Origin of the sequence: Paenibacillus silagei (genome assembly GCF_017874735.1) — a bacterium.
GTDB lineage: Bacteria > Bacillota > Bacilli > Paenibacillales > Paenibacillaceae > Paenibacillus_AQ > Paenibacillus_AQ silagei.
In genome coordinates this window covers 403,701-461,371 of sequence record NZ_JAGGLV010000001.1, presented here as the reverse complement: position 1 = coordinate 461,371, position 57,671 = coordinate 403,701, and the positions used below count along the sequence as shown (strand labels likewise).

At 54.5% G+C, this 57,671-nt stretch carries 50 protein-coding genes and 1 riboswitch (2 of these 51 cut by a window edge); of the genes, 42 read left to right on the top strand and 8 right to left on the bottom strand.

The genetic code is table 11. The features are described 5' to 3' along the window. From J2Z70_RS01860 to J2Z70_RS01815, 10 genes are all read left to right on the top strand, one after another. Positions 1-593 carry the 3' portion of a MerR family transcriptional regulator gene (locus tag J2Z70_RS01860; protein WP_209868741.1) on the top strand. Its footprint begins 229 nt before the window's first position, so 593 of the gene's 822 nt are visible here — the last part of the coding sequence; the start codon falls outside the window, past its left edge; the stop codon is at positions 591-593. A 139-nt stretch (positions 594-732) separates the two neighbouring features. After that, positions 733-2,724 carry an FAD-dependent oxidoreductase gene (locus J2Z70_RS01855; protein WP_209868738.1) on the top strand — a complete coding sequence of 664 codons (1,992 nt, stop codon included), beginning with the start codon at positions 733-735 and terminating at the stop codon, positions 2,722-2,724. Between the two features lie 77 nt (positions 2,725-2,801). Then, positions 2,802-3,347, top strand: coding sequence for a hypothetical protein (locus tag J2Z70_RS01850; protein WP_209868736.1), 546 nt, complete (start codon positions 2,802-2,804; stop codon positions 3,345-3,347). A gap of 161 nt (positions 3,348-3,508) precedes the next feature. Further along, positions 3,509-4,930, top strand: a complete 1,422-nt coding sequence (locus J2Z70_RS01845; protein WP_209868734.1) for a hypothetical protein — start codon at positions 3,509-3,511, stop codon at positions 4,928-4,930. Positions 4,931-5,483: 553 nt separating this feature from the next. Beyond that, the gene (locus tag J2Z70_RS01840; RefSeq protein WP_209868732.1) at positions 5,484-5,765 is read left to right on the top strand and encodes a hypothetical protein; all 282 of its coding nucleotides are present in this window, start codon (positions 5,484-5,486) and stop codon (positions 5,763-5,765) included. Between the two features lie 162 nt (positions 5,766-5,927). Beyond that, positions 5,928-6,776 carry an EcsC family protein gene (locus J2Z70_RS01835; RefSeq protein WP_209868730.1) on the top strand — a complete coding sequence of 283 codons (849 nt, stop codon included), beginning with the start codon at positions 5,928-5,930 and terminating at the stop codon, positions 6,774-6,776. A 47-nt stretch (positions 6,777-6,823) separates the two neighbouring features. Then, on the top strand, positions 6,824-8,011 hold the full coding sequence (locus tag J2Z70_RS01830; protein ID WP_209868728.1) for a nitric oxide synthase oxygenase: 1,188 nt from the start codon (positions 6,824-6,826) through the stop codon (positions 8,009-8,011). Between the two features lie 211 nt (positions 8,012-8,222). After that, a complete protein-coding gene (locus tag J2Z70_RS01825) occupies positions 8,223-8,579 on the top strand; it encodes a nucleotide excision repair endonuclease (protein WP_036722768.1) in 357 nt (118 codons plus the stop codon). Between the two features lie 192 nt (positions 8,580-8,771). Further along, the gene (rlmN, locus tag J2Z70_RS01820; RefSeq protein ID WP_209868726.1) at positions 8,772-9,860 is read left to right on the top strand and encodes a dual-specificity RNA methyltransferase RlmN; all 1,089 of its coding nucleotides are present in this window, start codon (positions 8,772-8,774) and stop codon (positions 9,858-9,860) included. A gap of 33 nt (positions 9,861-9,893) precedes the next feature. Further along, positions 9,894-10,181, top strand: coding sequence for a DUF6509 family protein (locus tag J2Z70_RS01815; protein ID WP_076081434.1), 288 nt, complete (start codon positions 9,894-9,896; stop codon positions 10,179-10,181). A 433-nt stretch (positions 10,182-10,614) separates the two neighbouring features. On the opposite strand, the gene J2Z70_RS01810 is transcribed toward J2Z70_RS01815, so the two are convergent. The 3 genes from J2Z70_RS01810 to J2Z70_RS01800 all read right to left on the bottom strand — a co-directional run bounded on the left by J2Z70_RS01810 (position 10,615) and on the right by J2Z70_RS01800 (position 13,078). After that, a complete protein-coding gene (locus J2Z70_RS01810; protein ID WP_209868724.1) occupies positions 10,615-11,367 on the bottom strand; it encodes an esterase family protein in 753 nt (250 codons plus the stop codon). 13 nt (positions 11,368-11,380) lie between these two features. Beyond that, complete coding sequence (locus tag J2Z70_RS01805; protein ID WP_036722758.1) at positions 11,381-12,550, bottom strand: ATP-grasp domain-containing protein; 1,170 nt, start codon at positions 12,548-12,550, stop codon at positions 11,381-11,383. A 96-nt stretch (positions 12,551-12,646) separates the two neighbouring features. Continuing rightward, positions 12,647-13,078: a MarR family winged helix-turn-helix transcriptional regulator gene (locus J2Z70_RS01800; RefSeq protein WP_036722756.1), complete on the bottom strand. Its 432-nt coding sequence runs from the start codon at positions 13,076-13,078 to the stop codon at positions 12,647-12,649. Between the two features lie 226 nt (positions 13,079-13,304). Between J2Z70_RS01800 and J2Z70_RS01795 the strand changes: the two genes are divergently transcribed. The 3 genes from J2Z70_RS01795 to J2Z70_RS01785 all read left to right on the top strand — a co-directional run bounded on the left by J2Z70_RS01795 (position 13,305) and on the right by J2Z70_RS01785 (position 16,545). Further along, a complete protein-coding gene (locus J2Z70_RS01795; RefSeq protein ID WP_209868722.1) occupies positions 13,305-14,771 on the top strand; it encodes an MDR family MFS transporter in 1,467 nt (488 codons plus the stop codon). 116 nt (positions 14,772-14,887) lie between these two features. Further along, positions 14,888-15,370, top strand: coding sequence for a transcription elongation factor GreA (gene greA, locus J2Z70_RS01790; RefSeq protein WP_036691918.1), 483 nt, complete (start codon positions 14,888-14,890; stop codon positions 15,368-15,370). Between the two features lie 248 nt (positions 15,371-15,618). After that, positions 15,619-16,545: an AEC family transporter gene (locus tag J2Z70_RS01785; protein WP_209868720.1), complete on the top strand. Its 927-nt coding sequence runs from the start codon at positions 15,619-15,621 to the stop codon at positions 16,543-16,545. A gap of 67 nt (positions 16,546-16,612) precedes the next feature. Here J2Z70_RS01785 and J2Z70_RS01780 read toward each other — a convergent pair whose 3' ends face one another. The 4 genes from J2Z70_RS01780 to J2Z70_RS01765 all read right to left on the bottom strand — a co-directional run bounded on the left by J2Z70_RS01780 (position 16,613) and on the right by J2Z70_RS01765 (position 22,834). Beyond that, complete coding sequence (locus J2Z70_RS01780) at positions 16,613-16,996, bottom strand: VOC family protein (protein ID WP_209868718.1); 384 nt, start codon at positions 16,994-16,996, stop codon at positions 16,613-16,615. 80 nt (positions 16,997-17,076) lie between these two features. Then, on the bottom strand, positions 17,077-17,937 hold the full coding sequence (locus J2Z70_RS01775) for a helix-turn-helix domain-containing protein (protein WP_209868717.1): 861 nt from the start codon (positions 17,935-17,937) through the stop codon (positions 17,077-17,079). Between the two features lie 146 nt (positions 17,938-18,083). Continuing rightward, positions 18,084-19,259, bottom strand: a complete 1,176-nt coding sequence (locus J2Z70_RS01770; protein ID WP_209868715.1) for an ATP-binding response regulator — start codon at positions 19,257-19,259, stop codon at positions 18,084-18,086. Positions 19,260-19,267: 8 nt separating this feature from the next. Beyond that, positions 19,268-22,834, bottom strand: a complete 3,567-nt coding sequence (locus tag J2Z70_RS01765; protein WP_245367900.1) for a response regulator — start codon at positions 22,832-22,834, stop codon at positions 19,268-19,270. Between the two features lie 305 nt (positions 22,835-23,139). After that, positions 23,140-23,243, top strand: a riboswitch (purine riboswitch). Between the two features lie 183 nt (positions 23,244-23,426). Between J2Z70_RS01765 and J2Z70_RS01760 the strand changes: the two genes are divergently transcribed. The 19 genes from J2Z70_RS01760 (at position 23,427) to J2Z70_RS01670 (ending at position 45,896) form a co-directional block, all read left to right on the top strand. Further along, positions 23,427-24,032, top strand: a complete 606-nt coding sequence (locus J2Z70_RS01760; RefSeq protein ID WP_209868713.1) for a xanthine phosphoribosyltransferase — start codon at positions 23,427-23,429, stop codon at positions 24,030-24,032. Continuing rightward, positions 24,026-25,324 (top strand): nucleobase:cation symporter-2 family protein, encoded by a 1,299-nt coding sequence (locus tag J2Z70_RS01755; RefSeq protein WP_209868711.1) that lies wholly within the window; start codon positions 24,026-24,028, stop codon positions 25,322-25,324. Before J2Z70_RS01760 ends, J2Z70_RS01755 begins: the two co-directional genes overlap by 7 nt. 137 nt (positions 25,325-25,461) lie before the next feature. Continuing rightward, entirely contained in the window at positions 25,462-28,533 is a 3,072-nt protein-coding gene (locus tag J2Z70_RS01750) for an ATP-binding protein (RefSeq protein WP_209868710.1), read from the top strand. 43 nt (positions 28,534-28,576) lie between these two features. Continuing rightward, the gene (locus tag J2Z70_RS01745) at positions 28,577-29,713 is read left to right on the top strand and encodes a response regulator (RefSeq protein WP_209868709.1); all 1,137 of its coding nucleotides are present in this window, start codon (positions 28,577-28,579) and stop codon (positions 29,711-29,713) included. A gap of 146 nt (positions 29,714-29,859) precedes the next feature. Continuing rightward, on the top strand, positions 29,860-30,078 hold the full coding sequence (locus J2Z70_RS01740; RefSeq protein WP_209868708.1) for a hypothetical protein: 219 nt from the start codon (positions 29,860-29,862) through the stop codon (positions 30,076-30,078). Between the two features lie 29 nt (positions 30,079-30,107). Next, a complete protein-coding gene (locus J2Z70_RS01735; RefSeq protein WP_209868707.1) occupies positions 30,108-30,794 on the top strand; it encodes a hypothetical protein in 687 nt (228 codons plus the stop codon). After that, on the top strand, positions 30,791-32,014 hold the full coding sequence (locus J2Z70_RS01730) for a glutathionylspermidine synthase family protein (RefSeq protein ID WP_209868706.1): 1,224 nt from the start codon (positions 30,791-30,793) through the stop codon (positions 32,012-32,014). The genes J2Z70_RS01735 and J2Z70_RS01730 overlap by 4 nt, the downstream gene beginning before the upstream one ends. Next, entirely contained in the window at positions 32,001-32,654 is a 654-nt protein-coding gene (locus J2Z70_RS01725; protein ID WP_209868705.1) for a hypothetical protein, read from the top strand. Before J2Z70_RS01730 ends, J2Z70_RS01725 begins: the two co-directional genes overlap by 14 nt. Next, the gene (locus J2Z70_RS01720; RefSeq protein ID WP_036691943.1) at positions 32,651-33,043 is read left to right on the top strand and encodes a DUF350 domain-containing protein; all 393 of its coding nucleotides are present in this window, start codon (positions 32,651-32,653) and stop codon (positions 33,041-33,043) included. Before J2Z70_RS01725 ends, J2Z70_RS01720 begins: the two co-directional genes overlap by 4 nt. Positions 33,044-33,143: 100 nt before the next feature. Next, a complete protein-coding gene (locus J2Z70_RS01715; RefSeq protein WP_209868704.1) occupies positions 33,144-34,160 on the top strand; it encodes a potassium channel family protein in 1,017 nt (338 codons plus the stop codon). A 190-nt stretch (positions 34,161-34,350) separates the two neighbouring features. After that, complete coding sequence (locus J2Z70_RS01710; RefSeq protein WP_245367899.1) at positions 34,351-35,511, top strand: glycosyl hydrolase family 8; 1,161 nt, start codon at positions 34,351-34,353, stop codon at positions 35,509-35,511. Positions 35,512-35,534: 23 nt separating this feature from the next. Continuing rightward, complete coding sequence (gene wsfD, locus J2Z70_RS01705; protein ID WP_209868703.1) at positions 35,535-37,082, top strand: glycan biosynthesis hexose transferase WsfD; 1,548 nt, start codon at positions 35,535-35,537, stop codon at positions 37,080-37,082. Beyond that, a complete protein-coding gene (locus tag J2Z70_RS01700; RefSeq protein ID WP_209868701.1) occupies positions 37,079-38,635 on the top strand; it encodes a hypothetical protein in 1,557 nt (518 codons plus the stop codon). The genes wsfD and J2Z70_RS01700 overlap by 4 nt, the downstream gene beginning before the upstream one ends. Positions 38,636-38,669: 34 nt before the next feature. Continuing rightward, on the top strand, positions 38,670-39,920 hold the full coding sequence (locus J2Z70_RS01695; RefSeq protein WP_209868699.1) for a glycosyltransferase family 2 protein: 1,251 nt from the start codon (positions 38,670-38,672) through the stop codon (positions 39,918-39,920). Positions 39,921-39,962: 42 nt separating this feature from the next. Then, on the top strand, positions 39,963-42,047 hold the full coding sequence (locus tag J2Z70_RS01690; protein WP_209868697.1) for a cellulose biosynthesis cyclic di-GMP-binding regulatory protein BcsB: 2,085 nt from the start codon (positions 39,963-39,965) through the stop codon (positions 42,045-42,047). Next, positions 42,044-42,898 carry a diguanylate cyclase domain-containing protein gene (locus J2Z70_RS01685; protein ID WP_076081509.1) on the top strand — a complete coding sequence of 285 codons (855 nt, stop codon included), beginning with the start codon at positions 42,044-42,046 and terminating at the stop codon, positions 42,896-42,898. Before J2Z70_RS01690 ends, J2Z70_RS01685 begins: the two co-directional genes overlap by 4 nt. A 49-nt stretch (positions 42,899-42,947) precedes the next feature. After that, entirely contained in the window at positions 42,948-43,736 is a 789-nt protein-coding gene (locus J2Z70_RS01680; RefSeq protein WP_209868695.1) for an SDR family oxidoreductase, read from the top strand. 164 nt (positions 43,737-43,900) lie between these two features. Further along, positions 43,901-44,149, top strand: a complete 249-nt coding sequence (locus J2Z70_RS01675; RefSeq protein WP_036722727.1) for a type B 50S ribosomal protein L31 — start codon at positions 43,901-43,903, stop codon at positions 44,147-44,149. Between the two features lie 172 nt (positions 44,150-44,321). Further along, on the top strand, positions 44,322-45,896 hold the full coding sequence (locus J2Z70_RS01670) for a sensor domain-containing diguanylate cyclase (protein ID WP_209868693.1): 1,575 nt from the start codon (positions 44,322-44,324) through the stop codon (positions 45,894-45,896). Here J2Z70_RS01670 and J2Z70_RS01665 read toward each other — a convergent pair. Further along, positions 45,886-47,079 (bottom strand): polysaccharide deacetylase family protein, encoded by a 1,194-nt coding sequence (locus J2Z70_RS01665; protein ID WP_209868691.1) that lies wholly within the window; start codon positions 47,077-47,079, stop codon positions 45,886-45,888. The genes J2Z70_RS01670 and J2Z70_RS01665 overlap by 11 nt on opposite strands. 184 nt (positions 47,080-47,263) lie before the next feature. On the opposite strand from J2Z70_RS01665, the gene J2Z70_RS01660 reads away from it, so the two are divergent. The 10 genes from J2Z70_RS01660 to J2Z70_RS01615 form a co-directional block, all read left to right on the top strand. After that, positions 47,264-49,834 carry a DUF2339 domain-containing protein gene (locus tag J2Z70_RS01660; RefSeq protein ID WP_209868689.1) on the top strand — a complete coding sequence of 857 codons (2,571 nt, stop codon included), beginning with the start codon at positions 47,264-47,266 and terminating at the stop codon, positions 49,832-49,834. After that, positions 49,800-51,113, top strand: coding sequence for a DUF3999 family protein (locus J2Z70_RS01655; protein ID WP_209868687.1), 1,314 nt, complete (start codon positions 49,800-49,802; stop codon positions 51,111-51,113). The genes J2Z70_RS01660 and J2Z70_RS01655 overlap by 35 nt, the downstream gene beginning before the upstream one ends. Positions 51,114-51,151: 38 nt before the next feature. Next, positions 51,152-52,258 (top strand): MBL fold metallo-hydrolase, encoded by a 1,107-nt coding sequence (locus J2Z70_RS01650; protein ID WP_209868685.1) that lies wholly within the window; start codon positions 51,152-51,154, stop codon positions 52,256-52,258. Positions 52,259-52,327: 69 nt separating this feature from the next. Continuing rightward, positions 52,328-52,606 carry a hypothetical protein gene (locus J2Z70_RS01645; protein WP_036722720.1) on the top strand — a complete coding sequence of 93 codons (279 nt, stop codon included), beginning with the start codon at positions 52,328-52,330 and terminating at the stop codon, positions 52,604-52,606. A gap of 278 nt (positions 52,607-52,884) precedes the next feature. After that, positions 52,885-53,085: a cold-shock protein gene (locus J2Z70_RS01640; RefSeq protein WP_036722718.1), complete on the top strand. Its 201-nt coding sequence runs from the start codon at positions 52,885-52,887 to the stop codon at positions 53,083-53,085. A gap of 130 nt (positions 53,086-53,215) precedes the next feature. Then, positions 53,216-53,446 (top strand): cold-shock protein, encoded by a 231-nt coding sequence (locus J2Z70_RS01635; protein ID WP_036722714.1) that lies wholly within the window; start codon positions 53,216-53,218, stop codon positions 53,444-53,446. Positions 53,447-53,863: 417 nt separating this feature from the next. Continuing rightward, positions 53,864-54,106: a hypothetical protein gene (locus J2Z70_RS01630; protein WP_209868683.1), complete on the top strand. Its 243-nt coding sequence runs from the start codon at positions 53,864-53,866 to the stop codon at positions 54,104-54,106. 188 nt (positions 54,107-54,294) lie between these two features. Beyond that, positions 54,295-56,091, top strand: coding sequence for a cache domain-containing sensor histidine kinase (locus J2Z70_RS01625; protein ID WP_036728290.1), 1,797 nt, complete (start codon positions 54,295-54,297; stop codon positions 56,089-56,091). Then, positions 56,054-56,854 (top strand): response regulator transcription factor, encoded by an 801-nt coding sequence (locus tag J2Z70_RS01620; RefSeq protein ID WP_036728093.1) that lies wholly within the window; start codon positions 56,054-56,056, stop codon positions 56,852-56,854. The genes J2Z70_RS01625 and J2Z70_RS01620 overlap by 38 nt, the downstream gene beginning before the upstream one ends. Before the next feature lie 123 nt (positions 56,855-56,977). After that, positions 56,978-57,671 carry the 5' portion of an extracellular solute-binding protein gene (locus tag J2Z70_RS01615; RefSeq protein WP_036728095.1) on the top strand. Its footprint extends 632 nt past the window's final position, so 694 of the gene's 1,326 nt are visible here — the first part of the coding sequence; its start codon is at positions 56,978-56,980; its stop codon lies beyond the right edge, outside the window.

Genomic DNA, 57,671 nt, shown 5'->3' with positions numbered 1-57,671 from the left:
TGATGGAGTCGATTGCTGCCGCGGGTATGCAGCTGGAGGAGGAGATCCGGCGCAGCAGGCTGCTGCTCGGCAAGATTCAGGAGATTCAGGCGGAGCTGGCGCAGGTCAGCGCATCTCTATATACGTGCAAGATGAAGCAGGTGCCGGGCATGTACCGGATTCAGCAGACGAACAAGAATCATTTGCTGCAAAAGGAGGATCTCAAAGACACGGTCCAGGCATGGATGGAGCTGCTGCCGTTCACCTTTTATTCCTTCCGGGTGGAGAATAAGGCAGGCGAATGCGTCTGTGGACTAGGGGAGCTGGAGTATAGCTGGGGACTTGGCCTGCTTGCGGAGGATCAGATGAAGCTCGGGGTCTGCCTGAATGACAGTGTGGAGGTTCTGGAGCCGGCTACCTGCATCTCTGCCGTCATTGTCAGCGGCCATGAGGATTACCTGGAGCGGGGGGCCTTCGGGTTCATGCTAGAGTATGTGCAGGCAAGGAATTATAAGATTAGCGGAGATATCAGCGGTAAAATCCTGTTCACCGAGCGCACGGGTAACGGTAGCAAAACGTATCTGGAGATTAATATTCCGGTTGAAGCGGAGTAAGCGTTCATCTTACTTTGAGAAAAGTTTCACATATTGTTCATTGACCTTGGTACAGTACCAAGGTTTACACTTTGTGCGGTAGTCAACAGTCCCATTAGAGAGAAACGGGGCTGCATTAACCACACAGGGGGAGAAATTGATGCGTAAGCAAGCAACAAAACGAGTGTTCCTAATCACCGTATGTCTGGTATTGGTCCTGTCGCTACTAAGCGGCTGCAGCGGTAACAATTCCGCCGCACCGGCAGCTTCAGAGCAGCCGTCCGCTTCGCCGCAGGCGTCACAGCCAGCGGATACAAGTGCTGTACCGGCAGACTTCAAAGCGGGAACCTATAAAGCAGAGGCTGAAGGCAAGGATGGCAAGATTCAGGTTGAGGTGACTCTTGACGATCATTCGGTCATTACCGGAATCAATGTGGTCAGCCAGAACGAAACCGCCGGAATTGGGGTAGAGGCGATCAACAAGGTCAAGGAGGAGATTCTATCCGGCCAGACCCTGAATATTGATGCCGTCAGCGGTGCGTCCGAGTCCAGCAAGGCGATTCTGACCGCTGTGGAGGATGCGCTTAAGCAGGCGGGCGGCAATGTGGAGGCTTTTAAAACAAAGGCTGTAGTGAAATCGGGAGAAGGCAAGACCGAGCAGCTGTCCGCAGATGTGGTCGTGGTTGGTGCAGGTGCGTCCGGTGTGTCGGCAGCGGTATCGGCAGCGGATAAGGGCGCGAAGGTGATCCTGATCGAGAAAACAGCGACGATCGGCGGCGCGAGCAACCTGTCCTGGGCGGGCAAATTCTACAACTCCTCGGCCGCGCTAAGCAGCGGGCTGAAAGTAGAAGTCGAGAAGGAGATTGCCGACTGGATCGTGAACAATCACTGGCGTGTGGATGCGGCGGCGATCCGCCAATACGTTACGAAGTCGGGCGAGACCTATGACTGGCTGACCGGCAAGGGCTACACCACCACCTTCCTGAACTTCGCCGGGGAACAGCTCCATATGCTGCCTCCTTATGAGACCCGCCAGGAGCTGCTGCGCAAGATGCTTGCAGCATCCGTAGAGAAGGGCGGCGGACAGGTGATCACGGAGGCCACCGCGCAGAAGCTGATGACTGGCGCTAATGGAGAGGTGACCGGAGTCGTGGCCAAGAAGTCTGACGGAACAACGCTGGAGATTGCAGGGGCAAGCGTTGTAATGGCTACCGGCGGGTATGCCGGGAATAAAGAGATGGTTAAGGAAGCCTTCGGCTTCGAAGGCGTCAATGGCGGGCTTGGGCAGAACATCGGCGAAGGGCTGAAAATGTCCTGGGAGATCGGCGCGAAGGTGCCGGATAACTTCGGCGGGCAGATGCTGCACCAGACGCTGGCCAGAGCTACAGACAAGCTGAAGACGCAGTATGAGCCGTTTGAAGCCAGCTATCCGATGATGCTGTCTTACCTGCCAACCCTGATGAATGTCGGCCCTTCGGGCGCGAGATTCAGAGATGAAGCGGCGACGCTTACAGCGGTTGCGGCAGCGAATACCAGTGCTTTTAACGGAGCATATCATCTGGTGATTGTCTCGCAGGCGCAGCTGGATGCCCTTAAGGCCAAGGGGATGAAGGGGGTTCAGGCACCTAAGCTTCCGGGCATGCCGCCGGAATTCTATGCCTCCTATACAGACAAGTTCACGCTGGAGCAGCCATGGAAGGATGCCGATAAAGTCTTCGAATCCATGGTAGCGAACGGCGACGGCTTCAAGGGCAATACACTTGAGGAGCTGGCGAAGAATGCAGGGATGGACCCTGAAGTATTTACCGCTGAGTTCAAGCTCTATGAGGAAGCAGCGAAGACGGGCACCGATACGGAGTTCGGCAAGGCGAAGGAATATCTGGTTCCTATGGGCAGCAGCGGGCCGTATTACGCCGTTATTGCCGAGATCAACAACCTCTGTTCAGTAGGCGGTCTGCTGGTCAATACCAAGTTCCAGGTGCTGAATGATAAGCGTCTGCCGGTCAAAGGGCTGTACGCCGTGGGCGTGGAGTCCGAAGGGGTGCTTTTCAATGATACCTATGTAGGCAACGGCGTTGGACTGGGCTACTCCTTCACCTCCGGGCGGCTTGGCGGCGAGGATGCGGCAGCGGGCGCATTGGCTAAGGAATAGCTTCTTTATAAGTAATTTTCCTCTTTTTGCCGATAAAGAGTTGTCCTGAACTTTACGTGCGAAAAGAGGAGCGTCCGATGTATATTCCCATATCACGAATCAACGCCGCTTCGCTGACCCGCTCACCGCAACAGGCGGACCATACTTCTGCCGGTTCATCTTCGCTCAGCTTCCCGGAGATGATGGCAGCTGTGGGAGCGGCAATTGAGGAACAGGCACGCAGAATCAAGGCAAGGTACAGTCTGTCCGTCCGCATTATGGCGGTAGCCAAAGACGGCAGCAAGGGGGAGAAGACCGGCGCAGGAGACCGGAGTGATCAGCGGGAGCTTATAATCGCTCCGAATATTCTGCAGCAGATGAGCAAAGATCCTGTGATGCAGCGTAAGGTGTATGGCTATCTTGACGAGTATGTGCGCGAGCCGCACTCCTCACCCGGCCATAGTCTGATCGTTCACAGGGACGGAACCTCCTCCCTTCTTCCTGCCGCCCCCAGACCAGCAGCCGTACAGGAGATTACCCATCTACATACCGGGCAACCGGAAATCGCGGGCAGCTTATACGATCAGGACAGACTGAAGCAGCTTGCGTTCCTCCGGGCCAGAAGAGCAGGCAGGCACCGGTAACAGAGTGTAAACCGCAAATAAGATCCCTGAATCCATATGAGGTGGAGGCAGGGGTCTTTTTGTGAGGTTCTGCGCGTCCCTGAGGCGAACAAAGGCCTATCCTCCTGCATAGCATATAGCACCTGCTTGCTATTTGTAAGTGGAAAGGGGGCGCATGGCTAATGGGTATCCAGCTTACTGCGATTCATTGGGTGTATCTGGTGTTTATTGTGTTCATTCTGGCGCTGCTGATCAAGCGGCGTGATACGACAATGATCTGTGTGACCGGGATTCTGGCGCTCGGGCTGCTGGCGACGGCGACGCTTAGCGGGTCGGTGTCGGGGATCTTTAATTCTTTTGTCTATGCAACCAGGGAGCTGCTCGGCACCATAATGATTATCTCCATTATCGTGGCGATGAGCCGGATTCTGATTATAACAGGCATCAACGAGACGATGGTATCTCCGCTCACCCGGTTCCTGCGCACACCGGCGATGGCCTACTGGGGAATCGGACTGATTATGATGGTGACCTCGTTCTTCTTCTGGCCGTCCCCTGCGGTAGCGCTGGTCGGGGCGGTTCTGCTGCCGGTGGCGGTCCGGGTCGGTCTGCCTGCGCTGGGCGCAGCGGTAGCCATGAACCTGTTCGGGCACGGGATCGCCCTCTCCGGCGATTATATTATTCAAGGCGCTCCGAAGCTGACGGCGGATGCCGCCGGTCTTCCAGTGTCTAGCGTGATGCAAGCCAGTATCCCCCTGGTTGCTGTGATGGGGATAGTCACGACGGTGAGCGCATTCTGGATGATGAAGCGCGACCAGAAGAATGGCACCTGGAGAGACGGCCTGGTCGCTTCCCCGGGAGCAGCAGAGCCGCTGGCTGATGCGGGGACGGATGATGACCAGCCAGTGCTCATGAGTGACCGTCTGCGCAAAGGGCTGGCGATCGCCATTCCGCTGCTCTTCCTGCTGGATGTGATCGGCATGTTCGTGCTTCACCTGCAAGGCGGAGATGCTACCGCGCTGGTCGGGGGAACCGCCGTGCTGATCCTGATTGTCATTACCCTGCTGGCCCATCGCGGCCAGGGGCAGGGCCTGGAGAAGATCACCGCCTATCTTATCGAAGGATTTACCTTCGGCTTCAAGGTCTTCGGACCGGTCATCCCGATTGCCGCCTTCTTCTATCTGGGCGACGCCGCCTTAACTGAGCTGTACGGCAAGGTGCTGCCGGACGGCTCGCACGGCATCGTGAACGACTTGGGCGTGGCCCTGGCGAATCACGTGCCGCTGAACGGGGTGGTGGGAGCCGTAACGCTGACGGTAATCGGGGCGATTACCGGCCTCGACGGCTCCGGATTCTCCGGCATCTCGCTGGCCGGCTCGATTGCCGGGCTGTTCGCCGCCGCGATCCACTCCGGCGCGGCAACGCTGACCGCCCTTGGGCAGGTGGCCGCCATCTGGGTCGGCGGCGGCACCCTGATCCCGTGGGCGCTCATTCCTGCCGCTGCGATCTGCGGCGTCAGCCCGTTCGAGCTGGCCCGGCGCAATCTGAAGCCGGTCCTGCTGGGCCTTACGGCAATGACCATTGTCGCCATGTTCCTGGTGTAGGCACCGCTTAAGGTACCATACCCTCCACCAGCCCGGGCGCATACGGACCCCAGCGCCGTTATTTCCAGAGCCACCACCACTCCAGTACACACAGACCTGAGCGATGTAACTTCATACCCTCCGCCACTCAGGTACGTACGGACCCCAGCGCCGTTATTTCCAGAAACCAGCCTGTTTTCGAACCCATGCGGACTCCAGAGCCTTTATTGCTCCCATTTGGCCCAATTCGGCCTTGCATATGGAGGGATAAGGTCTCTCCAGTCCACATGGAGCGAAAGGCCACGGTTTTGAGAGTAATAACGTCCGTACGGTCCGCATGGGACAAGAGTGTGCGAAAAGGGACCTCCACCCGTCCAAGCGCATACAGCCCCCAGTACTGAGATTTGCGGAAATCAGCCTGTCCCCCCAAATCACACGTAGCACCAGTTGCTGCCCGCCACAACCAGATAAATATTCGTTCCGGGTGAACCCCGCGCCTACAATCCGCATAAGATTTCCTTCCCTAATCCATCCTACAGAAGAACGGACATTGTGATGGAGGGGGAAGGATCTTATGAAGCATTATGAATCCAGTCTGCGCACCAACAGTACGGTCGATCAGGCGCACGATGCGGTGACGAAGCTGCACAACGCTGTAACCCAGGCTTCGAGGCATCCGACCGGGCAGATGATGGATCAGGCAGAGAACAGCCTGGAGCACGCTGAGGAAGCCGTTCGCCATGCCCCGGAAGGTTCGGTCGGGAAACAAGGGGTAGAGCTGGTCCAAGAGAGACTGGAGGAAGAGAAGCGCAGATTGTCTTCGCTGGATGGGCAGGTTGTCGAGTCCCAGGATTAGAGCCTGGAACAGGCTATGTTGAACAGGCATTCCCGGAGTTGATCCGGGGTGCCTGTTTGCTTTTAATGGTACCCGAGGGGCAATGGGGGGAGCTTGTGCAATCATTTGCCGGGAAATAGGTTATAAGGTAATGACGAGACCATTCAGAGGAGGTACATATCTATGCCGGAAGCGGATAACACTGATTCATGGAGTCCTCCGGAGACACCGGAGATGCTGCATGCTGCGCTTAAGGAAATTACCAGGTGGGAGAAAGAGCAGAATAGGCTGATGATCTGGGACCGGATTACCCGGTTGCCGTTCAAGCTGCTAGATGCAATTACGCCAAAGGTTATCCACGATAAGGTAGGGCGGCTGCTCGATGAACTGGGCGGCTACATCCAGAACGGCGGTAACTATCTGGTGGCCGGGCGCAAGGTGGGCAGGCTGATGGAAGAGACAAGCCGGGCGGCGGGCGCCCCCTCTACTGGGCCGTTCCCGCTGGCTGTCATGGATGCAGCGGCACTGAAGCTCGCGGAGCGGAGCCGGAATACGGCTACGGCCCAGGGGGCGACTACCGGCTTCGGCGGGATTTTTACACTGGCTGCGGATATTCCGGCTGTCTTGGGCCTCTCCTTGAAGGCGATTCAGGAGATCGGCTTGTGTTATGGCTACGATCCGACCGATAAGGCCGAGCGGATCTTCACCGTGAAGGTGATGCAGTTCGCCTCCTCCGATGTAGTGGGGAAGCGCACGCTGCTGAAGGAGCTGAATCTGCAGGCAGGCGGGGACGGCAACATTCTCGCCGCGACCCAGGAGACCGTATCAAGGATTCAGGGCTGGAAGGAGGTAGTAACTGTATACCGCGACAATTGGGGCTGGAAAAAGCTGCTCCAAACCGTTCCGGTTGCAGGCATGTTCTTCGGCGCATACCTCAACCGCAAGACGCTGGAAGAGGTCACAGAGGCTGCGCGGATGCTCTACCGCAAAAGACGGATTATCTCCAGACTGGCAGAGCTGGAGCAGAGATGATACGCTGAGGGAACTGTAGCAGGCAACGCTTGGATAGGAGAGAGAAGATGAAACACACAGCTCCACAGCATAACACTCAGGAGTTGATCGGGCAGGCGGAGTCTTTCATTACGGCCTGCTATCAGGAACTGGGGTTAACAGAGGATGAACGGGACCTGCGTCTGGCGGACATACGCGAAGAGTTGCAGCGCACAGGTACATACAGGCACACGGGAGAAGAGCTGGCGCACGGGGCAAGGATGGCCTGGCGTCATAACAGCCGCTGCATCGGAAGACTGTTTTGGCATTCCCTAGATGTGATTGACGCCCGCAGAGCAGAGACAGTAGCGGAGGTCGCTGAGGCGCTGCTGCATCATATGAAGCATGCGAATAACGGCGGCCGTATCCGGCCGGTCATTACCGTCTTCCGCAGTGAAGAGGAGCAAGGCCGTGCTATCCGGATCTGGAATCATCAGCTCATCCGCTATGCCGGTTATCCCGGGGACGGTGAGCATCCGCGTGCCGGTGATCCGGCTTCGGATGAATTCACCGCCGTCTGCCTCAAGCTGGGCTGGCAGGGCACGGGCGGGGATTTCGACATTCTGCCGCTCGTAATCAGCATCGGCGGGGAGGAACCCCGCTGCTTCCCTATCCCGGCAGGACTTGTACAGGAGGTGCCGCTCAGCCACCCGGAGATCCCGCAATTCACGGAGCTGGGCCTGCGCTGGTATTCCGTTCCGATTGTCTCGGACATGTGCCTGGAGATCGGCGGCATCCGTTATCCGGCAGCGCCATTTAACGGCTGGTACATGGAGACGGAGATCGGCTCGCGGAATTTCGGCGATACGGACCGCTACAACCGCCTGCCTGCGGTGGCTGATCTTCTGGGCCTGGACCGCTCTACGAACACCTCGCTGTGGAAAGACCGGGCACTACTGGAACTGAACCGGGCGGTCCTCCATTCCTTCAAGCAGGCAGGGGTCAGTATTGTGGATCATCATACAGCCGCAGACCAGTTCGTCCGCTTCCAGGAACAGGAGCAGCAGCAGGGTCGGGAAGTGTCAGGCAAGTGGGGCTGGCTGATTCCGCCGATGTCGCCTTCCTCTACACCGATCTGGAATGACAACAAGCTGCGCGATTTGCAGCTAAGCCCGCGCTTCGTCTACCGGAAGAAGGAGGCTGATTCTCAGCAGCATGGCGCTGAGGCTGCAGAAGTGAAGGGCTGCCCTTTCCATCAGTCCATGAAGAGTGATTGATCAATAGCTGCCGGGTTTGCGCATCCTGAGGTGAAGGTGAGCACCTTCCTGGCTAATTCGATGCTGTGCAATATGGCGCTTACGCTGAACATGCCGGAATTGAAGCCGAAGCGCAAGTAACCTATGGGCCAATTTGCGCAAGATAGAAATAGTCATGTTACCCTTTCTGTGATACTATTTATTTCTATATCCAATGAGGAAGTGAAGCTTAATGATCAGCATTACCATTCCGTCACCGGAAGTTATTATTTACAAGCAAGCTAACCCTGAGCTGAGCCATATTTACGGATTCACCGATTTCCACCTGATTACCCGCGAAGCCGGCGGCATCTTCATGTTCTACAATGATCAGGACGAGCTGTTGTTTGTGGGCAAGGCCCGCAAGCTAAGACCGCGGATCAAGAAGCATTTCGAGGATAATGTATCCGTGATGAAGCCCCACCGTGATGAGGTTACCCGCATCGAAGTCTGCCTCGTCGAAGATCCGGTGGACAGAGAGATTTATGAGACCTACATCGTGAACAAGCTTCGCGCGAAGTACAATGTCGAGAAGGTTCTGTATAAATAAGGTTTGATGGAAAAGGCGTGGTCCCTGCGGACTGCGCTTTTTATTTTTCATGCTTCAAGCACCCAACTCCGCAGCGTTTTCCTCTTGTTTTAATAAACGAAATTTGAGACAATAAGGTATTGTTGCTGCTAATGTCCCTGTCAAGGTAGAATAGATAGATTGAACTTTAATGTTTTGAAAAGAGGATATGAAATGAATAAAGAATCCATTTATGGATTGACCTTGGAGCAATTGACGGCATGGCTGCTGGAGCATGGCCACAAGAAATCCCGGGCCGCTGCGGTCTGGGAATGGCTGTACCGCAAGCGGATCACCAGCTTCGCCGAGATGGACGGAATGAATCAGGAATGCATAGAGCTGTTGGAAAAGCATTATGTGTTTCAGACGATGGAAGAGCATGTCAAGCAGGAATCGGCCGACGGTACGGTGAAGTTCCTCTTCCGCCTCCAGGACGGCAACCTGATTGAGACAGTGATGATGCGGCAGAAGTACGGCTTGTCCGTATGTGTCACCACTCAGGTCGGCTGTAATATCGGGTGCAGCTTCTGTGCAAGCGGGCTGCTGGCGAAGAGCCGGGACCTGACCAGCGGCGAGATCGTGGAGCAGATTATGAAGGTCCAGCATTATCTGGATCAGGCTGGTCTGGGCCAGAAGGTCACCCATGTCGTAGTTATGGGGATCGGCGAGCCGTTCGATAACTTCCGGCATCTGCTGAACTTCCTGATTACCATCAAGGATCACAAGGGCCTGGCGATTGCCGGCAAAGGAATCACAGTATCCACCAGCGGTCTGGCGGACAAAATCAGAGAATTCGCCGACGCCAATATGCAGGTCAATCTGGCGATCTCGCTGCATGCCCCGAATAATGAGCTGCGGACACAGATTATGAAGATTAACCGGGCGATTCCTATAGAGAAGTTAATGCCGGCGATTGATTACTATCTGGAGAAGACGAACCGGAGAATCACGCTGGAGTATATCCTGCTTAAGGATATCAATGACCGCGAGGAGCATGCGCTGGAGCTGGCCGAGTTAATCGGAGACCGCCGCCAGCTGGCGAACGTCAACCTGATTCCGTATAATCCCGTGGATGAGCATAGCCAATATCAGCGGAGCAGTCGGGAGTCGGTGCGTGCCTTCTTCGATACGCTGAAGAAGCAGGGTGTCAGTGTCAGCACCCGGCTGGAGCAGGGCGTCGATATTGATGCGGCCTGCGGACAGCTGCGCAGCAAGCAGATCAAGAAGACCAAAGGCAAAGCCGCAGATACTGTGTTACAATAATCTGGCAGTGAATTGAGAAATGAGGAATGCAACTTGTTGACATTTACAAGCTACACCGTGGAGAACGTAAGAGATCCATTTAATATCCTAAGCGGCAAGCGATATGAGTTCGTCGTGAATATTGATGTGCCGGAGGATGATGAGCTGTACGTGGAGAACGGCGTGTCCGCCCGCGTGATTGTCAAAGTGGAAGAAGAGCAGACAAGCATTGTCAGCTACGATCTGCTGGAGACCTCGTCAGGCCAGCTGCTCGATTTCGATATGGAAGAAGATGAGGAAGCCGCGCTGCTTCAATTCTGTTCGGAGCATGTTCCTGCATAGGACAGGGCGGCAATGGTCTTAAGAAAGAGGAACTGCTGATTTCAGCAGTTCCTTTTTTGTGCTTCTATAGGAAATTATAGTTTCCTCATGTTGAATGATTCGCAGAGTACTTAGTTGCTGAATGTAGCTGAAGGGTAGCCGCGAGGAGCAAGAGTGAATTTAGTTTCATCGGTTAAAGGTATGCTGAAAAACGAGTACTATCGGCTGGTACAGCGGCATATGGCCCGAATGTAATCGGTTTTCCGATTACAATCGCCCCGGAAGCCCTCGCGCCGCCCAATGTAATCGGTTTTCCGATTACAATCAGCCCGGAAGCCCTCGCGCTGCGCAATGTATGTAAAAAACAGCATACATTACGGTGGCGCGCAGGTAATCCCATTCATCCGGTAGGATGATTTTATTCAAAAAGTTTCGCGTTCAAGCCCCAGCTTCATTAACCCAGGCAGCCTTCCACATAATAATGAATCTGCTTGTTCCACCATGGCCAGTCATGGCTGACATCATGGCCCCAGTAGTCGATCCGGGCCGGAATGCCCTTCTGCCCCAGCACCTCCTGAAGCAGCCGGGTCTCATGCAGCATCTCGTCCTCATACGCCCCTTGACCGACACAGACGATAATTGTGCTGCTGCGGTACTGGTTCAGATAATGCTCATCCGTCAGGCCCGGCAGGTAATGCAGCGGTGAATTAAGATAGACGTTCCCGCTCATATAGTCGCCGAAGAAGTAGTAGGTGGAGTAGACGCCGCTCAGGGCGATCAAGGTATCGAAATAGTGCGGATAACGGAAAAAGAAGCTGGCGCTGTAATAAGCGCCCATCGAGCAGCCGGAGATCAGAATGCGCTGGTCGGTCCCGCCGTTGTTGTGCTTGCTCTCATGGAGGATGCCGGGAATCAGCTCATGCGCGATATATTTGTCATACTGCTCATGACGGTGCATCCGGTCCTCGTTGTTCCAGTGAGTGGAGAAGAAGGTCTCCTCGTCCAGACTGTCACAGGCCCAGATCTGCAGCTTGCCCGCTTCAATGAAGGACGAGAGCGTATCGATCATGCCCGAATCCTCATATTGATAAAAGCGTCCAAGCGAGGTGGGGAAGACGAGCATCGGTTTGCCGGCGTGGCCGTAAATTTTATACTCCATGTCTCTGCCCAGGTTGTGGCTGTACTCCTTATGGTAGCTTATCCTCATCCGTTAACACATCCTATCCCTCTTCTTGTTGAATATAGCCTCTAATGTCTCTGACCTCCGAAAGCTCGGGTGAACGGAACTGATAAGCGCGGTTGCCCATTGCTCTGCTGAAGACCTCTTCAATCTCGTCATAATTGACGATCTTCCCTCCGAATGCATGGTAGATGTCCTCATGGCTGTGAGCGTAATGCTTATGATTCTTGCGGCTGGCATAGCCGGTATAATATTTGCCTTCGTATGGACCGCCGACCTCATTATGCACAACCATGCTGGCCCATTCCTTATACACATTCACATCATAGGCGAAGTTAATCGCATCAGTCATCCAAGCGCCGGGCGGGCGCATATTTACTTCCAGGGCAATGATCCGGCCATCCTTGTGCGATTTGAACAGCTCGATATGGAAGAACCGTTCCCGGATGTCAAAAGCCTGCAAAATGCTCCGGCCCGCCTCCTCGACCTCTGGACTGATCTCCCGCAGACAGAAGTAGTAGAGGTGATTGTCCGTATTGACGACATCCATCACACTGTTCTCGAACAGGTGGCTGACCGCGAAGCGTACATTCCCGTCCCTGTCTACCAGCCCGTCATAGGTGAGGATGACCCCGTCTATGAATTCCTCAATAATGAAGGCTACATCCTCCGGCTTCGTGTCAAAAAAGTGCTGGAGCTCCTCTTCGTTATTGATCTTATACGTGTTACTGGCCCCGGAGCCGAGATCGGGCTTCACCACCAGCGGGAAGCCGGCGCTCTGGATGAAGCTCTCGACGCTCTCACGCGTTGTGCCGGTGGAGAACTGGACGGTGCTTACCCCGCTTTTGCGGAAAAATTCCTTCATCTTGGACTTCTGCTTCAGATTATGGACGAAATCCGACTTAGTGCCGTAGATGTTGAAGTCCGTACGGATCGCGGCATCCTGCTCCAGCCAGTATTCATTCAGCGACTCGAAGCGGTCAATCTTGCCGTACTTATGGGTGAAATAACCGACAGCCCGCAGAATCTCCTCGTAGCTCTCGAGGTTGCTTACCCTATAGTACTCGGTCAATGCCGATTTCAGCTTGTCCTCCAGCTGGTCATAGGCTGCATCGCCAATCCCAAGCACCGTGGCTCCCTGCTCCCGCAGATGTGTACAGAATTCAGCGCTGTTCTTGGGGAAATGCGGGGAAAAGAAAATAAAGTTCATGCAGACCGGCCCCTTTGGCTAAAATATAATTCCGAGTTGTTTTGTATGATTAATTTAATCTACCAGCTTCGCCAGCATCCGTCAATCCTCTTCGTGCTATTTTGGCTGCAGGGTGCGGTTAAGCCGGGCGAGCAGCCCGCTGAAGAGTCCGCAGTCCTCCGGGGACCAATCCCCGAAGATCTCCCCGTAGCGCGCAAGCCGGATGTCCCGGGCCTCGGCGAAGGTCTGTGCACCAAGCGCAGTAAGCTGAAAATAGCTGGAGCGCCCATCCTGCGGATCAGGCACCCGTTCCACATAGTTCTTCGCCTCCAGGACACTTGTCTGCCTGCTGATGGTAGAGGTGTCGAGGCCGAATTGCTCGGCAAGCGCCTTAACGCCTACCTTGTCGTGTATCGACAGATGGTGGAGCAGGGTATACGAGGAGCGGTCCAGCCCGCCATGCTTCTTATCCAGCGAGCCGAGGCGGATCAGCGTGATCAGCTCCTGGTTCAGAGCTTCGAGGTGCTTATCCTTCTGTTTATCAGCCATAGTTAGATTCCGTCCTTTACCGGTTACTTTGTCATATGTCTCCCTAGTATAAGTGATAACACCGGCCTTATGCTAAGATCACCGGATATTGCCGCCTTATCATGAAAGAATCATGAAATAAGTCACATTGACTTTCAAACATATAGTTGTATAATACACATATATTAAATTAATTGTATCATACACCTATATTGGGGTGAACCGCAAAATAGAGGAGAGAGCGCCCTTGAGCAGTCCGGCGGCAAAACATTCATCATTCTGGCTGATTATTCTGGCCATTTTTTTCGGCAATTTCATGGCTATTCTCAGTACAACCACCATTAACGTAGCGTTCCCGGTCTTCCTGAAGGACTTCCACGCCGGGATCAGCACCGTACAGTGGATGATTACCGGCTATCTGCTGGCTACCGGCGTCATTGCACCTGTGGTGGGTTATTTCGGGGATAAATGGAGCTATAAGCTTCTCTACGTATTCGCCCTGTCGGGCTTCACCTTGTTCTCGGCACTGTGTACGGTGGCCTGGAATATTCATTCACTGATTACCTTCCGCATTATCCAGGGAATATTCGGCGGCCTGATCATCCCTACCACCATGACGATGATTTATCAGTTTATCGAAAAAGAAAAGCAGGCCTTCGCCATGAGTCTCTGGAGCCTGTCCTCGATGCTGGCGCCTGCCTTCGGCCCGACACTCGGCGGCTGGCTGACCGGATATTTCGGCTGGAAATCGCTGTTCGTAATCAATCTGCCGATTGGCCTGATTGCCATTGGCGTAGCTCTCAAGTGCCTGCCCTTCCAGCGGCAGAACACCGGGAGCAGAAGCTTTGATCTGCCGGGCTTCGTCACAGTCATTCTAAGCAGCGCCTTCATTATTCTGGCGTTCAATAAAGGGGGCGCCTGGGGCTGGACGTCATGGAATACCCTGACCTTGCTGCTGGCTGGGGCGGCGGCCTTAACGTATTTCATCCGCAGGGAGCTGTCGATCCAGGAGCCGCTGCTGAATCTGAAGGTATTCCGGCAGAGCCGGTTCACCTACAGCCTCATCATCAACTGCATTATTACCGTTGCGTTATACTCGGGGACCTTCCTGATCCCGGTCTTCCTGCAGGATATCCAGCAGTCTACCCCGCTGAAGACCGCGCTGGTGCTATTGCCAGGCTCCATCGTGATGGCTGTACTGTCACCGGTGGTCGGCAAGCTGTACTCCCGGATCGGACCGTTCTGGCTGATCCTGGGCGGCATTCTGCTGCTGAGCGCTTCAACCTGGGAACTTGCCCACATCACGCTGGCCGTGACCCATACCCGTGTCGCGGTGCTTATGGCGGTGCGCAATGTCGGCATTGCGCTGGCCTTTATGCCGGTGACCAATGCCGGAATGTCGGCGGTGCCAAGGGCCATCACCGGCCACGCCTCCTCCGTGACCAACTGGGTCCGCCAGGCTACAGGTGCCTTATCCATTGCCGTATTCAGCTCGCTGCTCGCTTCCAGATCGCTGGCCCACCAGCAGGAGCTGGCGGATGGGCCAGCCCGGGCAGCCGGTTCTCTGTTGAAGGCGCAGGGGATGACGATGGGCGTGCAGGATATTTTCCTGATCGCTACGGCAGTGGGGCTGCTGGCTATTCCGCTGACCTTTCTCCTGAGAAGCGGCAGCGGCAAGCCTGCAGCGGCCCCTGCTCCGCAGGCAGAGGCTTGAAGCCGGGACTCTGCCGTAAATACTCCTTAATAATGCGTTATAGCGCTTTCTCTTCGCATGTTGGGCGATTATGAGTTAGAATACTATAAAGTGAGCAAATAATAGGAGTTGTATACATGTCTAATAATGACGAAGTATTTTTGACCAAAGAAGGCTTGGCTAAGCTGGAGGAAGAGCTGAGGGAACTGAAGGGAGCAGGGCGCAAGGAGCTTGCAGCCCGGCTTAAGCTGGCGATCAGCTACGGCGATCTGAAGGAGAACAGCGAATACCACTCCGCCAAGGAGGATCAATCCTTCATGGAGACCCGCATTATGATTCTGGAGAAGATGCTGATCAAGGCGCAGATCGTGGATGCCAGCAATATGGATCTGAGTACAGTCAGCGTAGGCTGCATCGTTATCCTCAACGATGTGGAGTACTCGGAGAAGATTGAATATAGAGTGGTTGGCCCGGCGGAAGCCGATGTGCTGGACAACAAGATTTCCTACGAGAGCCCGCTCGGCAAAGAGCTGATCGGCAAAAAGGTAGGCGATATCATCAGCGTCAATGCCCCGATGGGGATCATCAAATACGAGCTGCTTGAGATCAAAATGCTGTAAAAGGAAGACCTAACCGGAATCCCGTGGCCCTTCATTTAAGGGTGCGGGATTTTTTTTATGTTTTGGGGTCCCCGCAAAGTACCTGAGTCAACACCTACGCTAAAGCTCCACTTTGTGGGGTTATTTTGTCTGCACGCGGCGGGAGTCATAGGCAATTGCTATCAAGGATATTGCTTCCTTGTCTTAGACGCTCCCTGCCAAGGAGGGTTATAGTAGAAAATAACTACTACATAGAGGAGTCCTGGCTTGTGATTCAGAATGTACTCACGACACTTGTTGAGGTCATCGTACCGCTGTCCATTCCGGTGGCCGCCGGAGCGCTGCTTGGACGGTATAAGCAGCTCGATACGAAGCCTCTGTTGACGCTGTATCTGTATTTTCTCAGTCCGGCTATTATTCTGGACACGCTGGCTACGGCGGATATCTCCTTCGATGATGTCTATAAGACACTGGCCTTCTCGCTCATGAACCTGTTTCTGCTGTGGGGTGTGGCGACCCTAATCGGTAAAATGCTGAAGCTGGCTCCGCCGGAGGCCGCCGGTCTTACGCTCATCTCCACCTTTACGAACAGCGTCAATTATGGCCTGCCGCTGGTGCTGTTGGCCTTCGGCCAGCTGGGCCTGGACAAGGCATCGGTCTATGTCATCGCCCAGATGGTGATCGTGAATACGATCGGCGTGTATTTTGCCGCCCGGTCACAGTTCTCCGTGCGCAGCGCGTTGAAGTCAGTCTTCTCGCTGCCGGCCATCTACGCCGCCATCCTGGCGCTGGCGCTGAGGGCGCTTGGACTGCATATGCCGCATGAGCTGGCTTCGGGAGTGTCAATGGTCGCCGGTGCGTATTCGCCAGTTGTGCTGGCGATTCTCGGCGCACAGATGGTGAAGGTCAGAGCCGCGCACACGGAGCGCAATGTGCAGCTGGCCTTCTGGACGGGGCTGACCGTCCGGCTGGTGCTGGCTCCGCTGCTGGCCGCGCTGGTGCTGCTCGCCCTGAACATCACAGGCACCCTGTTCTCGGTGCTGCTGATCCTGGCTTCCATGCCGGTGGCTGTCAATTCCGTCGTCCTGGCCGAACGCTTCGGCAGCTCGCCTGCGCTGGTCTCACGCTGTATCGTTTGGACGACGCTGGCCTCCTTCCTGGTCCTGCCGGTGCTGATTGCGGCGGTGGGGGGATAGGGTGCGCGAGCCGAATGTATGCGAATAACCGAATAGAGGGGCAATAGTGCCCCCCTGGAAGTAATTATTAAGACACAGGTACTTCACTCATCAGTGCATGTACATTTTGATCGGGGTCCTGAAAGAACGTCATCCAGGTTGCGGTTTGACCCATCTCAGCCACTTTATGCGGCTTGTCCAGGAAATGTACATTCCGCCCGACTAACGTTTCGTACGATGCGTGTATATTGTCTACTTGGAAATAGAACACCGAGCTGGGATGATCGAACCGCGGGTCTTCAGCAATACTCAAGACCATCTGCAGTCCGTTACACTCCAGGAAAGTCATGTTTGGGATCTGAAATAACAGATTTAGGCCTAGAGTATCTTGATAGAATCGGGTGGCAGCCTCCATGTCATGTACACGAATGGATATTTGCCCAATGCCTTTGATTTGAAATTCTGAATTCATGTGAATATCGCTCCCTTGTTATATTGTATGTTCCACGCAGTAAATGTATCATGTGCGGATGAAGCGTTACTTTTCCAAAATCACTTTTTTCTAAACATCCGGGGTGAGAGTCCCGTTCTTTGTTTAAACACCTTATTGAAGGAAGAGACATTGTCGAAGCCAACACTTAGGCTAATCTCGGTTACACTGCTTTCCGTTTGAGCAAGGAGACGCTGCGCTTCAAGTATCCTTTTTTCGAGGATGAACTGGTGTGGCGTTCTTTTGAAAAAGTGGCGAAAGTTGCGGATGAGATGGTTTTTAGAAAGACAAGCGATTTTTGAAACTTCTTCAAGGGACACGTTTTGGTTGTAATAAGCATGTAAGTACTCGTATGCTACGGTCAACCGCCGGAACAGCTCCTCTCTGGTGGCCGGGCGCGTGCCGGGGACGGTATTAATTTCTTGAGCCATCTTCTGATGGACGTTAAGCAGTGCTTGAATTAGACTTTGATACTGTTCATCGACCCAGAGATTCTCGCTGCCGAGTACAGGTAAGGAATTCTTGAAGTTCTCGAGAAGTGGAGTTATCAGATGACTATTGCGGTATGATTTGGTGTGAAATTGCAACGGGTGCGTTGTTTCTGAAAATGGATCGTCTAAGGACTTCTCTATTCCTAGATGAACGGCTCTATGAACCTCTTCAGCAAAGCCAGTCTTGAAAAATACACAAAAAGAGTCGACTTCGGTTTCTGACTCAATGGCTATAGCGTACTGCTCCCCTTCATTTAGCAGGAGGTAGCCCTCTCGCTCAACAGCATAATGGCCGAGTTTTGTTTTGTAATAGGCTCGGCCATTCCGAAATGTCTTTAAGGAAAGGGGGCCGGTGCCTTCCCAATGATGAGTTGTACTTCGCGCTTGCAGAACGAAGTTCCGCTGGAACAAAGGGAATCTGGAGGTTCCCATCTATAGAGTTCATCCCCTTCCACAGTTGGTCCATTCCATTCTACAATAGTCCACAGCAATAACAAAGAAGCTCCCTCTTCATGATCTGAAGGGGGAGCTTCTTGTATACAGTAAGGCTGCTTCATGCTGAACAATAGGGCGAAGCCTCAATCCGGCTGGCCTTCAGCGACCTGGATGGTGAAAATGAAGGTAGCTCCGCCCACTAGACCCGGCTTGGCATAGATCGTTCCGCCCATGAGGTCGACCAGCATTTTGCAGATGGACAGCCCGAGGCCGGTTCCGCCGAACTTGCGGTTGATGGTGGCTCCGATCTGGGTGAACGGCTGGAACAGATATTTCATCTTGTCTTCTGGAATGCCAATACCGGTATCTTCAATAATGAATTCCAGCTCCAGCAGCTTATCCATAGCCTGCCGGAGATGGACATGCACTTTGACGCCGCCGGTGATCGTGAACTTGATGGCATTGCCGATCAGGTTATTCAGTACCTGGCGCAGACGGTTGGGGTCACCGATAAGCAGGGCAGGAATGTCAGGATCAATAGAGGTCTCCAGGGTCAGGCTGCGTTCTTTCGCCAGAGCCCTGAACAGATCGACCGTTTCTTTGATGCAGGAGTGAAGATTGAACAGCTCGTAATCGAGCTCCATTTTACCGGATTCGATCTTGGTGAAGTCCAGGATGTGCGTAATGACAGAGACAAGCGCGTGACCGCTGGTATGAATGATTTCGGCCATCTCCTGGTCGTCAGCAGACAGCTCGGAGGAACGAAGCACATCCGACATGGCGATGATCCCGTTCAGTGGGGTGCGGATCTCATGGCTCATCATGGCGAGGAAGCCGCTCTTGATCCGCAGCGCCACCTCGGCCGTCTCCTTCAGCTCGGTCAGGATGCTGTTGGCCTTCTCCAGCTCCTGCGTTTTGAGCTGCAGCTCCTTACGGGTCTGGTAGAGACGGACGAAGCCGTCAATTTTGCTTTTTAACACGGTCGGATGGAACGGCTTGGTCAGGTAGTCAATGGCCCCGGCCGAGTAAGCCAACATATAGTTCTCCAGCTCCGAGGTCAGCGAGGTTAAGAAAATAATAGGGATATCCCGTGACTTCTGACGCATCTTAATCCGTTTCGCCGTTTCAAACCCGTTCATGCCAGGCATGAGCACATCCATAATGATCAGGGCGAATTCCTGCTCCAGCAGACATTTCAGAGCATCCATGCCCGAGAGGGCTTGAACCAGCCGGTAGGGTGAATCGGCCAGCAATGCCTGAATGGACAGGAACTCGTCTGCCCGGTCATCTACAACCAAAATATTAATCGGATACTCCATGCTGCCTCCTATTGAATCAACCATAATTTCAGCACTCTCACCAGCTGTGTGGTATTAATCGGTTTGGATATATAATCGCTCGCCCCAGCTTCGAGGCATTTGACCCGGTCTTCCTCCAAGGCGCGGGCGGTCAGCGCAATAATGACGATCTGATCATAGTCTGGATTTAGCCGGATATGCTTCATCGTCTCGTAACCATCCATCTCCGGCATCATAATATCCATGAATATCAGCTCTACGCCCGGGTGGGTCTCCAGATGCTCCAGGGCTTCTCTGCCATTCTGGGCAAAGCTGATCTCCATATTATAACCTTCCAGCACACTGGATAACGCAAAAATGTTACGCATATCATCATCCACAAGCAGAATGCTTTTCCCGGCAAAAGCGGACTCCGGATTATGCAGGTTCTCGATTAGGCGCTGCTTATCCAAAGGCAGGTCTGCATGCTTGCGGTGGAGGTAGAGGGCCGTATCGTCATAGAGACGTTCCATTGAACGCACGTTCTTGATCACAATACTCTCGGCGTAGTGCTTAAGGCGCTGCTCATCGGTCTTGCTGAGATCCTTGCCTGTATAAATAATCACCGGCAGGGTCTGCAGCTTGCGGTTGGTCTTGACCTGCTCCAGCAGGTCGAAGCCGGAAATATCCGAGAGACCCAGGTCCAGCACCATACAGTCAAAATGATGGCTGGCCAGATGCTCCATCGCTTCTCTTCCGGTGCCCACTGCAATAATGTTCACATCGGGATGGGCGATGAATTCGACAAGACTGCCGCGCAGAACCTTGTTGTCTTCGACAATCAGCAGACTCTTCACCGGACGGCGGATATAAGTCTCAATCTGGAGAAAGGCTGCTTCCAGCTCTGCATAATCATTCGGCTTCTTCCAGAAGGATAAGGCGCCCATCGACAAGCTCTGCTGGTTCTCCTCGGCTGTCGAGATGACGTGCACAGGGATATGCCGCAGCTCCGGCCGGCTCTTCAGGCGGCTGATAATGGACCAGCCGTCCAGAACGGGAAGATGCAGATCCAGCAGGATCGCATCAGGCTTGTAGGCATGGGCCAGGGCAAGCCCCTGATCGCCCTGGAAGGCGACGATGGCCTTGAAGCCCCGGCTGCGCGCCAGCTCCAGCAGCCGGGCGGCGAATTCGGCGTCCTCCTCGATAATCAGCAGGGTAATATCCCCGCTTAGCAAATTGCTGCGGTCATCATCCATTTCCGCATATTGCAGCAGCTTCGGATTGGAGATAGAAATGTCGGGCACGAAGGACTCGCGGAAGGCCGGATTCTCGCGGCGGATAGGCTCGGAAGGCGGAATCTCCGGAGAGGCTGCTGCTGAATAGGCTGCGGCAGCAAGGGTCTGGGCATCCTCACCCGGTTCTACAGCGGGAATAATCAGGGAGAAGGTGCTGCCCTTGCCCTCCACGGAATCCACCTCAATTCTTCCTCCGAGGAGGGTTGCCAGCTCCCGGCAGATCGTGAGGCCCAGACCGGTGCCGCCGTATTTGCGGCTGGTGGTGCCGTCTGCCTGCTGGAACGCTTCGAAGATGCTCTCCAGCTTGGAAGCGGCAATGCCGATACCGGTATCACTGACGGCGAAGATGGCCTCTTCGCCGCTGGTGCGGATCGACAGGGAGACGGAGCCTTGCTCCGGTGTGAATTTGATGGCGTTGGATAACAGATTATTCAAGACCTGCTGCAATCTGTGACCGTCGGTCATCAGATAATCCGGCAGCCGGTTGTCGGCATGGACATCGAACCGCAGGTTCTTCTTCTTGGCCTGCTGTTCGAAATGGCGGTGGATATGATTGCTGAGATCCAGCGGGGAGACCGGCTCGATGACCGGAGTCATTTTGCCGACCTCAAGCTTCGCCAGATCAAGAATCTCATCGATCAGCTGCAGGAGATCCTTGCCTGCCGAGAAAATCGTATGAACGTATTCCAGCTGCTTCGCTTCCAGATTGCCGTCCTTGTTCTCGGCAAGAATCTGCGAGAGGATCAGCAGGCTGTTCAGCGGGGTGCGCAGCTCATGGGAGACATTGGCCAGGAATTCCGATTTGTACTGCGCGGCCATGAAGATCTCCTGCGCCTGTGCCTGGATCTCCTCCTTCTGCTTCTCAGTAAGCTCGACTTGAAGCAGCAGCTGATCATGGGAGGCAGCCAGCTCCTCCTTCTGGATCAGCAGTTCATCGGCCTGAGTTTGCAATGTATCTGTCTGGGCCTGAAGCTCCTCTGTCTGAGACTGAAGCTCCTCCGTCTGAGACTGAAGCTCTTCTGTCTGGGCCTGAAGCTGCTCCTTCTGCTCCAGCAATTCACTCGTCTGGGCTTGCAGCTCCTCGGCCTGATCTGCGATCTCGGATTTTTGCATTTCGGTGATTTGAAGCTGCTTCTGCATATCGCGGTTTGCCGCAGAGATCTCGTCGGCCTGTGCCTTGATCTCCAGGGTTTGCCGGCGGGAGATCTCCATCTGATTCTGCAATTCCAGGTTGGAGGCATGCAGCTCTTCCGTCTGCTGCCGCAGTTCCTCCGTCTGGGCTTCAATCTCGTCCTTCTGGGCCTCTGTGAGCTTCATTTGTGTCTGAAGCTGTTCATTGGAGGTCAGCAGGCTCTCGGACTGCGCCTCCAGTTCAGTCTTCTGGTCCTGTAACTGGTCGGTCTGCAGGCGCAGCTCCTCTGTCTGGGCCATCAGCTCTTCGGTCTGAGCTTCCAGCTCCTGGGTCTGGGCGGTCAGTTCTTCCGTCTGGGCTTCCAGTTCTTCCTTCTGCAGCTGAGTCTCACTCAGCAGATCTTCGATCCGGGCGACATCCGCCAGTGTATTAATCAGCACGCCCATATTCTGTGCGGTGCGTTCAATCAGCTGCATCTCCTTGGAGCTGAAGGGGCGTAGTGCCGCCAGCTCCATGACAGCAACAATTTCCTGCTCATGCTTAATAGGAACTATAATCAGTGAGGCAGGCGCAGCCTCCCCCAGACCGGAACGGACCTTGATATAATGCTCTGGAAGATCCTGCAGAACAATCATCTGCCCATCGAGTGCGCATTGTCCGACCAGGCCGCTGCCCAGCGGTATGGACTCCTGTTGTCCGGCGGAATCATCGAAGGCATAGCCGGCTGCGAAGTTCAGCTGGCCGCCCTGCTTCAGATAGACCGCCCCGTAGCTTCCGCCGACAGCGGTAGCCAGCCTGCCGATGAACACACGCGAGGCCGTCCTCAGCTGGACAGAGCCTTGAAGCAGCAGTGCCATCTCAGACACCTGCGTATTAATCCAGGCCTGTTCTTCGGCTCTAAGCCGCAGTTCGCGCTCATCGGCGGTTCTATGGTGAAGGTCAGCCGCCAGCCCGAAAAAGGAAGCGGCCAGCTGCCCGAATTCATCCGTCTGAACAGCAGCCGCAGCATCAGGGTTGAAAATGCCTGCTGCGATATCCTCTGAGATCTCCGTGATCCGGCCTAGACCGCGATCTATATTCCGCTGAATACTGTAAAGAAGGCTAATGCTAACCAGAATGCCGCCTGCGCCTAATCCTGCTGCAAGCAGGCGCGAGCCGCCCTCCATAAAGAGGAAAGATATAGTAATCATACTGCCTAACAGCAGTATAGTAGCTGAAGTTGCTAACCAAACCTGTTGTTTTATTCTCATTGTTCGCCGCCTTTGTTCAGTTAGAATGTTTAGCTATATAATTATAGCTTTTATGGAGCTTCAGTGATATAGAAGACATGAAGAAAACACCTTAAACCTAAAATTTACAAGGCTTCCCGGAGGCGGGCCCGCTTTTGCAGGAGGTTTCATGAAAACTTCGAAATCACCGCAATTTACTTAAAATTTTGCTTGTAAGCAGCGGGTAGAGCGTGTAAGATAACAGACATGCTTCATATTAGATTTCTTATAACAGATTTCATATAACTCATATAATCTTGGGAATATGGCCCATAAGTTTCTACCGGATAGCCACTGTAATTATCCGACTATGAGTGAAATAGCGCATCTAGGGTTCCGTTTCTTGTGCTGCGGCAAGGGAAAGTCTGGTCCAAGCGATGCGGACACGTATATGTGTTACACCACCAAGGGACAAAAACCCAGAAGGACAGATTCACTTGAGAGAAACACTCAGGGAATCTGTCCTTTTTATTTTATCTGTCTTTTTTATTTCTAAGGAGGAAGATCCGCTGTAATGAAAGTATTGGAAGAACGCATTAGACAAGAGGGCTTAATTCTATCGGAGACTGTACTGAAAGTGGACTCATTTCTGAACCATCAGGTAGACACGGCGCTTGCGCTTGCGATCGGGAAGGAATTTGCAGCGGTCTTCGGGGACCGGCAGATCACCAAGGTGCTGACTGTGGAGGCCAGCGGCATCCAGTTCGCCATGGCGGCGGGAATTGCGCTGGGCGTGCCGTTCATCTATGCCAAGAAGAAGAAGGCAGTCACCTTGTCCGAAGCGGTGTATTCGGCACCGGTTCACTCCTTCACCCGTCAAGAGGACTACCAGATCAGCATCTCACAGAAATATCTCGGGCCGGACGATACCGTATTGATCGTTGACGATTTCCTGGCTACCGGCGCGGCGCTTGTAGGGCTATGCGATATCGTAGCAGAGTCCGGGGCGCAGCTGGCCGGGGTCGGCTGTGTCATTGAGAAGAGCTTCCAGGAGGGACGCGGTCTGCTGGAGCAGCGCGGAGTTCCGGTGTATTCCCTGGCACGGATTGCTTCCATGTCGCCGGGTGAGATTCATTTCATAGATAATGAAGGATTAATCAAGGAGCGTGCAGGATGTTAAGCAAACAGAAGATACTGGCCCTAGGGCTTCAGCATGTACTGGCGATGTATGCCGGAGCGGTCATTGTACCGCTGGTTGTCGGGGGAGCACTTAATTTGAACGGTACGCAAATGGCGTATCTGATAGCAGCGGATCTGTTCACCTGCGGGCTGGCGACCCTGCTGCAGATTATGGGCAGCAAATATTTCGGGAGCGGGCTGCCGGTGGTGCTCGGCTGTACCTTCACGGCGGTCAGCCCGATTATCGCCATCGCTTCAGGCTCCAATCTGGCGACAGCTTACGGCGCGATCATTATCTCCGGATTGTTCGTGGTGCTGGCAGCCCCGGTGTACGGGAAGCTGCTGAAGTTCTTCCCGACTGTGGTCACCGGCTCGGTAGTCACAATTATCGGGCTGTCGCTGATTCCTGTTGCGATGAATAATGTGGCCGGCGGCCAGGGAAGCGCCGACTTCGGGCAGCCCCGCAATCTGCTGCTGGCTCTGATTACTCTGCTCGTTATTCTGGCCGTGAACCGGCTGACTACAGGGTTTCTGCGTTCCGTATCGGTGCTGGTAGGACTTGTAGTGGGTACAGTAATCGGCTACGCCATGGGCATCGTGCATTTCTCTACCGTGACTACAGCCTCCTGGGTCAGCGTTGCACAGCCGTTCTACTTCGGCTGGCCGCAGTTCAGCATCACCGCAATCTTCACAATGATTATCGTGAATATCGTGTCTATGGTCGAATCGACCGGGGTCTACTTTGCCGTTGGTAAGGCGACGGACCAGCAGGTGGAGCAGAAGCAGATCGTGAACGGCCTGCGTTCCGAGGGACTGGCCATCATGCTGGGCGGCCTGTTCAATGCCTTCCCGTACACCGCATTCTCCCAGAATGTCGGCTTGCTGTCGCTGACGCGGGTGAAGACGCGGAATGTTATTTTTGCAGCAGGCGGAATTATGGTCGTACTCGGGCTGCTGCCTAAGCTGGCGGCACTGACTACAGTGGTGCCGAATGCGGTGCTGGGCGGGGCGATGATTGTCATGTTCGGCTCGGTCGCTGCTTCCGGCATGTCGATTCTGTCCGATGTGGATCTGCGCAAGGACGGCAATCTGCTGATCGCTGCCTGCAGCATCGCGGTGGGCCTCGGCTCTGCAGTGCTTCCGTCCATGTTCGACCAGCTGCCGGAATTCGCTCGGATGCTGCTGCAGAACGGAATCGTGTCCGGGTCGCTGACAGCGATCATTCTAAATATCTTCTTGTCGAAGACCCAGGAGAGTGCGGTTCCTGCCGCAGCCGCTCCGGAAACAAAGTAAAATATTCCATCCGCGTAGCTCTAATAAGATGAACAGCCGATTCCGAAATAAATGGAACTCGGCTTTTTTTTGCTTCAGATGAACGGAGCCTGTTGTATAATTTATACAATGACAACTAGAAGGGACTGGCAGAGGACATGAGAAAGTATTGGCTGAGCATTCTCGGCAGTCTGGTGCTGGTGTTGATCGTTCCGCTGCTCTCGGTCCTCCAGACACATCAGATTAAGGGAGACAGGCCGCAGGCGGTGCAGGGTGTGATTGACCTTCGCTCCTGGGACGCCCGCCACGACGGGATTATGAAGCTGGATGGAGAGTGGGAGCTGTACCGGGATGTGCTGCTGTCGCCTGAGGATTTCCATCCGGTGAACGCTGGTAAGGAGGTCCCCGCCGCCTCTACGATGATTCAGGTCCCGGGGAAGTGGAACGACGATATCTCTGAACAGGGCGGGCGCAGAGCCAAAGGCTATGCTACATACCGCCTCCAGGCGAAGATTACCCAAGGGGAAGCCATGGTCTACGGCCTGCGCACCAGCAACATCCGCAGTGCCGGCAAGGTCTATCTGAACGGGCAGGAGATTGGAAGCAGCGGAACCCCGGCAGCCTCGGCCTCTGAGGGCAGACAGAATAACATGCCTTTTATGGGATTCGCCTCGGTAACCGGGGATACCATGGAGATTATTGTGCAGGCAGCTAACTACAGCTACTCCTCAGGCGGGATCGTTCAGCCGATTGTGATCGGTAATCAGGCTGCTATTTTGAAGCACAGGGAATTTGCCCTGTTTGTAGACGGGGCTGCCCTGATCGGATTCTTCGTGCTAGCCCTCTTCCTGCTGATGTTCTCCAAGGTAAGGGAGAGCCGGGGGGTCACTTTGTATCTGGGCTTGTTCTGCATAGCGGCCTTTGTCTACATTTTTACACATGGCGAAAAGCTTATCCTGGCGGCGCTGCCCGGCTTCCCTTACGAGATCATACTCAAGCTGCAGCTTGCGTCCTCTACACTGGTCTATTATTATCTGCTGCACTATGTCGCCAATTCAGTGAACTACCCGATGTCCATTGGGATGATTAAGGCCTCCAGGCTGGTTACGGCATTCCTGCTGCTGATTGCTGTATTCGTCCCGGCTTATCTGTTCAGCTATCTGGAGATTCTGCTGCTGACCTGGGGCTCGGTAAGCCTGGGCTTCGTACTCTACTCCATGGTCCAGGGCACCCGGCGAAATCCGAAGAATATGTTCCTGATGATGGTCAGTATCGAGAGCCTGAGCGTGGTCATTATCTATTATCTGGTCAGCTTCATGGGCATGACCTTCAGCTATTTCATCATCTCCTACGAGATTCTCCTGTTCGGGTTCGTGCAGGCGATCCTTATGACCCGGCAATACGCAGCTTCCTTCCGCGAAGTGGAACAGCTCTCACGCCGTCTTTTGTCGCTTGACGGCTTGAAGGATGACTTCATCTCCGATACCTCGCAGGAGCTGCGGAGGCCGCTGCAGGGGATTGTCAACATGGCCAAGGTGCTGGCTCAGGGGACGGCCGGCTCCATCAGCGCTGCCCAGCAGGATCAGCTGCTCACGATTGTCTCCACGGGCAAGCGGCTTACAGCCCTGATCCATGATATGTCAGACTTCGCGAAGCTGAATCACGGCTCGCTCTTCCTGCGCCGGCAGGCCGTCGATCTCCGCATGGCAGCTTCCTCCATTATGGCGGTCACCCGTCAGGTCTACGGCAACAGCCAGCTGGAATTCCGGCTGAGTCTGCCGGAGCAGCTTCCGCTGCTGGAGACGGATGAGCAGCGGTTCGCTCAGATTCTGCATAATTTACTCGCGAGTGCAGTGAATTATACGCCCAGAGGCGTGATAACACTGTCTGCTGAGGTTAAAGAAGAGTATGTTGCCATCATCATAACAGACACTGGCCAGGGTATCGCGCCTGAGCGTCTGCGTACGATCTTCGATGCCAATGATCCAAGCGGTCCTGCCGCCAGTAAGGTCTACCGCGAGAACGGGCTTGGCCTCAGCATTACCCAGAGGCTGGTGGAACTGACGGGCGGGGAGATTGAGGTACATTCCGAACTGGGGCACGGCTCCGTCTTCTGCTTCACCCAGCCGATCCTGCAGAGGAGCAATGCACTGCTGGAGGAGGAATTCGGAGAGCTTCACGGCTGGGAGACGGCGCCTTCGTACCCGCTTCCCGGAGAAGAGCCTGTGCAGCTGCCGTCTGAAGACTGCTGCTCCATTCTGGTAGTGGATAATGATCCCGTTAACCTCCGCGTGCTGGTAGGCGTATTGCAGCTGGATAACCATTCTGTGATTACCGCCAGCAGCGGCGCTGAGGCGATCCAGATCATCCAGCAGCATCCTGAGCTTGATCTGGTGATTGCCGACTGGGTAATGCCGGAAATGCCCGGGCTTCTGTTATGCAAGGCCATCCGTGAACGGTTTACTTTGTCCGAGTTACCGATTCTGGTGCTGATGGCGAGCAGCCGTCCTGATGATATCCTCGCAGCCTTCGAGGCCGGAGCGAATGATTATCTGAGCAAGCCGGTGGAGGTGCGCGAATTCAAGGCACGGATGCAGACCCTGCTGGATATGCGCAAGTCGATCCGTGTATCTGTCCAGTCGGAGATTGCCTTCCTGCAGGCACAGATTAAGCCGCATTTCTTATATAATGCGCTGAACGCCATTATCTCGGTCTGTCCGGAGGACCCGGACAAGGCCACGGAGCTGCTGCTGGACCTCAGCCAATACCTGCGGAGCAGCTTCGACTTCCAGAACCGGGGACAGACGGTTTCTATGGAGAAGGAGCTGGGACTGGTCAAATCCTATCTTGCGCTGGAGCAGGCGAGGTTCGACGAACGGCTGAACATCGAGTTCGATGTGCCGGAAGATGTGATGGCGATGGTTCCGCCGCTGAGCATCCAGCCTATTGTGGAGAATGCCGTTAATCATGGCCTGATGCAGAAGGAGGCCGGAGGGACGGTACGGCTGACAGTTGAGCTGCTGCCCGGCTGCCTCAAGGTAGCAGTCACGGACGACGGTGTAGGAATGACTCCGGAGAAGATTGCGGAGGTCCTCTCGGAAGAGCGGACAGAGGGGGGCATAGGGCTGCGCAATATTCAGCACCGTCTGCTCAAGATGTACGGAGCCGGCCTTAATATCGACAGTGTACCGGGAAGGGGGACCGCTATATCTTATACCATCCCCACCTAAAGGCATTTGAAAACCACGAACGAAGAGGAGGTGAGTCCGACTGATGAAGGCCATATTGATTGACGATGAGAAGCCGGCGCTGCAGCATCTGGAGCGTATGCTCCTGAAGGATGGGCGTCTTACAATCACCGGGAAATTCACCTCGGCACGCCTGGGACTTGCGCATCTGGAACGGGAGAAGGCGGATATTGTATTCCTGGATATCGGGATGCCGGAGATGAACGGGCTGGAAGCAGGTGAATACATTGCCGGTATGGACCGGAACACCCGGATTGTCTATATTACCGCATACAGCGAGTATGCGATCGAAGCCTTTGAACTCAATGCAGCGGATTATTTGCTGAAGCCGGTGACCTCCCAGCGGTTAAACAAAACCCTTGAGCGTCTGGAAGTCGGCAAGGAGAGCGCTGAAGTGAAGATGCCGCCTGCACCGGCGTCTGCGGCGCCTGTCAAGGAGCTGTCAATCCTCTGCTTCCACCGGCTTGAATTCACAGACAGCACGGAGCCGGGGCGCAAAATGCAGTGGAGAACAAGCAAGGCGCAGGAGGTCTTCGCCCTGCTGCTGCATAACCGCGGCCAGTGGATACTCAAGGACACCATTGTGGATCTCGTCTGGCCCGATTTCAAGCCCGAGAAGGCCGTAACGAACCTGCATACCACGGTATACCATATCCGCAAGCTTCTGAAGGCTTGGGACATGGAGGTGCTCGTCGAATTCTCGCAGGAACGGTACAGGCTGACCAAGGAGCAGGTGCTGCTGGATGTGGAGGAGTTCGAGCTGGGCTATGCCGGTACACCTGTGGAGTCAGAAGAGGAATGGCTGCGCCGGGAAAAGATATTGAAGCTGTACCGTGGAGACTACCTGCAGGAGCATCATTACGACTGGGCAGAGATCCGGCGCAAGGAGCTGCAGGTCCGGTATATCCGCATGGCGCTGCATTCCGCCGAATATGAGCTGTCCTCCGGGCGTCCCCGGCTGGCGCTGGAGCGGCTGCTGGATCTGCAGGCAGCCGATCCTTATTCCGACCAGCTCTGCAGGCTGATCCTGCGAAGTTACGCCGACCTGGGGGATTTCATCGGATTCAGGACACACTACGATAAATACAAGGAGCTCCTGGAGAATGAGCTGGGCATCCGCCCTGACCAGGTCATGGACAGCTGGGTCCAGAAGGTATTGTAAGTCCGTAGCCGGCCACTGCAAAACTGCTTGTTGTCATTATTATTTATATGCTGTGGTATACATATTCAAGGCTGCGGGAGTTGAAACGAAAGCGTAATGACAGCGTATCAGAAGCATACGAATATTCAAGAGGAGATGGAGTGGGAATGGATAACGGGTTGAAGGTCATCCTGTTCGAGAAGCTGCCTGAAGGCGACCTGCAAATGATTGAAGAGCGCGTCTGGAGCATGAATATGGTTACAGCGCTGGAGCATGTCAATTATATTGTCGTTGGCGGCCGCGAATTCGAGGCGGTAGAGGGAAGGCTGAATGTGGATGATGGGAAGCTGGAGCTTCTGCTGGTTCCTATGCGTACAGAAGGTTAAGGATGAATACCAGGAAAGGAGGCCCCAAGTTGGCAAAAGACGAAGATGCTAAAGAACCCGCAATCAGCAGGCTGTTCACGCCGGACGGCAAACCGGTCCGCGTATTATCCACCTCGCTCGGCATTGCGCTGCTGGCTAACGCTTTATTTATTCCGGGAGGCGCAGGCGCAAGCGGCACAGGCGGCGAGGAGCCTAAGCTGGTCTCCTGGTCTACCGAGGAGGTTAAGCAATATTTCGACAAGAATGTAGACTGGAGTATTCCATATCCGGAAGACCAGGAAGAGAAGGTCCAGGAAGGGCAGGGGGCTGTAACCTCCGGCGGCACGACAGTAATTAACAACTACGGCGGGTATAACTCAGGGTTCGGCTGGGATGATGTGCTTCTGTACCACATGCTTTTCAATAGCGGTTCGTTCTACTCTTCCAGAGGCTGGTACAATGACCGGCCTACTTATTATGGAGGTACACGCAATACCTATAAGCCGCCCTCCTATAATAGCGGACGATTCCAGAACAAGCCGGTGGCCGGCTCGGTGGTGAAGCCGAAGACCTCAACTTCATCCACCGGCTCCATTACCAGAAGGAATACCTCTTCCAAATCGGGCGGCATCGGCGGTACCTCCAGCGGGCTGGGTTCGAGCAAATCCAAATCCGGCTCCAGTAAAAGCTCGGGCAAAAGCTCGGTGCGCTCCGGCAAGAGCGGGTTCGGAGGATGATCCGGGCGGAGCAGGCATTCGAATATATAGACCAGTCCGGTCTGGAGCGCGCTCCCCGGGTTGAGCGGCTGCATGAGCTGGGCTTCACCTGGGCCGATCTGGAGGACGAGGAATACTGGCTGGATGCGGTGGCTGTGATGCGCAGCGAGACCTATCAGGAATTGAAGGAAGCCGCCGCCGCGCTCTGGGCGATTCTGGATAAGGCCGTGCGTTATGTCCATCTCAGACATGACCTGTACGATCTCCTGGGGATTCCTCCGGTGCTATGGCAGATGCTGGATGACTGTCCATTGCCGGAGCCGGGACTGATCAGCCGGTATGCCCGGTTCGATTTTGCCGTGGCAGGGGATGGCACGATTAAGCTGCTGGAGCTGAATGCGGATACTCCGACCGGCTATGTGGAGGCCTCCATTGCAACGCCGTGGATCTGCGCGGAAGCAGGCGTCGGAAGCGTGAATGCGGCCATGAAGCAGCAGCTTGCCGCAGCCTGGGGCGTGGAGCGCCCCGACACGGTAGCCTGTGTGGATTATGGCAGCCATGAGGAGGACAGCGGAACGATTGAGGCTCTGGCCGCGCATAGCGGACTGGATGTCCGCTGTGTCGATTGCCTGGATTTGTCGATTGATGAGGGTGTGGTCAAGGACGGGGAGAACCGGATCATAGAGCGGATGTTCGCGCTGTATCCGAAGGAGTGGATGGCCGTAGATGAAGGCGGCGAGGCTCTGGCCTATGCCATTGAGAGCGGGAAGCTCCAGCTGTTCAACGGACCGCATAGCATCATCCTCCAGTCCAAGGGGCTGATGGCCGCTGTCTGGGGAATGTATGAGCTTGGCCTGCTGTTCACGGAGCCGGAACGCGAGGCCATCTCCCGGTACATCCTGCCGACGTACAATAAGGCGGTGTTCTCAGAGAGCTTTGTATCCAAATCCGTATTCGGCCGCGAAGGCGGATCTGTTCGGATCTTTGATGACAGCGGCGCGCTTGAGATTGAGGACGAGGAGGGCTACGACAGCAGCCAGCTCTTCCCCGTGGTCTATCAGAAAAGGGCAGAAATGGCCCGGATCATGACGGCGGAGGGTGAGCTGCACCTGCTGACCGGCATGTTCGTCATTAACGGAACGCCCTGCGGGCTGCTTGGCCGGGCCGGCGGGCCGATTACAGGCAATGCCAGTCATTTTATCGCGCTAGGAGTGAGGGGGCTTGAAGATGTTCAAGGATAGAGAGGGGCATGCTGCCGGGCGCAGAGCCCGGGGCACCCTGCTGACTACAGTGCTGCTGCTGGCGGTTATGGTGCTGAGTGCATGCTCAGCGAACAGCGGCAGTGTATTTCATACCGGCACTGATACGTCGGATAGTGTATCGCGTGTACCCTGGGATTACCGGGTGGTGGAGGGCAAGGTTGGCGATCTGGTCGGCAGCGATATGACTATATTGCCGGATAATGAGCTGCTCCCGAACGACGGGAATTATGCTACAGGCGACACCGTCTGGACGCTCCAGTTCATGGATGCCGAGCTGATAACGGACGCTGACCAGAAGAATGAGATCAAGCTGTCCGCCTGGACGACACTTAAGTCTTACGCCGACCAGAAGGCGGCCACAGAGGATCTGGCTAATCTCAAGGTATCCATCACAACGGATGTGGACCTGGTTGGGGTGTACAAGACGGAATACCAAAGCAAGACCAGAAATTTCGCAGTGCTGGAGCTGCCTTCCGGCAACCGGATCAAGCAGCCGATTGACGACAAGCGCTATACCGCGCTGGAGAAGCAGAAGAAAGTCTCAGTGGTGCTGGAGGAAGTACATGATTTCGCCGACTATGATTCGGCCTATGCGAAATTTCGGGGGTGGGCTAAATGACGATCGTAATTAATCTGGTGGTCAGTATTCTGACCATTGTTCTGCTTCAAGTGCTGGGTATGGTAATCTTCGCGCTCATGACGCCCTTCAAGGATATGGAGGAGCTGAAGAAGGGGAATGTTGCGGTAGCGCTGGCGTTCGGCGGCAAGTTCCTGGCGACGGCGGTCATTCTTGGTGTGGCCGCCTACACCAATACCTCCATCTGGTTCATGATGCTCTGGTTCGCGGTGGGATATGTCTGCCTGATCGCTTCTTACTGGATCTTCGAGCTGTTCACTCCCGGCTTCCGGATTTCAGAGCAGCTGGAGAAGGGGAATGTTGCGGTCGGCGTCATGCTCTGCATGGTGTTCATCGGGACGGCCTTTGCGGTCAGCAGTCTGATTATTTAGGTAGACTCGATTGGCAGGCGGGCGGCGGCTGTGCCCCGCAAGGGACTCGGCGCAGGCTGCTGCCCGCCGGCTCAATTCACCCGGGAGGCAGGGATGAGCATTGCATTTTCTAATCCAATTATCCGGCAAGCTGCTTCATCTCAAGAAGAAGTCCATTGCCTTTATTATTCTGGCCTTCATTCTTCTCAGCGCAACCATCGCCTTCCTGCTGGAGCCGGACACGTTTCATAGCTGGTTCAACGCCTTTTATTGGGTGATGACCACCATGGCTACCGTCGGGTATGGCGATTACTTTGCCGCTACCGTCACCGGCAAGGTGTTTACGATTTTCTTATATATCTTTGGCATCGGTCTGCTCAGTCTGGTGATCGGCAAGGTTGTTGAGGCCATGGGCGAGATGCAGCGCAGGAGAGGAGCCGGAACGTTGACCTTTCACGGACAACATCATGTCGTGCTGATTAACTGGAGCCGCAAGACACAGGCGGCAGTAGATGAGATTCTGTGTTACGACAGGGAATGCAAAGTGGTCATTATCGATGAGAACGGACGGCATCCGCTGGAAGCCATGGAGCAGGTCCACTTCATCAGCGGCGATGCGGCAAGCGATGACATTCTGCTGAAGGCGAATATCGGGAGTGCCAGAGCAGCGATTGTGTTCAGCGACACCCGGATCGACGAAGCTTCCTTAAGCGACGGCAAGTCGCTGCTGATTGCTTCCAGCATTGAGCGGATTGCTCCGCAGGTACATACTACCGTAGAAATTATGCAGGAGAAGAACATTAAGAACTTCAAGCATGTGCAGGTGAACGAGTTCGTGCTCTCCCATGATGCGATCTCCAGACTGGCGGTACGCTCTGCGCTGCAGGAGGGCAATTCTGAGGTGATCACCCAGCTGCTCAGCCGCGAGCACGGGGATGATATCTATGAGATTCCCCGCCGCAGCGGCTGGACAACCTATGGGGAGGCCTTTCAGGATCTGCTGCGCCAGGGGGCGACTCTGCTGTCCGACCGGGGCGACCTGGGCATTAACCGCAAGCTTGACCGGCCGATTCCGGCAGACGCCAGACTCTACATCGTCGCCGATGAGGCCACGTACCGGAGAATTAAAGAGAGCTAGAGATAATACCTAAGCATTCATAAGAGCTGTTCCGGTCGTTAAGACCTGGAGCGGCTCTTTTTTTTTGGCGGAAAAGGAGAAATATGTGAAGGCGACACATAATGTTCGGACAAACAGTAAATAATGTGACAATAATTACCGTTATATTAGTATGGATCAATTGGTAGTTGTCATTTAAGGATGTGATCGATTGGAAAGCAGATATAGCAAGGCTGCTGTTCTGGGGATGTCGCTGCTCCTGCTAACCTCCTGCGGCGGCAATCAGGCCGGACCGGCGCCATCCTCTCCCGTCTATACTCCGGCGGTCTCTCCCGCAGGGACTACACGGCCGGATGAAGCGCCGCAGCTTGAGCCTACACTGGAACAGCAGGAATTATACCATTTCATAAATACGCAGCTTACAGGACCCGACGGGGTATATACGAATCTGAAGGAAACCTCTGAATCGGCAGAGGTGGCTACCGGTCATGAGATTCTGAGCGAGTCCGCTTCTCTCCTGATGGAGACTGCGGTCCGGACCCGCAATCAGGAGCTGTTCGACCGGCAGTGGAAGACGGCCCGCAGAATCTTCGATATGGAGGGCGGCTTCAGCTACCGCTACAGTCCCAGGCAGCAGAAGCGTTACCCCGTGAATGCAGCGGTGGATGACCTGCGGATGATCGGAGCGCTATATGAGGCGGGGCAGGCATTTAACCAGCCGGAATATACCAGAGAAGCCGATAAATATGGAGAACGTTTCTATAAAAACAACACTAAAAAAGGTTACATTTATGACATCTATGACAATTATTTGAAAATGGTCAACGGATTCGTAACTTTGTGTTATATTGATCTGAGTGTATTGCAGAAATTGTCGATATCTAGCGAATTACAAGAGAATTTGTTGAAGAATATGAGCGGTATTTTGGAGGAAGGATATTTGTCCGATTCTTTTCCATTCTATGAGACCCGCTTCGATTACAAGAACGGACAGTACAGCTCTGAAGGCATCAACTCGGTAGAATCTCTGCTGACAATTCTTCATCTGGCAGAGATCGGCCGCGAGCGGCCGGCAAGCATCAGCTACATCAAAGCTCAGGTCGCAGCGGGAACCTTGTTCGGACAATATACACGTGAGGGCAAGCCGGCTAATGATATTCGTTCAACAGCGGTCTACGCGCTCACAGCCATGATTGGAGCTGTGTTGGAGGATGGTGAGCTCTATCAGTCCAGTATGGACCGGATGAATGAATTCAGGGTGACAGATCCTCTGAGTTCGCTATATGGCGGCTTCGGTGATCCTGCCTCCGGGCAGGCCTACTCTTTTGACAACCTGATGGCACTGCTGGCTTACTCCTATAAGGCTCCATAATATAACCAAAAAGGGGAATCGGAATGATAAACAACCTAGAGCTTACATCGACCCGGCCCGGTATCACGTTGGCTGGCTTTCGGATTACTCCGGCCTTTGCCGCCGCGTTCTGCGTGCTGCTGGTGACGGCTATTTCGCTGTTTACCTCCCCTTATATCGGCATGGCGGATAATGGAGACTTTTACCGGATTATCTATAGCAACGGCCTTTATTTCAATGCTCCGGACTATGACAGCCAGTACTTCGGCTATTTCGTGAAGCAGTTCGGAATCTTTCAATATTTCAACGAGAACAGCACGATGGTGGTCTCCTCCCAGTCCCTGTTTATCAAGCTGGCGATATTCGTCAACAAGCTGTTTTTCAGCCGCGAGGTCTTCGATATCCGCTTCCAGGCTGCAATCTACACCTTGCTGTATGTTGCCGCAGTGTACTTGCTGGTTGAAGCGATCACGCTGAAAATGTCACCAAAGCGGGGGATGGCAGTCGCGGCGCTTGCGGTCTTCATTTTCGGGGATACAGGCTACACCAACTACTTCAGCTCCTTCTTCGGCGAGAGCCTGGTGATGGTGACCATGATTCTGGTGTTCGCCTCCTGGCTGCTGCTGTACCGGAAGAGATACAACGATTATGCCATGCTGGCGATCCTGCTGATCAGTACCCTGATCCTGACCACCTCCAAGCAGCAGAATGCTCCGGTGGGGATGGTCATTTCCCTGCTCTCGATTCCGCTGGTGCTGATCCGCCGGGACAAGCTGTTCCGCTGGGTCACGCTGCTGTCGGCCGGTCTGATGATGTTCGCCGGAATTGCAACGTATCTTAATATCTCCAAAGAGTTCGTGAATATTAACCAGTATCATGCGATGACGCGCGGGGTGCTGATGGAATCCAAGAATCCGGAGACCGCGCTCGGTTCCTTCGGGATCAATGAACAGTACGCGATTCTCAAAGAGAATACGTACTATGACCAATACGGGACGGTGGATGTGAAATCCGAGCTGCTGGATAAAAATTTCTACAGCCGTTACGGCTTCGTCTCCATTCTGACCTATTATGCTTCTCACCCGAATGAGCTGGGCTCAATCCTGGATACGGCTGCTGAGAGTGCCTATAAAATTAAGCCGGCGGCTATGGGGAACTATGAGCAGTCCGCAGGCAAGGAGTTCCGGGCGCAGAGTCATTTCTTCAGCTTGTACAGCACACTTAAGGAGAAGCTGGCGCCTCGTCCCTTCGCCTTCATTCTTCTCTGGATGGCCGTAACGATAGGGGTCTATATGCCATCGTTCGTCCGGTCCATCCGTACCCGGGATTTCCGGGGGATGCAGCGTCTGCTGGTGATTCTGGCAACGATGCTGGTCGGACTGTCGGGTATCGTAGTCTCTATTATCGGGGCGGGTGACGCGGATATTGCCAAGCATGAATTCCTGTTCACCCTGGCCTTCGACCTGATCATCTTCCAGACGGCTGCGAGCGTAATCGGCCGCGGAATCTCATCACGCAGATCGGTGCCGTCTGCGCCGTCTGCACGGCCGCTCAAGGAATATCCGGCACTGAATAAAGGGGTGGGCATGTGAGACGCAGAGGAATCGTCATTCTGCTGTTCATTGTATTGGCGGGCGATCTGCTGCCGTCTGCCGGTCCGGCATCCGCTGCCGCTTCTCCGGCTCCGGCGCAGCGGATTCTGCTGCTGTTCGACAGTCTGGCGAAGAATTCAGGCCAGCAGGGGAATGTGGCCGAGCTGCAACGGCTGCTTGCCGCCTACAGCGCACAGGTCACGCTGAAGCCTATTTCCTCTTATGAGCCGGGCGGCATGAAGGGCTATTCCGGCGTGATCACTGTGATTAACAATGATGAGCTTGAGATTACGAATCAAGCCTACCTTCAGGAAGCAGCCGGGTATAAGGGCGCTATGCTGCATGTTGGATATAGACCGCCTGCCCGGATGCAGCAGACGCTGCGGCTGAAGACCGGGGTATGGCATAGAGCGGGCGCAAGCCTCTCCATCGGCGGATTCACCGGAATCCCGGTGGAGGTCGAAGGGATGCCTTATATAACAGCTTCCGATGCTGGGCGTTCTTATGGAACGTGGTCCTCATCGGATGCGGGAGCACAGGTGCCGTTTGCGGTAAGCAGCGGCCGCTCCGCTTACCTGCCTTATCTGAAGCAGGGCGATTTCACAGCCATAGCTGCGGCCTATGTGCTGAAGGATTGGCTGCACTATACCGCACAGCCGCAGATGTATCTGGTCATCAAGGAGATCTATCCCTTCTCGGATCTGAATCTGCTGGAGCAGATGGCAGACCGCCTGTATAGAAGCGGTATTCCCTTCATCGCCAGTGTCCGTCCGGTATTCGCGAATACGGATTTCCCCGCTATGAAGCGGTATCTGGAGGCGCTCAGAGCTGTGCAGTCCCGCAACGGCAGCATCGTGGTCAATGCCCCCGCAGTCAGACCGCCGATTAATTCGAATGACCGGTCCCTGCGCGGGAAGATGAATCAGTTCATTAATGTGCTGGCGGAGGGGGGCGTGGCACCGCTCGGCGTTGCTGCCGAGAGCTACTGGACGTATGACAAGGAGTATTCGGCCGCAGGCATGGGGTTCTTCAATTCGGCGTTGCTCTTCCCGGACGGAGAGACCCATTATATGGAGCAGACAGACACCTCAGCGGCCTTCTCTTCTTCTCTGTACAGTCTGCCCCCGGCGCTGCTGCAGGGAGTTGGCAGAACAGGAAAGGCGATGCCGGAGCTTCCGCTGAATACGGCGGTGACGCTGGACCTGCCGGAGGATGAGCGCGGGCTGGAGGAACTTCTGCAGAATCTGAATGCGGAATGGTATACCTTCGCAGACTATAAGCAGGAGGCGCATACGGTCCGCACGGATAAGCACACTCTTGAATCTGCTGACGGGGTGATCCGCTTGGATGGCAACACACTGGATGTCGATTATACCCCGCAGAAGGTCGCCGTTGATTTCCAGTACAAGGAGAAGCAGGCGACAAGCTTCAACAGGCTGTTCAGCGTGCAGAATCAATTCTTCATCATCGTGATCCTGGCTGCGTTGCTCTTGTTCGGCGGCCTGCTCACTATCGGCTACAGAATGTACCGCAGGAAATATTTAAACAAGTAATCCGGGAAAAATATAGCGAGTTTAGGAGAATACTATGACGATCTCAGACGTATTGATGGTGATCGCGGTCATCTGTATCTGGTCCCTGCTGCTGGTGAATGTGATGCTGATTATAGCGGGGTATCTGTACTACATTCAAACGGAAAACGAACCGCTGCCTGAGATTACCGGGGAGCATCCCATGGTGACGATTATGGTTCCTGCTCACAATGAGGGGGTCGTCATCAGCAAAACCGTGGAATCCCTGCTGGCACTGGATTACCCGCATGACCGGTATGAGATTATCGTCATCAATGATAATTCGTCAGACAACAGCGCTGAGCTGCTGGATGCTATCCAGCAGCGTAATCCGCAGCGTAAGCTGATCATTATCAATACGGACGCCGTCACAGGCGGCAAAGGGAAATCCAATGCGCTCAACATCGGCTTCACCCGCAGTAGCGGGGAGCTGATTGCGATCTATGATGCCGACAATACGCCGGAGCGCACGGCGCTGAAATACCTGGTGGCAGAGATTATGAATGATGCCTCCCTGGGGGCGGTTATCGGCAAGTTCAGAACCCGCAACCGGGATGCCAGCCTGCTGACCCGGTTCATTAATATCGAGACTCTGTCCTTCCAGTGGATGGCGCAAGCAGGGCGCTGGAAGCTGTTCAAGCTCTGTACGATCCCGGGAACGAACTTCATTATGCGCCGGACCATTGTCGAGAGCATCGGCGGCTGGGATGTGAAGGCAATTGCCGAGGATACAGAGATCAGCTTCCGCATTTATATGATGGGCTACCGGATCAAGTTCCAGCCGAAGTCGGTCACCTGGGAGCAGGAGCCGCAGACGGTGAAGGTATGGTTCAAGCAGCGGACACGCTGGGCGAAGGGCAATATCTATGTCATTGTGAAGAACCTTCCGCTCCTCATCGACCCGAAGGCGGCGAAGATCCGCTTCGATATTCTGTATTATGTCTCGATCTACTTCCTCCTGCTGATCTCGCTGGTCACCTCGGATATTCTGCTCGTGCTGCATGCCATGGGGTATGTACATACCACGATCGCCGGGCTCAGCAGCTTCCTGTGGCTGCTCGCTATTGTGCTGTTCGTGGTGGGGATCTTCGTTACCCTGACCACGGAGAAGGGTGAGATGAGCCTGTCGAACCTGTGGATTATTCTGCTGATGTACGTCTCGTATTGCCAGCTCTGGATGGTAGTGGCCGCTTACGGGCTGTACAACTATTTCAAAGACGTTATCTTCAAACGGGAAGCCAAGTGGTACAAAACCGAGCGGTACTAGTGCGCCGGAGGTCCAGAAATAAGATGTCAGGAGATACGGAACATGATGAAAAAACAGATCCTAACAGTGCTGCTCTGCCTCTCCCTCTTCCTGGTTCAAATCCCTGCGGCACAGGCGGCGGTGCTTCCCGGTGAAACGGGAGCAACGTATGAGACGCTGTTCACCAGCGATGTCTCGCTGAGGGGCTCCAGCTCCCAGCAGCAGTTCTTCACAGTCATGGATTACTGGAATGTGGATCAAGTGATGATCAATCTGCAATTCCAGACCTCACAGATCAGTGAGGATAAGCTGTCGAGCGTAACGCTGTCGCTGAACGGCATTCCGTTCTATTCCTTCCGGCCGTCCCTGGACAATAACGGGCAGCAGAGCCTGAGTGTGGAGGCGCCCAAAGGCTTCCTGACTAAGGGCAGCAATACGCTGCGGATACAAGGGAGCTTAAGAACTACGACGGGCGGCTATGAACTGTGTAATATCGATGATATGCAGGACAGCTGGCTGCATCTGTTCAACACCTCGAACATTGCTGTGAATTATACACCGAAGCCCATTACTGGAGGCATTCAGGATTTCAGTGCCAGATTCTCAGGAATGGATACGGTAAAAAATGAACAAAGCCTGCTCGCCGTGCCGCAGAATGCCAGCGGGGCAGAGCTGGAAAGTGCTACCTACGCCCTCTCGGGATTCGCCAAAGGCAACACGCTGAACGACAGAACCATTCCGCTGCTGCCTTATCGCGAAGATACCGTCAAGGACAAGAGTGCAGTAGTGCTGGTAGCTACGTATGATCATCTGCCGGAACGAATAAAGAAGCTGGTGAGTACGGCGGACGACCTCGGCACCCATGCGGTCATTCAGCTGGTGAACAAGGATTCCCTGCCTACACTGGTGGTGACCTCGAGGGACGAGAGCCTGCTGATCAAGGCCGGACGGCTGATGGCAAGCCGGGAGCTGATGAGCCAGCTCCGCAAGGATCTGAAGGTGGTTACTAATGCTACCGATGTAGTGAACCCTGCGCCGGCCATCAGCTCGAACATTACGTTCACGGAGACGGGGGACAAGCTCACCGGGCCCAACCATCAGGAGCAGACGTATTTCGTCTCTCTCCCGTCCAACCGCTCCATTGCGGATGACGGCAGAATCAGCCTGGATTTCCGGTATGCGGCGAATCTGGACTTCAACCGTTCCCTGGTGACGGTGAGCATCAATAATACGCCCATCGGCAGCAAGAAGCTGACGAAGGAGCTGGCCAACGGTGATGTGCTGAATCTGAATGTGCCGCAGAGTCTGAATATCTCCGGCAACTTCACCGTGACGGTGGCTTTCGATCTGGAGCTTGCGAGCATGCTCTGTACTCCGAACAAAGAGGAGATGCCGTGGGCTTATATCAGCAAGGAATCGCTCATGCGCCTGAACACGAAGGACCGCACCGACCTCCTGCTGAGCAATTACCCGTATCCGTTCCTGCGGGACGGCATCTTCAACCGTGTGGCGGTAGTGCTGCCGAAGGAGAGGGATGATTACACCTACCGGAGCCTCGGGAATGTCTTCAATATGCTCGGGCAGTTTGCCGGAGGAAATACCGGTGATGTCCACTTTTACAGCGATAACGCAGGAGCGGATAACCTGAAGGACAACAATATTATTGCGATCGGGAGCTATAAGAATAATAAGGTGATCCGTGACAACAACGGCAAGCTCTTTTTCAAGTATAACAAGGACGGGTCAACCCTCCTCTCCAATGAGAAAATCGCCCTCGACGAGCAGTACGGAGCCGCCATCGGCACGCTCCAGCTCCTGGAATCCCCTTACGAGAGCGGACGCGGCCTGCTTGCGGTCACTGCGGTCAGCTCTGAGAGCTACTTCGTAGTCTCCAAGCTGATCGGGAGCGAGAAGGACAGGTGGAGGGTGTACGGTGACGGCGTTGTGGCGGATAAGGACGGCACGGTGAATGCCTACCGCTTCAAGACGGTCTCCGGCGCTAAGCCGGACTCTCTGGTCTCGCGGGTGATGGAGCGCAGCGATGTACTGGGCTTCGTGACCGCAGCGGTGATGATCGTGACGCTGGTGGTCGTGGCGCTGATTCTGATGCTGCGCAAACATAAGAAGAAACGTGGTGATCAAGCGTGAGACGTAACCGCAGCAGTCTAACCTCGGATCTGGGCTTCCTGGCCTTTCTGGTTCTGATCTTCGCCTGCATCGTATATATCGCGGGCTCACCGGATAACTACGTCCAGAACATTATTATTCTGAATGTATCGTTCATCCTGGCGCTGGTCACGTATTTCACCACGGTCACGGCGGGACTGACGCTGAATCTGGCGTTTGTCTTCGGCTACGGCTTCTTCGTGGTCTATCAGACGGTATCGCAGGGCGCATCGATCGGTGTAGAGACGTATTTCTGGCTGATTATGACCCCGCTGCTTACGGTGGTGCTGTGGGTCTTCACCTCAAGCACCCGTGAGCTGCAGGCGGAGAATGAACGGCTGCTGAAGCGCACGAATAATCTGGCTGCGGTGGATGAGAATACGGATCTGCGCAACAGCATTTCTTTTCAGAAGGACGCCAGCCTGTTCACCGGAATCTCGGTCCGTTATAAAATCCCGCTGACGCTGCTTGTGGTGAAGGTGAAGTACTGGAATGAAATCCGCCGCCTGATCCCGGAAGAGCAGCTGTCCGAAGCCATCTATGATGTCTCCCAGCTCAGCCAGTCGAGCATTCGTACCAATGATGCGCTGTATCTGCTGGACAAGGAGGATGCTACCTGGGGCCTTCTGCTCTTCACGGACCGGGAAGGGGCCAAGATTGTCATTGAGCGGATCAAACAGCGGCTGCAGGAACTGAATGACTCGGAGTTCTCCGGCAAGTATAAGGTCACCCTGGGGCTGAAGATCGGTGCAGTGGAATATGCGGCGGACACCATCGAGAATCCGCTGGATTTCATCGTCCAGGCCAAAAAGGAACTGGAATACGATGTATAATGAGTGGGAGCAGGAAGTCCTGCAACCAATCTGACAGGAGGACTGGACGATGGATTTGGGTCTTGAGGGGAAATCGGTGCTCGTTGCGGCAGCGAGTAAGGGGTTGGGGCTGGCGACCGCCCTGGAGTATGCCCGTGAAGGGGCAAGGGTGACGATTGCGAGCCGGAGCCTGCCGCAGCTGGAGACGGCGCGGCAGGCGATCCGTGAGGCTACGGGACAGGAGGTCGCCGTAGCGGAGCTGGATGTGACCCGCCCGGAGGAGATTGCGCGGGCGGTGCGGATGGCTGCCGGATTCGGCGGCGGCCTGGAGGTGCTTGTCACGAACGCCGGCGGGCCTCCGGGCGGCAGCTTCGGGGATATGGCCGACGCTGACTGGAGCGGCGGCTTCGAGCTTACGCTGATGAGCGCGGTCCGCCTGATCCGCGAGGCGCTGCCGCATATGCGCAGTGCAGGGGGAGGGCGGATCGTCAGCATCAGCTCGGTCTCGATCAAGCAGCCCATCGCAGGGCTGATTCTCTCGAATGTGTTCCGCGCAGGGGTGAGCGCGCTGAACAAGAGCCTGGCTACAGAGCTTGCCCCGGAGGGCATCCTGATCAACAGCCTGGCCCCCGGACGGATCGGCACAGACCGGATCCTCCAGCTTGACGGCAAGCGGGCGGACGCGCAGGGCATCACACTTGCGCAGATTCAGGAGGAAGCCCTGAAGGCGATTCCGCTGGGAAGAACCGGCACGCCGGAGGAGTTCGGCAAGGCGGCGGTATTCCTCGGTTCTTTTGCCAATACTTATATTACCGGACAGTCCCTGCTGATCGACGGCGGAATGGTGAAATCCCTCTAGGACAGGCTCTTGACTCAGCGGCTCATTTCACGTATGATAGTATGGCGTGTAAAAATCGGAAGATTTACGCATCTCCCTTTGTCTAACCGGATTTTTAAATAGACCAAGAGATGGCTTCAATAATTCTTCATAAGTTGTATCCGTACGGAAAGGAGGTTACTACAATGAAACAAGGCATACACCCTAAGTTCAACCAGGTTATTTTCTTCGATGCTAGCGTAGGCTACAAATTCCTTAGCTCATCCACCAAGTCATCCGGTGAAACTATGGAATGGGAAGACGGCAACTCTTACCCGGTGATCCGTGTAGACTCCAGCTCTGCATCCCACCCGTTCTACACAGGTAAACAAAGAGATACCGAAACTGGCGGCCGCGTTGACAAGTTCAAACAACGTCTCGCTCAGAAGAAATAATGGTATTGCTATAGAGGATATTCCCGCATCCATGCAGATGGTGAAGGAGTATCCTCTTTTGTTTTGTCCGGAACCTTAGGTACCGGTAGTATTTTTTGGCAGAATGATTCATTTGTGCGAAAGAGTAGGATATAATAAGGCAAAGCAATCTCAAAAATAGGAGAAATATGACATGCCGTGGATGCAGGGTTATCCGTTTTACTTGGTAATGGGCAGCGTTCTAAGTCTCTACATGGGCATCGGTTCTTACAAGCACCGTCATACACCAGGAAGATGCTATTTATGGATATTGATGCTGCTGGTCAGCATGATCTTCGCGGCTACGGCCGGAGAGATTCTAACGGATTCCTTCGAGGCGAAGCTATGGTGGAAGAATGTGCAGCAGGGCCCGCTTTTTTTGAGTGCGATCTTCACCTATGCGGTTATTAAAGAGTATGTATCCCGTTCCTCTGAGGGTTTGTCCAAGAGGCTTATTTATTTTTGTATCCCGGTGGCGGTGGATGTGCTGCTGATCTTCACCGACTCTTACCATCATCTGATGCGCAGCGAGGTCGGACTGGCTACGGTGGCCGGTGTTACCGGAATCGAAGTGAAGCCCACGGTGCTCAGCATGATCCTCATCGCGTACGATCAGTTATTCGGACTGTATGCTGTATATCTGCTGGCCATCTCTCTCCTGAATGGGCCTAAGTATTATTTCCGCCATAATGCGCTGCTGTTATTCAGTCTGTTGGTCCCGGTCCTGTCGGTGTTCCTGCTTCCGCTGCTGCAGATTACGATTACAGGCTTCACGGCCTTCACTTACCTGCCGCCCATCGTGGCCGCTTACCTCACCTTGTTCCGCGATCCCAGATTGTCCTTATATCCGCTGGCTAAGAATAAAATCTTCGAGAATATGAAGGACGGCATCGTCCTGACAGACCGCTACGATTACATAATGGATGTCAATGAGGCGGCGGATGCTATGCTCTCCGAGCTGCTGGAGGAGAAGCCGGAGACCTGGATGGGCACAAGCATTCAGCCGCTGCTGAGGCAGCACGGGCAGCTGTCGGCCTGTTATGCGCAGCGGAGGGAGGGACAGTTCGAAATCGAGCCTCCCGGCCGGAGCGGGTCCTGCTATGGGGTTGCGCTCATTGCCACAGAGCAGGTCCGGGCGAAGAGTACGGGAATGCTGCTGGTCTTCAGTGATCTTAGCGAGAAGAAGAGGTATGAGCGGGAGCTGCTGCATCAGGCCACGGTGGATGATCTGACCGGACTGTACAACCGCAGGCATTTCATGAGGCTGGTGCAGAGTTACTCCGCACAGATCGGCGCGGGCATGGCCTTGCTGCTGTTCGACATCGATGATTTCAAATTAATTAATGATACATACGGACACATGGCCGGTGATCAGGCACTGGTGGATTTGTCGGGCAAGATTATGCAGGTATATCATGACAAAGGAATTGCCGGGCGCGTAGGCGGCGAAGAGTTCGCCGTCTGCTTCTTCGCCGGCAGCGAAGCCGCAGCCTTGAAGGAGGCGGAGAGCTTCCGTACCGCTATGGGCGAGCACATCGTGGAGCTGGACGGGGGGCATCACATCCAGCTTACGGTGAGCATCGGCATCGCTTTTACGGATCAGGCAGATGTGACCTTCGAGGACCTGTACCGCGAGGCGGACGAGGCGCTGTACCTGTCCAAGGCCACGGGGAAGAACCGGGTAACCTTAGGCCGTGAGCCTATGGTGCGTCAGGCGGCTAAGGGGTAGGCGTCAGCTTCAGGACCGCGCTGCTGCGGTCATAATGCATCGCTACGCCTAGCTCGGAGCATAGCGCATCCAGCGGAACCATGACCTTTCCGTTCCGCAGCTCCGGCGGAGTTCCGGTTAGGAGAACCTTCTTCCCGTTCACGGTCAGGATCATCGGCGGCTCGAATTGCTTCAGCTGCTGGATGGACAGCGCCGGGGGAAGTGTCCGGTTCCCTTCATTAATCCGTGGAGCGTTCAGTGTGGTTCTGGAGCTCAGGCCCAGCCCGATATTGAATTTCAGACGGATGCCGAGTGAATCGCAGATTTCCAGCAGCTTATCGTTATAGGAACCGTAAGGGAACGCTATAGCCGAATCCGTGTTGCCCAATTCTTCTTTCAGCCTGCGCTCTGCATGAGCCAGGTCCCCGGTTACTCTTCTGTAGTATTCTTCATTCAGTTCATTCCGGTTCTCATCATGAATGTACAGCAGGGAGCTTGCCGCCGGGCGGGTGCCGCCCTCTGCATCGACCACTGCATAATAATGCAAATTATACGTATGATTATAAAAGCCCATTCCGGCGCGCTTCATCTCCCGCATCTGCTCCCAGGTCAGCTTGGGCACCTGATGCTTACTAGGGTGATCCACATCGGAGACAATGATGAAGTTCACTGCGGTGTAGCCGTACTTTTGCAGAATGGGAAACGCCAGCTTATAAAAGCTCTCATAGCCGTCATCGAACGTCAATAGAACTGCATTATCGGGAACCGGCGCGCGGTCCAGCATGAATTCGCGGTATTGCTTCATCGTAATGACATGGAAGCCCTCCTGCTTCAGGAGCTGCATCTGCTCATCGAACTGTGCGGCGGGTAATACGCCGGGATAGAGCGTTAACGGCGTTTCCGCCAGATGGTGATACATGAGTACCGCCACATGATCCTTATAGTACACACCCTTGGGGAGCGGAGCCTCCTTTTCCCAGCCAATACGCGCATTAAGAATACGTTCAGCGAGGTCTTTATCCACCATCAGCTTATGATCCGCTGTCAGTGCATAGGCATCTGTCTTGAATTCGACTCCATCAAGGCCGGTAATGCTCAGCTTGGTCATTGCTTTATGTCTAAAAGGCACAGGCAGGAAGACCACCACCAGCAGCAGCAGGATGAGGATATAACGTGTTTGCGGTTTGTGCAGGTTCAGTTTCAATGTCCGATTCTCCCCATCTCTCGAATATTAAGATAATAATAAACCTATAACGTCTGCCAAGACAAAAATGTGACAGGATCTTAACTAAGCGGTGTGGTTTTTGTAAGGTCTGTGGTGGTAATTAGAAATATAGTAATATCAATATATTAACAATTTGCCGATTAGCAGATACTGGGGGGCGGCTATGGAGGATTTCAGAGATCGGATGAGGGCTGTGCAGCAGCAGCAGGACGGGCTTTTGAAGGCATATCAGTCTTTAATTGAAGAATACGAGAGCAGTGATCTCGTCCGCGAGAACGAAGTGTTAAGACGGGAAAATGGGGCAAACAGGCAGAGCCTGGCGGAGCTGAAGGCGCAGGCCGCGAGGCTTGAGCGCGACAACTCGGAGCTGCGGACTGCGCTGGCGGAGCAGATTCTGGATGAGAAGCTGGGTATTCTGCGGGTATCGCGGCAGAAGCTGCAGACTTATTTTGCCTCACGGGATCATGCGTACCTCGACCGGTTGACGTCCTTCGAGCAGGACGCCAAGCGGCGGATAGAGGAGATGTACAATATCGGGGCCCGCGAGCTGGGCCAGGAGAAGACCCAGATCACTTATATATTGGATGAGGTGCAGGCGAAGCTGAATGAGAGTATCCTGCTGCGCAGGCAATGGCAGCGGGAAGCAGAGCGTTCGCTCAGGGGGACGATGGACAGCGGGCTGGATGATTTGGCTGCTGAAGGGGTTGATGAGGAGACCCTGCTGCGCCGCCGCAAGCAGAACCGGATCGAAATGAAGATCGGTCTGAATTGGATCAACCGCCTGGGGATTCTGCTGCTGATCCTGGCAGTGGGCGCCGGGTTCAGATACACCTACTCCACCTGGTTCAATGATTATATGAAGGGCAGTGCCTTCTTCCTGCTGGGGGCAGTCATGCTGGCGGGCGGGGAGTGGCTGTTCCGCAAGGGGCGGGGAGCCTTCGCACTGGGTCTGATTGGCGGCGGGGTGTCGGTGCTGTACGGCTCGATATTTTACAGTTATTTTCTGCTGGAGATTATCGGGTTATGGGCCGGGATCGGCCTGTCGGTGCTGGTCACGCTGTCCGCTGTGCTGCTGTCGCTGCGCTATGAGTCAAGGACGATCTGTTCTATGGGGCTTGTAGGGGGTTATCTGCCGCTCTTCTCTTATATGGGAGCCTTCGGGCTGGAGGGCAGTGCAGTGTATGCGGCGATGGGGTATCTGTTTGTGCTGAACCTGCTGATTCTGCTGATCTCTCTGCGCAAGCGCTGGGTGGTTGTCAATTACATCAGCTTCCTGTTCAACACGCCGTCTATCCTGGTGCTGATTTATCTGGCAGACAGCTACGCTGCGGGCATTCTCTGCACTGTGCTGACCTTCGCCATGTATCTGGGGATTACACTCTGGTATCCGTTCAAGTTCAAGACGAAGCTTAACTGGCTGGACTTCGGCCTGCTGGGCTGTAACACGCTCGTTAGCTGCATGACACTGTATCTTCTGTTCCTGAATGCCGGGCTGGATGATTTCACAGGCGCGCTGGCGCTGGCCTTCTGCCTCATGTATCTGGGGCTTGGTGTCCTTCTGGAGAAACAGATGCCGCAGGAACGCGAGAGCCGTCTGCTGTTCTATGTCACCTCACTGACCTTCGCCATTCTGATGATTCCGTTCCAGCTGGGAGCGGCCTGGTGGTCCATCGGCTGGCTGGTGGAAGGCGTGGCGCTTACGGTCTACGGACATTTGTACCGCTTCAAAATGGTAGAACGTGCAGGCTGGGGCATCCTTTCCCTCTGTCTGCTAACCTTCTTCGGATTCGACGTTCTGCTGCAGCTCTCGGATTATAATGCGGTAATCTACTACACGAACTCCTATTTCGATCTGAAGTATACATTTATTACCGCGGGTATGGTGATTGTAGCCTTATTGTATGCCATCCGTTATTCGAATCAGGAGACGCTGCTCCGCAGCACACCTGCGGAGGTGCAGGCTACCGTCTGGTTCAAATATGCGGCTATCGTCAATTTCTACGGGTATGTGGTGTATGAAGCCTTGCGCCTGTATGACTGGATGGTGCCGGGGGATATGGCGCACAATGCCTTTTACAAGCTGCTGCTGGCAGGTCTGCTTACCTCTGGACTCGCTTATGCGCTGCCGAAGGTGAACGTTCTGTATGACAAGGTGGTCGGCATCATGATACTGGTGCTGCACGGGATCGCCTATGCGGTCTGTATCGGCATCACGTTCGGTCTGCCCAGTCTTCCGGAAGGATGGTCCGGCAGCACTGCCGCAGATGTTGTGGCGCTGGGTCTGCTTGTTCTGTTCAATGTGTTCGTATGGTTCAGCAGTGCAAGGCTGTTGCGGACAACGCTGCTGCGTGATTACAAGAATATAGAGCTGTACCCGGTAGCTATGGGCATCTATCTTCTGGTGATGGTTACGGCGTTCCTGGGGGTGCAGATGCAGGTGCGTGACGGCGGGCTGGCCTTTAGTCTGCTCTATCTGCTGCTGGCCGTGATGTTCATTATGTATGGCTTCTGGAAAAGATACCTCTATATCCGCCGCTTCGGACTGGCGCTATCCCTGCTGGCAACCGGCAAGCTGCTGCTCTATGATTTGACCCTGCTGAACACCGGCAGCAAGATCATCGCGTATTTCAGCTTCGGACTCTGCCTGCTGGGAATATCCTACCTCTACCAGCGGATATCGGTCAGAATGGAGGAAGCTTATGCACTCGAAGAGAAAGACAGGACAGAGAGCTAGAGTGGCGGCTGTGCTGCTCGCTGTATTGGGCGGACTTGTGCTGGGTCCCGCCGCTTTCCCGGCGCACAGTGCAGCAGCGGCATCCGGCGAAGCGGAGAAGACGGGCGGCGGGCAATGGAAGTTCTCACGTGAAATCTCCGTCCCGGAGGCGGTTCCGTACTATGAATTGTATCTGGATGAAGCGGTGTACCGCTCGGCGGCAGAGGACTTGCGCGATCTGCGTATACAGGACAGCACCGGCGCTCCGGTTCCCTATTATATGGAGAGCGGAGCAGAGAAGGTGGAGGAGCATAGTGCGGTCTACTCCTCAGCTCTGATCCACAAGGCAGTGAAAGGGACGGATACTCTGTTGGATTATCAGATTAAGCCGCTTGCCGAGCATGTCGATATTCAGGGGAACCGACTGGTGTTCGAATTGCCCGCAGAATCCTTCCTGAAGCATGTGGAGGTGTGGGGCGGCTATGACGGGCAGGCCTGGGAGCAGCTTGGTACAGGGGATCTGTATGCCACGAACGGGTTAAGTGCGGATAGCATTACGCTGGAGCGCAGCTACAAGTTCGGCTATTACCGGCTTGTAGTGAAGAACAACCCGGAGGGGCTGGAGTTCCCCGGCCTGACGCTGGTGGACAGCAGCCGGGAGTGGAGCACGGCTGCATTCATGCGGCAGAAGACACCGCAGACGGAGATTACGCAGGTGGAGAACCGTACCGAGATCATAATAAGCAACACGGACCGGCTGAAGATTGGGAAGGTGATGCTCGGCAGCACCGGGAATTTCCTGCGGCGCTATGAGTTGTATGATAGCGCCGGGAGCAAGCTCCCGGTCACCGGAAGCGGGGAGCTGTACCGGCTGGATTTCAAGGATACCCGGATCTCCAGGACGGAGATTCAGCCGGTTACGCCAGCCTCTTCTGATTCCCTGCGGGTGGTTATCTACAATCTGGACGATGCCCCCATCTCCATCACGGACCTTAAGATCGAATATCTGGTAGACCGGCTTGTATTTGCGGGAGGGGAGAAGACGCCGTATTCCTTGCGCTATGGCAACACGCTGGCAACCGCTCCGCAGTATGATATTATTAATTTCAAAGACCGGATCAGCGGGGAGAAGCTTGTGCAGGCTGCGCTTGGCGCAGAGACCCGGGTACCGGTAACGGCAGCAGAGCCGCCCGGCACAAGCTGGTGGCTTCAGGGCCGCTGGGGCTTCAATGCCATTATTATTGCGGTCTCGCTATTGCTTATTCTTATCGTAGCCCGCAAGCTGGGCCAGGCGAAATAGGAGATGCGGCATAAGTCCGCAGAAAGAAGGATTACTGCATGACCCTGATTACCATTTGCGTTATACTGCTCCTGCTTATTGCTGCTGCGTATCTTATCATGACTGTCTATCCGGCGTTCGGGCGCAGGGCCGGGGAGCAGGAGAGGGCCCGTAACCTCGGCTCCGCCCATTACAGCAAGGGCAAATTTGCTTATCCCCAGACTGCGGAACTGAGCGGTGACAAGGCTGGAAGCAGCGGACTCTCCATTCTGAAGGACTTTATTAAGGGTAACCCCCACTCCAGACCTGCCGAGCCTCTTCAGCCGCAGCCGCTGTTGCCGTCCTCTATAGGAGCAGGCCGCGACACCCGGGTTACCTGGTTCGGGCATTCAGCGGTGCTGCTGGAGATGGACGGCTTGACCCTGTTCCTCGACCCTATGCTGGGCCGTGCCCCGTCCCCGTTTCCGTTCATCGGCGGCCGCCGCTACAGCAAGCAGCTTCCGCTGGAGGCTGCCCTCCTGCCGCAGCTGGATGCGGTTCTGCTCTCTCATGATCATTATGATCATCTGGACTATGGAACCATCCGCCAGCTGAAGGATAAGGTAGGACTGTTCATTGTACCGCTGGGTGTCGGCGCTCATCTGCGCCGCTGGGGGGTGGCCGCAGATAAGATCCGCGAGCAGGACTGGGGAGATACGCTTACCTATGAGGGGATAACCTTCACCTGCGCTCCGGCGCGGCATTTCTCGGGGCGGAGTCTGCTGGACCGCAACACCACGCTGTGGTGCTCCTGGATTATTCAAGGGGAGAAGACCAAGGTCTTCTTCAGCGGAGACAGCGGGTATGGTCCGCATTTTGCCGAGATCGGACGTACCCATGGACCCTTCGATCTTACGCTGATGGAATGCGGCCAATATGATCCGCGCTGGGCGGATATCCATATGCTGCCGGAACAGACTGTCGAGGCGCACATCGATGTGCAGGGGGGTCTGCTGATTCCCATCCATTGGGGCGCATTCACCCTGTCGATGCATGACTGGACTGATCCGGCAGAACGGATCTCGGCTGCTGCGGCGTTAAGAGGGGTACGGCTGGCCACGCCGAGAATCGGGGAGACTGTAACCGCGGGGGCCGCAGGATATCCGGTTCTTCCCTGGTGGAGATGAGGCTGCCCGCCTGAAGGGGACTTGTGGTACAATCAGGGTTCATATATACCAAGGAGCTGACGAACGAAGATGAGCAATGAAGTGAACGAGCAGGAACTGGTGGAGGTATTGTCTGCACAGACGAAGGTGGACCCGGCCGTTATCCGGCTGGTGCTGAAGCATGAGCAGACGTTCATTAATAAGGCCAAGGCCAATGCCAAAGGCGAGGTTGATATCGATAATGATGATCTGGTTGACTATGTGACTGCGCAGCGCGATGTGAAGCTGGACGAGCTGACGGTGGAGACCATTCTGGATGCGGAAATGGATTACCTGATGGACAAGGGATTGGCCGGATATATCGACTGAAGCCTTAGCCGGTGGTGCGCGGCTGATCCCCCAAAGCCGTGCCCCTGGCAAAGGTTCTCTAAAATTTAAAATTTATTTTGTGTTATTGGCAGTAACCCTTTGCATTTGGGAAAATAGTGTGCTACAATGAAGTTAATCATAAATTTAACCCTTAATTCACATATTGTAAAAGGTTAGCATTTGTGTATGAAGCCTTTTCCAATGTGTGAATTTTTATTTGTTCGTACAATACGTAGGAATAAAAGGACATGTGTTAAATAAACTTTGGAGGTAATATCATGCAAACAGGTACAGTAAAATGGTTCAACGCAGACAAAGGTTTCGGTTTTATCGAGGTTGAAGGCGGAAGCGACGTATTCGTACACTTCTCCGCAATCACTGGCGAAGGCTTCAAGTCTTTGGACGAAGGCCAACGCGTTGAGTTCAACGTAACTCAAGGCGCTCGTGGACCACAGGCTGAGAACGTTGTAAAACTGTAATTCCACAAATAAGCTGCCCTTAACACCAGTTGAGGGTAGTTTTTTTTATGACCATGTAGTAGAGAACAAGCTTCCGTTCTGCCATAACAGTCCGTTGGACGCACTAACCAAGCTATTAGGAGGGGTACTTATGTATTTTCGTAAAAAAGCAATGGTAGATCTTCCGCAGGAAGAGACGGCTATCTGGTCCTGCACCAAGGAAGAATGCACCGGATGGATACGCGACAACTTTGCCTTTCAACATGTGCCTACCTGCTGGCAATGTAATTCGCCCATGACCCGGAGCATGAAGATGCTGCCTACGCTCGTTAATAAGAATTTGGACGCGAAGGCTATTAAGAAGAGTGTGACTATCCACTAAGGCTGTCGCTCTTTGACCGGTTTATACGAAATTAGAGGAGAGTAACCCTATACCGCTGTCCGTTTCTTGCCCGCAATGGGCTATTTTTTTTGGATTTTTACCTCTATATATAAAAGGCATTTAAAGTTTGAACTCGAAGCTTGGTCGTCACTGCGGTGAACATTTGGACTTCCGGCCGCTGTTGTCACCAGATTTCTTGATTTTAACCGCTAATCGCGGTGGAAATCCGGTGACAAAGGCGGACGCTATCGCTCCTACAGTTCCAAATTTCCCCTCCGTTTCTTTTTGCTTTTCGTTAATTTCTTTAGTACCTCTTTTATAAAACGGTACTATCCATGAAAAAGACGGTAAAGCCATTCTTAAACGCCGGCGAATCAGCGGGTTGACAATAATGGATAATACAGGGATGATGGAGCTATGAGAAAATATTTTCTGCTCCTGACGTTACTTGCGGTTGCCTTGAATGCAGCGGGGATTTTTTATCATAAGCCTATGCTTAACATTATCGCGATTGGTCTGATTCTGATCTTGATTCCGCTGGATATTTATCTGGAGCCAACCCGCCGCAAGGTGATAAGCTACTGCATCGGCGCGGTATTGCTGGCTCTGCTGTGGGCGGCCCTGCATTTCGAATGGATCACTCCGTTAATGTTCATCTAAGTAGTCTTCTGTGTAAGCCCTTAGGGCAGCTCCTCGAACCGGGAGAACTGTGCTAAGGGTTTTTTGTTGCTGGTATCCTTGGGGACTTCGCAGCCGTCTCTCCACTGCGGGCAATGATTTATCTTGACAAAACTCCCGGGGTTTGGAGAATAGAGTTGGAAACGCTGCCAACGAAAGAGGGAATTCTGATGCTTCAGAGGTTCAGAGAGCTCAACACACTGCGCAATCAGATATTCATCGGTTTTTTGCTGGTGATGCTCATTATTATTCTGGTGTCCGGGGCATTTGTGTATGACCGTGTCTCGATTCTGCTCAAAAATAATGCCGAGCGGCATATCCAGCAGACGGCGGTTCAGGCCAACGGAAGGCTGGACGCGCTGACCGGCCAGATTGACGGTCTGATGGAGCAGGTGGCCAATCATCCTACCGTTCAACAGCTGCTGCTGGAGGAGCTGGACGGCAATGAGGTGTCCTTCAATCAGCGCCAGTCGCTGCTGCAAATTGTCTCCAGCTATCAGGCGTACATGCCGAGTGTAGGCTCGCTGGAGCTATATACCGCTGATTACAGGCTGCTGTTCCCGATTAAGGAAGGCAGCCTGGAGAGCAGGATTAACGAGCAGCATATCAGTGAGGCTAATGCCCAAAAGGGGCGGCTGGTCTGGATCGGCGTTGATCCGCATGATGATCAGAGCCTGCTGGCGATCCGCCAGGTCAGCCTGATGGACCGCTGGTTCTCGCGGGGCGGCTACCTGATGGCCCGCATCCAGCGCAGCTACTTCCAGCTCGACGATCCGTTCTCCGGCAGTGACAGCGGGGAGTCTGTGCTGCTTGTGAATGATGAAGGACAGCTCCTCGGGAGCAGCGGAACGCCGCAGGAGGATCTGCTGCCGCTGCTGGAGAGCGGGGATCAGACGGTGAGCTTCCGGGGCAAGGAGTATGTGCAGGTCAAGCTGCGCTCGGACAAGACCTCCTGGACGCTGCTGGTGCTGACACCTGTCAGCTATGTCACCAAGGGACTGTCCGTGCTGCGGACGGTGCTGCTGGTGTCAGGCGGAATCGGAACCCTGCTGTTCCTGATTATATCCTTTCTGTTGTCGACAATGATTACCCGGCCGATTATTCACCTGATCCGGGCGATGCGCAAATCCCGTATGGGGGTGCTGACCCCCAATTCGCAGAAGGTATCGACCATGGAGCTCCGGGAGCTGAATAATACCTACAACGGTATGGTGGCTAATATTAATGATTTGATCAGGGTGGTCTATGAGAAGGAGGTCCTGCAGAGCCGGACCGAGCTTAAAGCCTTGCAGGCGCAGATCAATCCCCATTTCCTGTTCAATACGCTGGAGGCCTTCAACTGGTCACTGGAGGAGAAGGGAGAGGAGGAGCTGGCCGGATTAGTGGTCATGATGTCCAGGCTATTCCGCTACATTATGGGCAGCCCGCACAACAAGGATGAATGGGTCACGCTGAGTGAAGAGGTGGAGCAGATCAGGCGGTATCTGCGGATTATGGAGATGCGGATGGGAGAGCGGCTGTCCTGGGACATCAGGCTTGACCCGCATGAGGCTGCTGTGCCGGTACCTAAGCTGCTGATTCAGCCGATTGTCGAGAACGCAATTCTGCATGGAGTGGAGAGCCGCGTCGGCAAGGGCGTGATTGAAGTAATCATCACCCCCTCCTCCCGCAAGGGTTGGACCTCAGTGGAGGTGTCGGACAACGGGCCGGGTATGGATGAGGCCACGCTGCTGGCGCTGCGTGATGCGCTGGATGGCGGGCCCCCGGTCTCTGCCAAGGGCAGCGGAGTCGGGCTGGTGAATGTGCAGCGGCGGCTGAAGCTGTACTATGCGGAAGCGGGCATGAAGACGGAGGGGCTGATCGTAGAGAGCCGGCGGTCTGAAGGGACCGTAATAAGGTTTGAGATTCCAAGCAATGGAGGAGATACCTATGAGTCTGGGCAACAAGACGATTCTAATCGTAGATGATGAACCAAGAACGCGTCAGGGGATTAAGCAGACGCTGGAAGTATGGGCGGCAGGCCGGTATATCGTGGAGACCTGCGACAACGGGGTGGAAGCGCGCGAGCGGCTGCGGCAGGAGCGCGTCCATCTGCTGATCACAGATGTGCGCATGCCGGAGGTGAGCGGGCTGGATCTGATCCATTCGCTGCAGGAAGCTCCCCGGAAGCCGGTGATCATTGTCATCTCCGGCTATGCGGAGTTCGATTATGTGCAGCAGGCGATGCGGCTGGGGGCAGTCAATTATCTGCTGAAGCCGCTGGACAAGTCCGAGCTGCTGACAGTGGTCGAGGATGCGCTGAAGCGGGAGGAGGAGCAGCAGCGCCATGTGAAGCTGGAGAAGCTGGTGGATCACAAGCTGCTGGAGATTGACCCGGAGCAGGCCGGGATGGGGCAGCCGGTTAAGGAGGCCATTGCCTATGTGGAGCAGCATTTGCACGAACAGCTGACGATGGCTGAGGTAGCGGGGATGATTCACCTGAATGCCAGCTATTTCAGCGTGCTGTTCAAGGAGCAGGCCGGGGTCTCCTTCACTGAATATCTGTCCCGTCTGCGGATTCAGCGGGCGAAGGAGTTATTGCTCCAGACCGCGCTGCCGGTCGGGGAGATTGGAGAGCGTGTAGGGTATCGGACGGATAAATATTTCATTAAGGTTTTCAAGTCCTTGGAGGCGATAAGCCCGAGCCGGTACCGTCAGCAGATGAAGGGCGGAGCGCAGGAAATCCAATAAATGTGGTATTTTAGCCAATAAATGTGCCCTTATCTGCCTCAGAGTACGATGCTAGAATTTGAATGATAGCGATTACATGGATAATTACGGCCTTTTGCAATGTGAGATGGGGAGGCAATGGCAATGCGAAGGAATCACATGACCAAGGGGCTGCTCCTGGCCTGCATCTGGCTGCTTGTTCTGACAGGCTGCGGCTCTGCGGGAGAGAATAATAGTGAGCTTGCAGCTACCGGTGCCTCTTCCCCCAAAATAACCATTCATATGATGCACATCTGGCCCGCCGGACTCTCCGCGCAGCAATATAAGCTGGTCAGCCAGATTATCGCAGAATATGAGAAGGAGCATCCGGGTATTATCATCAGGCAGGATGTGCTGGAGAATGAGCAGTATAAAAGCAAGCTCAAGGTGCTCTCCGCTTCCAATGACCTTCCCGATGTAGGCATAACCTGGGCAGCCGGCTTCATGGAGCCTTATGTAAGAGGCGGATTATTTGCTCCGCTGGATGACATCCTGCATGGCGGGCAGCTTAAGGATAAGTTCCTGAAGAGCACTACAGAGTCTTATGTTGTCGATAACAAGACCTATGCGCTGCCTCTGGAGATGAACATCTCACCGATCTTTTATAATAAAGAGATCTTCGCCCAATATAATCTTCAGGTGCCAACAACATATGAGGAGTTCAAGGCAGTTGTGAGAGCGCTCTCCAGTCATGGTGTGCCTCCGGTGGGGCTGGGTAATAAGGACCGGTGGACAGGCTCGCTGTGGTATATGTATCTGGCGGACCGTATTGCCGGAAGTGAGACGCTCAAGCGGGCAA

Bases quoted from the DNA above. Each gene is read 5' to 3' on its own strand.
- J2Z70_RS01855 (WP_209868738.1), top strand. From the start codon at position 733: ATGCGTAAGCAAGCAACAAAACGAGTGTTCCTAATCACCGTATGTCTG.
- J2Z70_RS01850 (WP_209868736.1), top strand. From the start codon at position 2,802: ATGTATATTCCCATATCACGAATCAACGCCGCTTCGCTGACCCGCTCA.
- J2Z70_RS01845 (WP_209868734.1), top strand. From the start codon at position 3,509: ATGGGTATCCAGCTTACTGCGATTCATTGGGTGTATCTGGTGTTTATT.
- J2Z70_RS01840 (WP_209868732.1), top strand. From the start codon at position 5,484: ATGAAGCATTATGAATCCAGTCTGCGCACCAACAGTACGGTCGATCAG.
- J2Z70_RS01835 (WP_209868730.1), top strand. From the start codon at position 5,928: ATGCCGGAAGCGGATAACACTGATTCATGGAGTCCTCCGGAGACACCG.
- J2Z70_RS01830 (WP_209868728.1), top strand. From the start codon at position 6,824: ATGAAACACACAGCTCCACAGCATAACACTCAGGAGTTGATCGGGCAG.
- J2Z70_RS01825 (WP_036722768.1), top strand. From the start codon at position 8,223: ATGATCAGCATTACCATTCCGTCACCGGAAGTTATTATTTACAAGCAA.
- rlmN (WP_209868726.1), top strand. From the start codon at position 8,772: ATGAATAAAGAATCCATTTATGGATTGACCTTGGAGCAATTGACGGCA.
- J2Z70_RS01810 (WP_209868724.1), bottom strand. From the start codon at position 11,367: ATGAGGATAAGCTACCATAAGGAGTACAGCCACAACCTGGGCAGAGAC.
- J2Z70_RS01805 (WP_036722758.1), bottom strand. From the start codon at position 12,550: ATGAACTTTATTTTCTTTTCCCCGCATTTCCCCAAGAACAGCGCTGAA.
- J2Z70_RS01800 (WP_036722756.1), bottom strand. From the start codon at position 13,078: ATGGCTGATAAACAGAAGGATAAGCACCTCGAAGCTCTGAACCAGGAG.
- greA (WP_036691918.1), top strand. From the start codon at position 14,888: ATGTCTAATAATGACGAAGTATTTTTGACCAAAGAAGGCTTGGCTAAG.
- J2Z70_RS01780 (WP_209868718.1), bottom strand. From the start codon at position 16,996: ATGAATTCAGAATTTCAAATCAAAGGCATTGGGCAAATATCCATTCGT.
- J2Z70_RS01775 (WP_209868717.1), bottom strand. From the start codon at position 17,937: ATGGGAACCTCCAGATTCCCTTTGTTCCAGCGGAACTTCGTTCTGCAA.
- J2Z70_RS01770 (WP_209868715.1), bottom strand. From the start codon at position 19,259: ATGGAGTATCCGATTAATATTTTGGTTGTAGATGACCGGGCAGACGAG.
- J2Z70_RS01765 (WP_245367900.1), bottom strand. From the start codon at position 22,834: ATGATTACTATATCTTTCCTCTTTATGGAGGGCGGCTCGCGCCTGCTT.
- J2Z70_RS01760 (WP_209868713.1), top strand. From the start codon at position 23,427: ATGAAAGTATTGGAAGAACGCATTAGACAAGAGGGCTTAATTCTATCG.
- J2Z70_RS01755 (WP_209868711.1), top strand. From the start codon at position 24,026: ATGTTAAGCAAACAGAAGATACTGGCCCTAGGGCTTCAGCATGTACTG.
- J2Z70_RS01750 (WP_209868710.1), top strand. From the start codon at position 25,462: ATGAGAAAGTATTGGCTGAGCATTCTCGGCAGTCTGGTGCTGGTGTTG.
- J2Z70_RS01745 (WP_209868709.1), top strand. From the start codon at position 28,577: ATGAAGGCCATATTGATTGACGATGAGAAGCCGGCGCTGCAGCATCTG.
- J2Z70_RS01740 (WP_209868708.1), top strand. From the start codon at position 29,860: ATGGATAACGGGTTGAAGGTCATCCTGTTCGAGAAGCTGCCTGAAGGC.
- J2Z70_RS01730 (WP_209868706.1), top strand. From the start codon at position 30,791: ATGATCCGGGCGGAGCAGGCATTCGAATATATAGACCAGTCCGGTCTG.
- J2Z70_RS01725 (WP_209868705.1), top strand. From the start codon at position 32,001: ATGTTCAAGGATAGAGAGGGGCATGCTGCCGGGCGCAGAGCCCGGGGC.
- J2Z70_RS01720 (WP_036691943.1), top strand. From the start codon at position 32,651: ATGACGATCGTAATTAATCTGGTGGTCAGTATTCTGACCATTGTTCTG.
- wsfD (WP_209868703.1), top strand. From the start codon at position 35,535: ATGATAAACAACCTAGAGCTTACATCGACCCGGCCCGGTATCACGTTG.
- J2Z70_RS01695 (WP_209868699.1), top strand. From the start codon at position 38,670: ATGACGATCTCAGACGTATTGATGGTGATCGCGGTCATCTGTATCTGG.
- J2Z70_RS01690 (WP_209868697.1), top strand. From the start codon at position 39,963: ATGATGAAAAAACAGATCCTAACAGTGCTGCTCTGCCTCTCCCTCTTC.
- J2Z70_RS01680 (WP_209868695.1), top strand. From the start codon at position 42,948: ATGGATTTGGGTCTTGAGGGGAAATCGGTGCTCGTTGCGGCAGCGAGT.
- J2Z70_RS01675 (WP_036722727.1), top strand. From the start codon at position 43,901: ATGAAACAAGGCATACACCCTAAGTTCAACCAGGTTATTTTCTTCGAT.
- J2Z70_RS01670 (WP_209868693.1), top strand. From the start codon at position 44,322: ATGCCGTGGATGCAGGGTTATCCGTTTTACTTGGTAATGGGCAGCGTT.
- J2Z70_RS01660 (WP_209868689.1), top strand. From the start codon at position 47,264: ATGGAGGATTTCAGAGATCGGATGAGGGCTGTGCAGCAGCAGCAGGAC.
- J2Z70_RS01655 (WP_209868687.1), top strand. From the start codon at position 49,800: ATGCACTCGAAGAGAAAGACAGGACAGAGAGCTAGAGTGGCGGCTGTG.
- J2Z70_RS01650 (WP_209868685.1), top strand. From the start codon at position 51,152: ATGACCCTGATTACCATTTGCGTTATACTGCTCCTGCTTATTGCTGCT.
- J2Z70_RS01645 (WP_036722720.1), top strand. From the start codon at position 52,328: ATGAGCAATGAAGTGAACGAGCAGGAACTGGTGGAGGTATTGTCTGCA.
- J2Z70_RS01640 (WP_036722718.1), top strand. From the start codon at position 52,885: ATGCAAACAGGTACAGTAAAATGGTTCAACGCAGACAAAGGTTTCGGT.
- J2Z70_RS01635 (WP_036722714.1), top strand. From the start codon at position 53,216: ATGTATTTTCGTAAAAAAGCAATGGTAGATCTTCCGCAGGAAGAGACG.
- J2Z70_RS01630 (WP_209868683.1), top strand. From the start codon at position 53,864: ATGAGAAAATATTTTCTGCTCCTGACGTTACTTGCGGTTGCCTTGAAT.
- J2Z70_RS01625 (WP_036728290.1), top strand. From the start codon at position 54,295: ATGCTTCAGAGGTTCAGAGAGCTCAACACACTGCGCAATCAGATATTC.
- J2Z70_RS01620 (WP_036728093.1), top strand. From the start codon at position 56,054: ATGAGTCTGGGCAACAAGACGATTCTAATCGTAGATGATGAACCAAGA.